51 protein-coding genes, 1 rRNA gene and 1 pseudogene are annotated in these 52,180 nt (G+C 47.2%); 32 read left to right on the forward strand and 21 right to left on the reverse strand.

Annotation, left to right across the window (positions count from 1 at the left end):
- A 5S ribosomal RNA gene (gene rrf, locus B8880_RS05380) occupies positions 1–93 on the forward strand; the annotation flags it as partial.
- A gap of 253 nt (positions 94–346) precedes the next feature.
- On the opposite strand, the gene B8880_RS05385 is transcribed toward rrf, so the two are convergent.
- The 13 genes from B8880_RS05385 to ccmA all read right to left on the reverse strand — a co-directional run bounded on the left by B8880_RS05385 (position 347) and on the right by ccmA (position 9,345).
- The gene (locus B8880_RS05385) at positions 347–1,009 is read right to left on the reverse strand and encodes an NAD(P)H-dependent oxidoreductase (RefSeq protein WP_084256600.1); all 663 of its coding nucleotides are present in this window, start codon (positions 1,007–1,009) and stop codon (positions 347–349) included.
- A 105-nt stretch (positions 1,010–1,114) separates the two neighbouring features.
- Positions 1,115–1,576, reverse strand: a complete 462-nt coding sequence (locus B8880_RS05390) for a DMT family transporter (protein ID WP_084256601.1) — start codon at positions 1,574–1,576, stop codon at positions 1,115–1,117.
- Positions 1,573–1,911, reverse strand: a complete 339-nt coding sequence (gene glnB, locus B8880_RS05395) for a nitrogen regulatory protein P-II (RefSeq protein WP_084256602.1) — start codon at positions 1,909–1,911, stop codon at positions 1,573–1,575. Before glnB ends, B8880_RS05390 begins: the two co-directional genes overlap by 4 nt.
- Positions 1,908–2,516 carry a molybdopterin adenylyltransferase gene (mog, locus tag B8880_RS05400; protein ID WP_084256603.1) on the reverse strand — a complete coding sequence of 203 codons (609 nt, stop codon included), beginning with the start codon at positions 2,514–2,516 and terminating at the stop codon, positions 1,908–1,910. The genes glnB and mog overlap by 4 nt, the downstream gene beginning before the upstream one ends.
- Before the next feature lie 4 nt (positions 2,517–2,520).
- Positions 2,521–3,432 (reverse strand): c-type cytochrome biogenesis protein CcmI, encoded by a 912-nt coding sequence (gene ccmI, locus B8880_RS05405; protein ID WP_084256604.1) that lies wholly within the window; start codon positions 3,430–3,432, stop codon positions 2,521–2,523.
- The gene (locus B8880_RS05410; RefSeq protein ID WP_084256605.1) at positions 3,429–3,890 is read right to left on the reverse strand and encodes a cytochrome c-type biogenesis protein; all 462 of its coding nucleotides are present in this window, start codon (positions 3,888–3,890) and stop codon (positions 3,429–3,431) included. Before B8880_RS05410 ends, ccmI begins: the two co-directional genes overlap by 4 nt.
- The gene (locus B8880_RS05415) at positions 3,878–4,441 is read right to left on the reverse strand and encodes a DsbE family thiol:disulfide interchange protein (RefSeq protein WP_084256606.1); all 564 of its coding nucleotides are present in this window, start codon (positions 4,439–4,441) and stop codon (positions 3,878–3,880) included. The genes B8880_RS05410 and B8880_RS05415 overlap by 13 nt, the downstream gene beginning before the upstream one ends.
- Positions 4,441–6,420 (reverse strand): heme lyase CcmF/NrfE family subunit, encoded by a 1,980-nt coding sequence (locus B8880_RS05420; protein WP_084256607.1) that lies wholly within the window; start codon positions 6,418–6,420, stop codon positions 4,441–4,443. Before B8880_RS05420 ends, B8880_RS05415 begins: the two co-directional genes overlap by 1 nt.
- Complete coding sequence (gene ccmE, locus B8880_RS05425; protein ID WP_084256608.1) at positions 6,417–6,986, reverse strand: cytochrome c maturation protein CcmE; 570 nt, start codon at positions 6,984–6,986, stop codon at positions 6,417–6,419. Before ccmE ends, B8880_RS05420 begins: the two co-directional genes overlap by 4 nt.
- Complete coding sequence (gene ccmD / locus B8880_RS05430; protein ID WP_084256609.1) at positions 6,983–7,213, reverse strand: heme exporter protein CcmD; 231 nt, start codon at positions 7,211–7,213, stop codon at positions 6,983–6,985. Before ccmD ends, ccmE begins: the two co-directional genes overlap by 4 nt.
- A complete protein-coding gene (locus tag B8880_RS05435; protein ID WP_084256610.1) occupies positions 7,210–7,965 on the reverse strand; it encodes a heme ABC transporter permease in 756 nt (251 codons plus the stop codon). The genes ccmD and B8880_RS05435 overlap by 4 nt, the downstream gene beginning before the upstream one ends.
- Before the next feature lie 51 nt (positions 7,966–8,016).
- Positions 8,017–8,679 carry a heme exporter protein CcmB gene (ccmB, locus tag B8880_RS05440; RefSeq protein WP_084256611.1) on the reverse strand — a complete coding sequence of 221 codons (663 nt, stop codon included), beginning with the start codon at positions 8,677–8,679 and terminating at the stop codon, positions 8,017–8,019.
- A 24-nt stretch (positions 8,680–8,703) separates the two neighbouring features.
- Complete coding sequence (ccmA, locus tag B8880_RS05445; protein ID WP_084256649.1) at positions 8,704–9,345, reverse strand: cytochrome c biogenesis heme-transporting ATPase CcmA; 642 nt, start codon at positions 9,343–9,345, stop codon at positions 8,704–8,706.
- 359 nt (positions 9,346–9,704) lie between these two features.
- Between ccmA and B8880_RS05450 the strand changes: the two genes are divergently transcribed.
- From B8880_RS05450 to B8880_RS05510, 13 genes are all read left to right on the forward strand, one after another.
- Positions 9,705–10,337, forward strand: coding sequence for a nucleoside recognition domain-containing protein (locus B8880_RS05450; protein WP_084256612.1), 633 nt, complete (start codon positions 9,705–9,707; stop codon positions 10,335–10,337).
- Complete coding sequence (locus tag B8880_RS05455; RefSeq protein WP_084256613.1) at positions 10,337–10,804, forward strand: YjiG family protein; 468 nt, start codon at positions 10,337–10,339, stop codon at positions 10,802–10,804. The genes B8880_RS05450 and B8880_RS05455 overlap by 1 nt, the downstream gene beginning before the upstream one ends.
- 11 nt (positions 10,805–10,815) lie before the next feature.
- Positions 10,816–11,937, forward strand: coding sequence for a M20/M25/M40 family metallo-hydrolase (locus tag B8880_RS05460; RefSeq protein WP_084256614.1), 1,122 nt, complete (start codon positions 10,816–10,818; stop codon positions 11,935–11,937).
- Positions 11,938–12,228: 291 nt separating this feature from the next.
- On the forward strand, positions 12,229–14,106 hold the full coding sequence (locus B8880_RS05465) for a PTS mannitol transporter subunit IICBA (RefSeq protein WP_084256615.1): 1,878 nt from the start codon (positions 12,229–12,231) through the stop codon (positions 14,104–14,106).
- 71 nt (positions 14,107–14,177) lie between these two features.
- Positions 14,178–15,329 carry a mannitol-1-phosphate 5-dehydrogenase gene (locus tag B8880_RS05470; RefSeq protein WP_084256616.1) on the forward strand — a complete coding sequence of 384 codons (1,152 nt, stop codon included), beginning with the start codon at positions 14,178–14,180 and terminating at the stop codon, positions 15,327–15,329.
- A 24-nt stretch (positions 15,330–15,353) separates the two neighbouring features.
- Positions 15,354–15,902, forward strand: coding sequence for an MltR family transcriptional regulator (locus B8880_RS05475; RefSeq protein ID WP_084256617.1), 549 nt, complete (start codon positions 15,354–15,356; stop codon positions 15,900–15,902).
- Between the two features lie 82 nt (positions 15,903–15,984).
- Positions 15,985–17,148: an adenosine deaminase gene (add, locus tag B8880_RS05480; RefSeq protein ID WP_084256618.1), complete on the forward strand. Its 1,164-nt coding sequence runs from the start codon at positions 15,985–15,987 to the stop codon at positions 17,146–17,148.
- 167 nt (positions 17,149–17,315) lie between these two features.
- Complete coding sequence (rbsD, locus tag B8880_RS05485; protein ID WP_084256619.1) at positions 17,316–17,735, forward strand: D-ribose pyranase; 420 nt, start codon at positions 17,316–17,318, stop codon at positions 17,733–17,735.
- A 10-nt stretch (positions 17,736–17,745) separates the two neighbouring features.
- Positions 17,746–19,245 carry a ribose ABC transporter ATP-binding protein RbsA gene (gene rbsA / locus B8880_RS05490; protein WP_084256620.1) on the forward strand — a complete coding sequence of 500 codons (1,500 nt, stop codon included), beginning with the start codon at positions 17,746–17,748 and terminating at the stop codon, positions 19,243–19,245.
- A 14-nt stretch (positions 19,246–19,259) separates the two neighbouring features.
- A complete protein-coding gene (rbsC, locus tag B8880_RS05495) occupies positions 19,260–20,240 on the forward strand; it encodes a ribose ABC transporter permease (RefSeq protein WP_084256621.1) in 981 nt (326 codons plus the stop codon).
- 45 nt (positions 20,241–20,285) lie between these two features.
- Positions 20,286–21,164, forward strand: a complete 879-nt coding sequence (rbsB, locus tag B8880_RS05500; protein ID WP_084256622.1) for a ribose ABC transporter substrate-binding protein RbsB — start codon at positions 20,286–20,288, stop codon at positions 21,162–21,164.
- A gap of 72 nt (positions 21,165–21,236) precedes the next feature.
- Positions 21,237–22,169, forward strand: a complete 933-nt coding sequence (gene rbsK / locus B8880_RS05505; RefSeq protein ID WP_084256623.1) for a ribokinase — start codon at positions 21,237–21,239, stop codon at positions 22,167–22,169.
- 28 nt (positions 22,170–22,197) lie between these two features.
- A complete protein-coding gene (locus B8880_RS05510; RefSeq protein WP_084256624.1) occupies positions 22,198–23,199 on the forward strand; it encodes a substrate-binding domain-containing protein in 1,002 nt (333 codons plus the stop codon).
- A gap of 512 nt (positions 23,200–23,711) precedes the next feature.
- On the opposite strand, the gene kdgR is transcribed toward B8880_RS05510, so the two are convergent.
- The gene (kdgR, locus tag B8880_RS05515; RefSeq protein ID WP_084256625.1) at positions 23,712–24,521 is read right to left on the reverse strand and encodes a DNA-binding transcriptional regulator KdgR; all 810 of its coding nucleotides are present in this window, start codon (positions 24,519–24,521) and stop codon (positions 23,712–23,714) included.
- Between the two features lie 301 nt (positions 24,522–24,822).
- Between kdgR and kduD the strand changes: the two genes are divergently transcribed.
- The 7 genes from kduD to B8880_RS05550 all read left to right on the forward strand — a co-directional run bounded on the left by kduD (position 24,823) and on the right by B8880_RS05550 (position 33,024).
- The gene (gene kduD, locus B8880_RS05520; protein ID WP_260337772.1) at positions 24,823–25,578 is read left to right on the forward strand and encodes a 2-dehydro-3-deoxy-D-gluconate 5-dehydrogenase KduD; all 756 of its coding nucleotides are present in this window, start codon (positions 24,823–24,825) and stop codon (positions 25,576–25,578) included.
- An 8-nt stretch (positions 25,579–25,586) separates the two neighbouring features.
- On the forward strand, positions 25,587–25,922 hold the full coding sequence (locus B8880_RS05525) for a cupin domain-containing protein (RefSeq protein ID WP_084256627.1): 336 nt from the start codon (positions 25,587–25,589) through the stop codon (positions 25,920–25,922).
- A 29-nt stretch (positions 25,923–25,951) separates the two neighbouring features.
- A complete protein-coding gene (locus B8880_RS05530) occupies positions 25,952–26,593 on the forward strand; it encodes an RpiB/LacA/LacB family sugar-phosphate isomerase (protein ID WP_084256628.1) in 642 nt (213 codons plus the stop codon).
- A gap of 69 nt (positions 26,594–26,662) precedes the next feature.
- Positions 26,663–27,586, forward strand: a complete 924-nt coding sequence (kdgK, locus tag B8880_RS05535) for a 2-dehydro-3-deoxygluconokinase (RefSeq protein WP_084256629.1) — start codon at positions 26,663–26,665, stop codon at positions 27,584–27,586.
- Positions 27,587–27,648: 62 nt separating this feature from the next.
- A complete protein-coding gene (locus B8880_RS05540; RefSeq protein ID WP_084256630.1) occupies positions 27,649–29,883 on the forward strand; it encodes a right-handed parallel beta-helix repeat-containing protein in 2,235 nt (744 codons plus the stop codon).
- Between the two features lie 167 nt (positions 29,884–30,050).
- The gene (locus tag B8880_RS05545; protein ID WP_084256631.1) at positions 30,051–31,787 is read left to right on the forward strand and encodes a sodium:solute symporter family protein; all 1,737 of its coding nucleotides are present in this window, start codon (positions 30,051–30,053) and stop codon (positions 31,785–31,787) included.
- A 73-nt stretch (positions 31,788–31,860) separates the two neighbouring features.
- Entirely contained in the window at positions 31,861–33,024 is a 1,164-nt protein-coding gene (locus tag B8880_RS05550; protein ID WP_084256632.1) for an oligogalacturonate lyase family protein, read from the forward strand.
- 173 nt (positions 33,025–33,197) lie between these two features.
- Here B8880_RS05550 and B8880_RS05555 read toward each other — a convergent pair whose 3' ends face one another.
- The 3 genes from B8880_RS05555 to pssA form a co-directional block, all read right to left on the reverse strand.
- On the reverse strand, positions 33,198–34,409 hold the full coding sequence (locus tag B8880_RS05555) for an aromatic amino acid transport family protein (protein WP_084256633.1): 1,212 nt from the start codon (positions 34,407–34,409) through the stop codon (positions 33,198–33,200).
- Between the two features lie 76 nt (positions 34,410–34,485).
- Positions 34,486–35,910, reverse strand: coding sequence for a tryptophanase (tnaA, locus tag B8880_RS05560; RefSeq protein ID WP_084256634.1), 1,425 nt, complete (start codon positions 35,908–35,910; stop codon positions 34,486–34,488).
- A 378-nt stretch (positions 35,911–36,288) separates the two neighbouring features.
- The gene (gene pssA / locus B8880_RS05565; protein ID WP_084256635.1) at positions 36,289–37,656 is read right to left on the reverse strand and encodes a CDP-diacylglycerol--serine O-phosphatidyltransferase; all 1,368 of its coding nucleotides are present in this window, start codon (positions 37,654–37,656) and stop codon (positions 36,289–36,291) included.
- A 193-nt stretch (positions 37,657–37,849) separates the two neighbouring features.
- Here pssA and B8880_RS05570 point away from each other — a divergent pair, with 193 nt between their 5' ends.
- Entirely contained in the window at positions 37,850–39,037 is a 1,188-nt protein-coding gene (locus B8880_RS05570) for a TrmH family RNA methyltransferase (RefSeq protein ID WP_084256636.1), read from the forward strand.
- Between the two features lie 7 nt (positions 39,038–39,044).
- On the opposite strand, the gene B8880_RS05575 is transcribed toward B8880_RS05570, so the two are convergent.
- On the reverse strand, positions 39,045–39,305 hold the full coding sequence (locus tag B8880_RS05575; protein WP_084256637.1) for a YfhL family 4Fe-4S dicluster ferredoxin: 261 nt from the start codon (positions 39,303–39,305) through the stop codon (positions 39,045–39,047).
- 107 nt (positions 39,306–39,412) lie between these two features.
- Between B8880_RS05575 and B8880_RS05580 the strand changes: the two genes are divergently transcribed.
- The 3 genes from B8880_RS05580 (at position 39,413) to fbaA (ending at position 42,692) form a co-directional block, all read left to right on the forward strand.
- A complete protein-coding gene (locus B8880_RS05580; protein ID WP_084256650.1) occupies positions 39,413–40,102 on the forward strand; it encodes a ribonuclease T2 family protein in 690 nt (229 codons plus the stop codon).
- Positions 40,103–40,369: 267 nt separating this feature from the next.
- Positions 40,370–41,533, forward strand: a complete 1,164-nt coding sequence (gene pgk / locus B8880_RS05585) for a phosphoglycerate kinase (protein ID WP_084256638.1) — start codon at positions 40,370–40,372, stop codon at positions 41,531–41,533.
- 79 nt (positions 41,534–41,612) lie between these two features.
- Positions 41,613–42,692 carry a class II fructose-bisphosphate aldolase gene (gene fbaA / locus B8880_RS05590; RefSeq protein WP_084256639.1) on the forward strand — a complete coding sequence of 360 codons (1,080 nt, stop codon included), beginning with the start codon at positions 41,613–41,615 and terminating at the stop codon, positions 42,690–42,692.
- A gap of 73 nt (positions 42,693–42,765) precedes the next feature.
- Here fbaA and cpxA read toward each other — a convergent pair whose 3' ends face one another.
- The 3 genes from cpxA to mutH form a co-directional block, all read right to left on the reverse strand.
- A complete protein-coding gene (gene cpxA, locus B8880_RS05595; RefSeq protein WP_084256640.1) occupies positions 42,766–44,211 on the reverse strand; it encodes an envelope stress sensor histidine kinase CpxA in 1,446 nt (481 codons plus the stop codon).
- 102 nt (positions 44,212–44,313) lie between these two features.
- Positions 44,314–45,027, reverse strand: coding sequence for an envelope stress response regulator transcription factor CpxR (cpxR, locus tag B8880_RS05600; protein ID WP_084256641.1), 714 nt, complete (start codon positions 45,025–45,027; stop codon positions 44,314–44,316).
- Positions 45,028–45,180: 153 nt separating this feature from the next.
- Positions 45,181–45,867 (reverse strand): DNA mismatch repair endonuclease MutH, encoded by a 687-nt coding sequence (mutH, locus tag B8880_RS05605; RefSeq protein WP_084256642.1) that lies wholly within the window; start codon positions 45,865–45,867, stop codon positions 45,181–45,183.
- Between the two features lie 691 nt (positions 45,868–46,558).
- Between mutH and rppH the strand changes: the two are divergent.
- The 7 genes and pseudogenes from rppH to B8880_RS14250 form a co-directional block, all read left to right on the forward strand.
- Positions 46,559–47,018: pseudogene (rppH, locus tag B8880_RS05610) on the forward strand (RNA pyrophosphohydrolase); the annotation flags it as partial.
- 211 nt (positions 47,019–47,229) lie between these two features.
- Positions 47,230–48,021: a sulfite exporter TauE/SafE family protein gene (locus B8880_RS05615; RefSeq protein WP_084256644.1), complete on the forward strand. Its 792-nt coding sequence runs from the start codon at positions 47,230–47,232 to the stop codon at positions 48,019–48,021.
- Positions 48,022–48,043: 22 nt separating this feature from the next.
- Positions 48,044–48,853: a prolipoprotein diacylglyceryl transferase gene (gene lgt / locus B8880_RS05620; RefSeq protein WP_084256645.1), complete on the forward strand. Its 810-nt coding sequence runs from the start codon at positions 48,044–48,046 to the stop codon at positions 48,851–48,853.
- 22 nt (positions 48,854–48,875) lie between these two features.
- Positions 48,876–49,727, forward strand: coding sequence for a thymidylate synthase (locus B8880_RS05625; protein WP_084256646.1), 852 nt, complete (start codon positions 48,876–48,878; stop codon positions 49,725–49,727).
- Positions 49,728–49,857: 130 nt separating this feature from the next.
- A complete protein-coding gene (gene lysM, locus B8880_RS05630; RefSeq protein ID WP_084256647.1) occupies positions 49,858–50,301 on the forward strand; it encodes a peptidoglycan-binding protein LysM in 444 nt (147 codons plus the stop codon).
- Between the two features lie 251 nt (positions 50,302–50,552).
- Positions 50,553–51,854, forward strand: a complete 1,302-nt coding sequence (tig, locus tag B8880_RS05635) for a trigger factor (protein ID WP_084256648.1) — start codon at positions 50,553–50,555, stop codon at positions 51,852–51,854.
- A 103-nt stretch (positions 51,855–51,957) separates the two neighbouring features.
- Positions 51,958–52,180 (forward strand): helix-turn-helix domain-containing protein (locus B8880_RS14250; protein ID WP_143933405.1); only part of this gene is annotated, 223 nt, incomplete at its 3' end.

Raw genomic sequence — 52,180 nt, forward strand, 5'->3', positions numbered from 1 at the left:
CCCACCTGATTCCATGCCGAACTCAGAAGTGAAATGCCGTAACGCCGATGGTAGTGTGGGGTCTCCCCATGTGAGAGTAGGACACCGCCGGATATTATTGAATAGAACAAGAGCCCTTAGTAGTGATGCTAAGGGTTTTTTGCATTTGGGGAAAGACAAAGGCACGCAATAAAATAAGACATAAGAAAGGATAAAGAAAGTGCGGTTATGATCGCCCTAAAGTTGGACGACAAACCGCACTTTGAACTGTTTAAACTGGATATTTCTGATTAATTGAGTTTTAGATTAGAAGTAATAGTAATGAATTCCAAAACGGTGAGGGTTCTACCGTTTTGGATTGGTAAAGTTATTTGATAATTTTAACGACATCATCAAAATCACGGCGGGTTTTAGCGCGGGCTTCGCCAGCACGATAACCAAAGGCTACCATGACGCTCAGTTTGAATTCTTGTGGGTCATATAACCCTTTTTCAACCAAGGCATTATTTAGTTTCTCAAGTGGAAAGCCCTCGATTGGTGTCGAATCAATGCCAATCATTGCGGCGCTGGTGAGCATATTTGCCAGTGCGATATAGCATTGACGGCTTGCCCAAGCGTAGTATGCTTCTTCGCTATTCAGATTAAATTCGTTTTCGCAGAAATTACGGTAAAAACCCTCGTATAAAGCAAGCACGTCAGCCGGTAATTTCATTACTTCCGTGCGTTGTTGGCGAATGTACTCACTACCGGGTTGCAGCGCTTTTTGTTGGCGTGCCAAAATCACGATAAAATGGCTGCAATCCATAATTTTATCTTTAGCGCCCCAAGCAATATCGCGAATTAACGTTTTGATTTCCGAGTTCTCGATCACTAAAAAACGCCAAGGCTCCAGACCAAATGAGCTTGGTGATAACTGTGCGGTTTGTAGAATAAAATGGAGATCGTCTTGGCTGATTTTTTTATTCGGATCATAGTGTTTACAAGCATGGCGATAGTGATAAGCGTCTAAAATCTGTTGTTTTGATAACATGAGTGTTCTCCTGAAACGGGTTGATTGAGCAAAGTGCGGTTAAAATTGGTGATTATGCTCGAGATTATTCTCCATATTGATCGCGAGGGTACAAGTGAAATTTATTTATCGGTTAAACCATTTGTCGCCGTAGAAAAATAGCGCCATGCCGATAAAAACAACGGCTAAGCCGATAAATTTCCAAATAGTGGCCGGACGTATCGGCATATGGATTAAACCGTAGTGATCAATCAGCATCGCCATGATTAACTGACCGATAATGATAAAAAACAGCATATTGCTGACGCCGACTTTTGGTGCAAGCATAATTGTGGTAAACACGACCAAAGCGCCTAAAGTGCCGCCGGTCCATTTCCACCATTGTTGTTGCGGCAGGTTGAGCCAGATTTCGCTCAGATTGGCTTTAGCCAGCGTAATGGCGAGCAGTACCAGTGTACCGGTGAAAAATGAGATCAGCGCCGCGGCGACAGGTTGACTGCCGACGGCTTTTGCCAATTGGCTGTTGATTGCAGCTTGGGTGGCGAGCGCCAAGCCGGCGGCAAAGGCAATGAGGTAGAAAAGCATCAGATGGCTTCTTCGTTTTCTTCCGCAGTACGGATACGGATCACTCGTTCCACATCGTAGATAAAGATCTTACCGTCGCCGATTTTTCCGGTTTGCGCGGTTTCGATAATGGTATTAACACAGGCATCGACTTGTTCGTCGGCAATCACGATTTCCAGTTTGACTTTTGGCAGAAAATCAACCATGTATTCTGCGCCACGATAGATTTCGGTATGTCCTTTTTGTCGCCCGAACCCCTTGACTTCCGAAACCGTCATACCGGTGATGCCGACATCGGACAGAGCTTCGCGCACGTCATCAAGTTTGAACGGTTTGATAATCGCTTCGATTTTTTTCATAAGGATTCCTTATTTTCCCGACGTGCGGCTTTAGGGCGAAAACTTTCGATGACTTCTGGCACTGTATCAATATAAATGCCATCGATCAACTGCAAGCAGTACGGCACGGCACTAAAAATGCCTTTAACCACCACGTTTCCGTCTTGATCTTTCACTCCTTCCAGCGTTTCTTTAATCGCTTTCGGTTGTCCGGGCAGATTCAAAATTAAGGCTTGTTTGCGAATTACGCCCACTTGGCGTGATAAAATCGCAGTTGGTACAAAATGCAGGCTGACTTGGCGCATTTGTTCGCCGAAACCGGGCATTTCGCGATCAGCAACGGCAAGGGTCGCGTCCGGCGTGACATCGCGTTTTGCCGGTCCTGTGCCGCCGGTGGTTAAAACCAAATGGCAATGCTGCTGATCGACCAATTCAATCAGGGTTTGTTCAATAATGGACTGTTCATCGGGAATCAAGCGGGTTTCCACCTCAAAAGGGTCGCAGAGCGCCTGTTCAAGCCAGGCTTGCAGCTCCGGAATGCCTTGATCCTGATAAACGCCTTGCGAAGCACGATCCGAGATCGAGACCAAGCCGATTTTTAATAAAGATTGGGTAGGTTGTTGCATAGGATTATTCTTTCTTCTCCGTCGCTTCAGTTTCTTGCTGTAATTTTAACTCCTCAATCGCATGGGTCATACTGCGTTGAATCAAGGGTACACGCTCGTCGTCTGGCGGCAGTTGGCGTAGCATCATTTCCCACGACATTAATGCCATTTTGTAATCCTCTTTTTCGAAAGCACTGAATGCCAACAGGCTGAGGGCTTGTACATTATTGTGATCCTGCTTGATCACTTCACGCAGCAACAGTTCTCCGCGCAGTTTATCATTTTCATCTTGCGAGAACATCAATACACGGGCATAACTGAGTTTGTATTCGTTATTGTCCGCTTGCAGGGCGGTTGCTCGTTTATAGCTGTCGAGCGCGAGCTGACCGTTGCCTGCCGCCATGGCGATTTGCCCCAGCAGCCACCAATTTTGATCAGCGTCCGGATTTTTTTGCAAATCGGCACGCAAGGCAATGATGAATCGGTGCAACTCGTCGGTAGTAAGCGGCTGCTCGCGTTCTTCTGCCAAGCGTTGTTGCAAGTGCGGTAATTCGGCGTGCGCCTGTTCCAGCATGCTTTCCGAATGCCAAGAGCCGACGCTGAAATAGGCTAATAGTGCAATTGCCGCTAACGCCAAGGTCACCGAACTGAACCAAATTTTCCCGTTTTTAAGGGAATCGGCGGCGACCGCACTTTGCTGTTGCGGAATGTCATTCAGCAGGCGTTGCTGTAATTCGCTTTGGCTTTGTTGCGGATCGTCGAGCAAGCCTTGTTCGTTATCTTGTTGTAATTCCTGCAAGCGATCGTAGTAAAAAGCTTTGTTCAGATCCTGTTGTTTAACCGCACTTTGCGTATTTTGATTACGACGCAATAACGGGAAAAATGCCACGCCAGCCACCACGAGGGTCAGCAGTAAAAAACTTAACCACAGCACTATTTTTTCTCCTTACTATCGACTTGCAAAATAGCGTCTAAACGTTGTTGATCGATTTTGTGATCGCTGTGTTTTTCACTCGGCAAGTGCGGTTTGCGCCGGAACAGGATAACCACACCGAGCAGCATTAACAGCGCCGGAATCAGCCATAATAACAGTGTGGAAACGGTCAAGGGCGGATCATAGGTGACAAAATTGCCGTAGCGCTGCACCATATAATCAACGATTTCCTGTTTGTCTTTGCCCTGTTGCAGCAGCTCATAGACTTTGGCGCGCATATCGTTGGAAATGGTCGCATTAGAATCGGCAATATTGTTATTTTGGCATTGTGGGCAGCGCAGCTGCTGGGTCAATTGTTGATAAGTCTGTTCCTGTTGCGGCGAAGTGAATTCGTAGCTTTCAATCACCGCAAACGCAGGCAGGCTGAGCAGCAGCAACGCAAAGATTTTTAAATATTGCATGCGCTATCTCCTTGTAATTGTTCAAATAAGGTCTTGAATCGGTCTTGCCATACGCTTTCATTCATATCGCCGGCATAGCGATAGCGGATAATCCCCTTGCAATCGATCAGGAAGGTTTCCGGCGCGCCGTACACGCCCAAATCCAAACCGAGCATGCCTTTTTCGTCCAAAATATTGTATTGGTAAGGATTGCCCAGATTTTTCAGCCACTGCACCGCTTTATCTTGCTTATCTTTATAGTTGATACCGATAATCGTAATATCTTGTTTGGCAAGTTGATTGAGATATTGGTGTTCTGCGTAGCAGGTCGGACACCACGTCGCCCACACGTTTAACAACAGCGGTTTGCCTTGCTGAAACAGTTCATTGCCTTGTGTTGCTTGCTCCGTCAGTAATGACGGCAGTTCAAAGTGCGGTACGGGCTTGCCGACCAATGCCGATTCCAATGCTTTCGGATCTTCACCGGCGGAATTGCGCATTAATTGCCAAGCAAAAACCAAAACCAACGCCAAAAAGGCAAAGAGCGGTAGAAAAAGTTTTTTATTATTCATTATGCACTCCCTTGTTTCGCATTTTCGGGCGTAATTTTGTGCAAACGGCTGTTTAAACGGTAGCGGCGATCGCACATCGACAACAAACCGCCGAGCGCCATAAACACGCCGCCGATCCAGATCCAGCGGATAAACGGTTTGTAATAGAGGCGCACCGCCCACGAATCGTCTTGCAAGCGTTCACCCAATGCAACGTAAATATCGCGGCTGAAACCCCAGTCGATCGCCGCTTCGGTCATGCTCATGCGGCTGACGGTGTAGAAGCGTTTTTCGGCGTGCAAAATGGTTTCCAATTGATCTTTTTTATACACTTCGATCTGCGCTTTAACGCCTTCGTAGTTGGCGCCGTTATCCGGTGTTACCCCTTGGAAAACAAAACGGTAATCGCCGATTTGCGCGCTGTCGCCGCTCTTCATACGCACGTCGCGTTCGACGCTGTAATTTTGGCTGAAAGCGATTCCAAACACTGTCATTGCCACGCCGACATGGGCGGCGATCATGCCCCAATGAGAACGGGATAATTTGGTGATCCCTTTGAAAAACGAATGGCGGTGGGTAGCACGTTGTTGCATTTCATACAAACTAAGCGCGAAAATTAGTACCGCCATCATGGTACCGAGTACAGCAGTGGCGGTAATGCGATCAAACAACAAGTGAGGTAGTGCAAAACCGGCTACGATCATTAACCCAACGCTGATAATTACCGGTTTACGAATGGCACTGAATTGATCACGCCGCCATTTCACCAGCGGACCGATACCTAAAATAAAGGAGAATGGAATCATCAGCATTAAGAACATCTGATCAAAAAACGGTGCGCCGACCGAAATCGAGCCTAAGCCGAGCTGTTTATGCACCAACGGCAATAGCGTGCCGATTAATACAATCGAAAGTGCGGTCATCAGCAATACATTGTTTAACAACAATAAATTTTCGCGTGAATAGCGTTCATAGTGGCTGGTCGAGCGGATTTGGTTGCCTTTCACCGCATAGAGCGCCAGTGAACCGCCGATCACGATCACTAAGTAAGCTAGAATATACAAGCCGCGTGTCGGGTCGGAGGCAAAGGCGTGTACCGATACTAAAATGCCGGAACGCACTAAGAACGTGCCGAGCAGGCAGAGCGAGAATGCCAGAATCGCCAATAAGACTGTCCATGCCTTAAAACTGCCGCGTTTTTCCGTCACTGCAAGGGAGTGGATTAATGCCGTGCCGGCAATCCACGGCATCAGCGAGGCGTTTTCGACTGGATCCCAGAACCACCAGCCGCCCCAGCCTAATTCGTAATATGCCCACCACGAACCCAGCACGATGCCCAGTGTTAAAAACAGCCATGCCGCCAACGTCCACGGACGCGACCAGCGCGCCCATGCGGTATCCAAATTGCCGCCCAACAGTGCCGCAATCGCAAAGGCAAAGGCGACGGAAAAGCCGACATATCCCATGTACAGCAACGGCGGGTGGAAAATCAAACCGACATCTTGCAGTAGCGGATTGAGTTCGCGCCCGTCAACCGGAAAATCCGGAAAAGTGCGGTCAAACGGATTTGATGTGAAAATAATAAACACCAAAAAGCCGATACTGATTAAGCCCATCACCGCCAGCACGCGCGCAATCGCCTCTTGCGGCAGGCTTTTGCTGAACACTGCCACTGCTGCGCCCCACAGCGACAGCAACCAAATCCATAACAACAGCGAGCCTTCGTGAGAGCCCCAAACCGCCGATAAACGGTAGTGCAGCGGCAGGTTGGTATTGGAGTTGTTGACGATATACTGCACGCTGAAATCATTGACCGCGAACAGATACGACAGCGCGATAAAAGAAAAGGTTAGGCACAGAAACAGACTGAAAGTCATCGGTTTTGCCAGTGCCATCAGCGTGCTGTTATTTTTCAGACAACCATAAGCAGGCAGGAGCGTAAGTAGCACTGCCAACGCTAACCCCAAAGCTAAAGCATAATTTCCCAGTTCGGCAATCATTTGTTGGTCTCACTTTTTTGCTGCTGAATGGTTTGTTGCAGATTATGTTGGAATTTTTCCAGACTTTGCTGATCACGCTCCGATACCCCTTTCAAGTCGCCATCGGAAACGCCCATCGGCTGATGCACTTTCTGCATTTGATCTTCCAACTCCGGCGGCACATAATTTTCATCGTGTTTTGCCAAGACTTCATGCGCTTTCAGTGTTCTTTCGTCGAGCAGCACGCCTTGCGCTACGATGCCTTGCCCTTCGCGGAACAGATCCGGCAGAATTCCCTCGTATTCCACCGTGACAGACGGCCCGATGTCGTTCAGATCAAACCGCACTTTCAGACTGTCGGGATCGCGCACCACCGTGCCTTCCACCACCATGCCGCCGATCCGCAAGCGTTGTCCCGGTTGCGGTCGGGTGTCGCTTTTATTGTCTTTGCCGTAAATCACTTCGGTCGGGGTGTAAAACAGATCGATATTTTGCCGCAGGGCATACAACATCAAGCCGACGGCAACCGAGATACCCAATAATACTAACAGCAACAGGCTTAAACGGGATTTGCGTCTCGGGTTCATATTGATTCTCCGTTGTTATTATTCGCTTGTTGTTGTGCCAAACGCTGTTGACGTGCTTGGCGCTGTTGCTCTTTGGCAACCCAAGTTAAAATTTGTTTTTTCTCGGCAAAACTGCTGATGATTAAGATGAACAGTGCCGCGACGGTAATGCCATAGCACAACCAAACATAGAAACCGTGTCCGCCCATATTAAAAAAATCAGACCAAGTTTGGAAAAATGGAGTCATTTTTTCTCTCCTTTTAAAGACTGTTCCGCCAAAGCCAATACCCAAGGGCGTTTTTGTTCTTCTTGTAACAATAAATTGCGGTAACGGATAATGGTCAGCCAAACGGATAAAAACAGGAAACCGAAGATGGATAAAATCAACGGAATTAACATTTCAACCGCCATCGACGGTTTTTCAAATTTGGTGATGGTTGCGCCTTGATGTAGCGTGTTCCACCACTCGACCGAGAAGTGGATAATTGGCAAATTAATCACGCCGACCACGGCTAAGATTGCCGCCGCTTTGGCGCCGCTACGACGATCTTGAAATGCGGAGTAGAGTGCCAAAATGCCTAAATACAGGAATAATAGAATCAGTTCGGCGGTCAGGCGAGCGTCCCATACCCACCAAGTGCCCCAAGTCGGTTTGCCCCAAATCGCACCGGTCACTAAGGCTAAAAAAGTAAACGTTGCACCAACAGGCGCCATCGCGATCATACCGAGATAAGCGTGACGGATTTGCCATACCAAACCGATTGCGCCGGCAATGGCGAGCGAGGCGTAAATCCCCATCGACCAAATCGCCGCCGGCACATGCGGATAGATCATGCGAAAGGCATTGCCTTGTTGATAATCGGCTGGGGCAAAACCCAAGCCCCAAATCCAACTGACGGTGAGCAACAGCAGCGCAAGCACGCCAAAATAAGGCTGGAATTTACCCAGCAGATGATATTGGGTTTCGGCTTTCGCATAAGGGTGTAACCATTTCCACATAGGTTATTTCACTCCATTTCTTTTTAATATTATTTAAAAAAGGTCAACAAATTAATCCAAACTAATACGCAATGCCGCCGCAATTGCAAACGGCGACAACGAGACGGTGAGCGCCATAATCGCGCCCAAAATCGCCAGTTGTCCGCTGTAATTGAGGTTCAGCAACGCGGCATCCAACACCGAAGCAGAAAAAATCAGCACCGGAATAATCAACGGCACAACCAATAAACTCAACAGCACGCCGCCTTTGCGCAATGCCACGGTTAATGCCACCCCGATTGCGCCGATAGCACTCAAGGTTGGCGTGCCGAGCAGTAAGGTCAGCACCAACGCCCACCACACCACTGCGTCCATCGACAGCAATAATGCGGCGATCGGCGACAATAACAATAACGGAAGTGCGGTCAGCAGCCAGTGCGCCGCTACTTTCGCCAACATTGACAGCGGTAACGGATAGGCAAGCAACATCAACTGTTCCAACGAACCATCGCGGAAATCATCGGCAAACAGCCGCTCAAAGGCAAGTAATGCCGACAGCAACGCCGCCACCCAGACCACGCCCGGTCCGATACGCGCCAACAGTTGCGGCTCGGGGCCGATCACCAATGGAAACAAGGTGATCACCAACAGGAAAAACCAGAGCGGATTGAGCAGCTCGGCTTTTTTCTGCCAGGCAATTTTCAGTTCCCGTTTGATAATGCTGTAAAAAATCATAGCGCACGTTACCTTTATTCTTTTTTATGCGACGGCTTTAAACGGCTGCATCGGGAAAATTTGCAAACGTTCGCTGTTCACGTTTTGGTGGCTGGTGAGCAACACGATACCGCCTTGCTGACAATGCCGTTCAAAAAGTGCGGTCAGCTCGGCGCGCCCTTGTTTGTCAATTGCGGTGAACGGTTCGTCCAAAATCCACAATGCGGCGTTGCTCAACCATAAGCGCGCCAGTGCCACCCGTTTTTGTTGTCCGGCGGACAGTTGGTAAACCGCACTTTCTTCGTAACCGCCCAACCCGACGTGGTATAGCGCTTGCCAGATAAGCTCGTCATCTTGTTTGGTATTGCTGATCTGCTGGTAAAAACGCAAATTTTGATAAGGGGTTAATTCGCTTTTCACGCCACTGGCATGCCCCAAATACAACACTTGCGCCAAATAACTTTCACGTTGTTTAAAAATATCCTCTTGATTCCAGAGGATTTTGCCGTGCAGCGGTTGCGACAGCGTAGTCAGCATGCGCAGCAGACTGGTTTTGCCGATGCCGTTATGCCCTTCCAATTGAATCATCTGTCCGCTGGCAAAAGTCGCCGACAAGCCTTCAAACAACAGCTTTTCGCCGCGTTGGCACGCCAGATTGCTTAAGGTTAATTGGTTTTGCGCAAACATCAGATTCACTCGATATCCGTAAAAAATAGAAGCTGAATTTTAGCATAAGTGATTGATTAGTGATAACAATCAATTCAATCAAAAACTACCTCTTTTGGTGTATTTTATACGCTGGTTTTTATCCTAATGCATTGATTTTCAATGTAATGATGCTCAGGCAAGGATTTGCGGCTTATTTGATCTAACGCAAGTCGGGGTGAAATAGGCAAAAGCGTTTGCGCTTAGGCAGTTTATTCCGCCTTTTATCGCACACAAAAAAAGGTGACCTGCTCGGCAAAAACGGACTCTTGAGGTTGTTATCGTGCAGGGAGGGCGATACTCTGTTATGGGACTTTCTTGGTTAAAAAGGAGTGTTTGCGATGAGTGAAAATAGTTTAAAGAAATTAATTGTCGGTACGATTTCGTTAATTTTGGCGATTATCTTTTTCGGCGGTTTTGCCAAAGATTTTATCGGTGGAATTTTTGATTTCAGCAAATTAACCGGACAATTTCCGGAGTGGTTAAAAACCAGTGGCGGGATCAGTGCCAAGGGCGGTTTTCTCTTTGCCTTGACCTTGGTGCCGAGTGTGATGTTGGCACTCGGCTTTGTGGCGGTGTTCGAGCATTACGGTGCGCTGTCGGCGGCATCAAAATGGCTTAACCCGATTTTAAAACCGGTGATGGGCATTCCGGGAAACTGTTCGATTTCCTTGATTGCCAGCACGCAAAGCACAGATGCCGGCAGTTCGACCACCAAATTTTTACGCGAAGAAAAAGAAATCACCCACAAAGAATTGCTGATTTTTGCCGCCTTTCAATTTAGCGCAGGTGCATTATTGACCAACTTTTTATCGTCGTTTGCACCGCTGTTGCTGATCCCCGACAAAGCAGGGCAATTGGCGCCGGTGTCTATTGCGATGTGTTTGGGGATTATTTTTGTGTTTAAGATTTTCGGCGCAAATTTAATGCGGCTGTATGTGAAAAAATTCGTCAAAGACGATGAGGAGGCATGATGAGCCAAGTCAGCAACCAAAACAAACTGATCACCGATATTTTTATCGATGGAGCCAGAAAAGGCTGGAATATCGCCATTACCAATACGATACCCAATGTGTTAATGGCATTTGTGATTATTTACATTTTAAATGCCTCCGGCTTGCTCAAACTGATCGGCGAATATCTGGGTTTTATCATGCTGCCTTTAGGACTGCCCGGGGAAGCGATCGCGGTGGTGATGGCGGCATTTTTGAGCTGGGGCGGTGCGGCAGGGGTGTTGGTCGCGTTGGTGCAGGAAGGGGTGCTTAATGCGCAGGACATTGCGGTGTTGCTGCCAGGTATGGCGTTGGTCGGTTCGACCGTTCAGTATATGGGGCGGATTCTCGGCGTGTTGGGGGTGCCGGGAAAACACTATCTGGTGCTGTTCGGCATTTGTATCGTGAATGCCTATCTTGCGATGTTGTTGATGAGTTTCTTTGTTTAACGGAGGTAAATATGCAACACGAAGAGTTACCGTTGTTTTTAGACGAACTGAAACAGCTGACCGAGATTGAAAGTCCGTCGCACCATATCGAGGGAGTCAATCACGTTGCCGATTGGTTTATCGCCAAAGCGAAAGCGCAACGACTTGAGTATCAAAAAGTTACCATGCAAAATGATACGGTGGCGGAAGGATTGTTTATCAGCAACAACCTTGGGGCGGAGCGTTTCGATATTTTGTTTATCGCCCATATGGATACGGTGTTTCCGCTCGGCACGTTGGCACAAGCGCCTTTTTGCCGACAGGGCGATCGCATTAATGCGCTGGGCGTGATCGACGATAAAGCCGGCGCGTTAATGGCGTTTTATGTGATTAAGGCGCTGGATTTGAATAAATTGAACGTCGGCTTGTATCTGAATTCGCACGAAGAGATCGGATCGTTGTACGCCAAAGAGAGTATCCGCGAATACGCCCGCAAATCCGCTTACTGCTTTGTGATGGAACCGGCAAGGGAAGACGGTTCGATGGTGGCGACCCGCAAAGGGGTGATCACCTACGCGATTGATTTTCACGGGGTGGCGGCACATGCCGGCAATAATCCGGAGCGGGGGCGTTCGGCATTGGTAGAAGCCGCCAATTTTGTGCTGCAATTCTCGAAACTGAATGATGTTAGCGCCGGACACACCTTTAACTGTATTATCACCAACGGCGGAGTAGCACAAAATATTGTGCCGGACTTGGCGGCGCTCACGATTGAAATGCGCTACAGATTGCCTGCTTCGGTTGCGTTTTTTGAACAACGGCTGGCGCAGGTGCTGGATAATCCGCTGCAGGACGGGGTTCGCTATGAAAAGCGGTTGGTGAATCACGAAGCGCCGATGATTGACGAAGTCAACTTGCCGAAAATCAAGCAGCTGTTTGCCGAAGTGGGCGCAGCGCACAATATGCCCATTAAATGGGTTGATGCCGGCGGCGTTAGCGACGGCAATATCGCCTCTTCCGCCGGTTGTCCGACGATTGACGGCTTGGGGCCGACCGGCGGCAATATGCATATGAAAACCGAATATATGCAGATCAGTTCGGTGGTGCCGAAATGCAATTTGGTTATTGATGTCATCAAGCGGCTTTTTAGCTGAGCCTATTACGAAAAGTGCGGTGTGGCAGCCCGTTGCTGATAACGGCAATTGACCGCACTTTTATGTGATCTGTGTCACGCTTATTTCTCGAATTAAAAATAAATGTGATACGCATCACATTATTGAAAACTATCCATAAATATTTAATGTGATACTCATCACAAATTAAATCGATAAAATTTCGCTTTCCATATTAAGCATGCTAATTTTTAGCCATCGTCAAGATCGTACTTTTTATGTACGTTTGAACGTCCCGTTAAACAGACCTTTAACCTAACGCTGAGGTGAACAATGTTATCTGCGAATGCAAAAGTGAAAGTCCAAAATTTTGGCCGCTTTCTATCGAATATGGTAATGCCCAATATCGGGGCATTTATTGCGTGGGGTTTTATTACCGCACTTTTTATCCCGACCGGTTGGATTCCGAATGAAACCCTAGGGGCATTGGTCGGACCGATGATCACCTATTTGTTACCGCTGTTGATCGGTTACACCGGCGGGAAATTGATCGGCGGCGATCGCGGTGCGGTGGTCGGCGCGATCACTACCATGGGGGTGATTGTCGGTTCGGATATTCCGATGTTCCTCGGGGCGATGATCGTCGGGCCGCTGGGCGGTTATGCGATTAAGAAATTCGACAAATGGATTGACGGTAAGATCAAGAGCGGTTTCGAGATGCTGGTCAACAACTTCTCCGCCGGCATTATCGGTATGCTGTGTGCGTTGTTGACGCTGGTGGTGATCGGTCCGGCGGTGAAAGCGCTGTCGCAAGCGATGGCGGCAGGGGTTGATGTGTTGGTGTCCGCCCACTTGTTGCCGTTGACCTCTATTTTTGTCGAACCGGCGAAAATCCTGTTTCTGAACAATGCGATTAACCACGGCATCTTCACGCCGTTGGGCGTGCAGCAATCCGAATCGTTCGGCCAGTCGATTTTCTTCCTGATTGAAGCCAATCCGGGCCCGGGCTTGGGCATATTGCTTGCCTACATCTTCTTTGGCCGCGGCAGTGCCAAACAAACGGCGGGCGGTGCGGCGATTATCCACTTCTTCGGCGGTATTCATGAAATCTATTTTCCGTATATCCTGATGAAACCGCGCTTGATTTTAGCGGTGATTTTAGGCGGAATGGTCGGTGTATTCACTTTAGTGCTGTTTAATGCCGGTTTACGCGCACCGGCTTCTCCGGGATCAATTATTGCCGTGTTGGCGATGACGCCTCCGCCGGCGTTCGTCGGGGTGATTCTGTCGGTTATCGCTTCTTGCGCCACCTCGTTTGCGGTTGCGGCTTTCCTGTTGAAAACCGATAAACAACAAGGCGAAGGCGTTTCGCTGGAAGATGCCACTTCACAAATGAAAGCGATGAAAATGGGCAGTGGCAAAACCGAATTGAGCGGTGCCGACTACAACACACTGCAAACCATTTATGTTTCTTGCGACGCCGGCATGGGTTCCAGTGCGATGGGCGCCAGCATGCTGCGCAAAAAAGTGCAGGCGGCAGGTTTGGATATTCGGGTGGTCAACTGTGCGATTAATGATTTGCCGAGTGATGCGCGCTTGGTGATCACCCACAAAGATTTGACTTTGCGTGCCAAACAACAAGCGCCGGAAGCCACTCATTTGTCATTAACCAACTTCTTGGACAATCCGTTCTATGACAGCTTGGTCAGCGATATCGTGGATAAATCCGGTTCTGGCAGTCATGGCGTTGAAGAAGCGCCGGTCGATGCGGCGCAGCCGTCGGTATTCAAACTGCAAAAAGAGCAAATTTTCTTAGGTTTGAAAGCGGCAAACAAAGAAGAAGCGATTCGTTTTGCCGGTGAGCAACTGGTGAAAGCCGGTTTTGCCAAACCGGATTACGTGCCGGCGATGTTCGAGCGTGAAAAACTGGTTTCCACTTATCTGGGCGAAGGAGTTGCCGTGCCGCACGGTACGATTGAAGCCAAGGACGAAGTGATCAAAACCGGTATCGTGTTCTGTCAGTATCCGGACGGGGTGCAGTTCACCGACGAAGAAGACGGCGTGGCAAAACTGGTCATTGGTATCGCGGCGAAAAATAACGAACATATTGCAGTCGTGACTTCAATCACCAGTGCGTTAGACAGCGAAGAGTCTATCGAGCTGCTGACGACAACAAGCGATGTGGAACAAGTTTTAGCCTTATTAAAGTAACCACTTGAAGTGACTATAAAAAAGAGGGGGAAACCCCTCTAATTCTTTGGCTTATTTGGAGAAGAGATACTATGAAAGCATTACATTTTGGCGCCGGTAATATCGGGCGCGGTTTTATCGGAAAATTGTTGTCGGATTCCGGCATTCATGTCACCTTTGCCGATGTCAACGACACGGTGATCGATTTATTGAACCAACAACAAGCCTATGACGTGAAAATCGTCAGCGAACAGGCGAGTAAAATCGAAAAAGTCGTGCCGGTTGACGGCATCAACTCAAAAAACAGTGAACAGATTATCGAAAAATTCAACCAAGTGGATTTGGTGACAACGGCGGTCGGGCCGAACGTGTTGACGATTATCTCTAGCACGCTTGCCAAAGCGTTGGAAATCCGTTTTGCCGGCGGTAATCAACATTACCTGAATATCATCGCCTGTGAAAATATGGTGCGCGGCACGTCATTTTTAAAACAGAAAGTGCTGGAACATCTCGACCCACAATATCACACCGCACTTGAGCAATATGTCGGTTTTGTCGATTCGGCTGTGGATCGTATCGTGCCGCCGGTGGTGCCGAATGCCGACAATCCATTGCTGGTGACGGTAGAAGAATTCAGCGAATGGATTGTCGATCAAACCCAATTCAAAGGCGAAATTCCACAAATTGCCGGTATGGAATTGACCGATAACTTAATGGCGTTTGTCGAGCGTAAACTGTTCACCTTAAATACCGGCCATGCGGTGACGGCGTACCTAGGCAAGCTGAAAGGCTATCACTTGATCCGTGAAGCGATTGAAGATGACGCGATTAAACAGCAAGTGCGCTCGGTTATGCAGGAAAGCGGGGCGGTGCTGATTAAACGCTACGCCTTCGAGCAGGAAAAACATTTTGCTTACATCGAAAAAATCCTGAAACGCTTTGCCAATCCGTATCTGCCGGACGATGTGGACAGGGTCGGGCGCGAACCGATTCGTAAACTCAGCCCGAACGATCGTCTGGTCAAACCGCTGAACGGCACGCTTGAATACGGCTTGCCGAACGCCACCTTAGCCAAAGCGGTGGCGGCGGCGTTGTGTTACCGCAATGAAAGTGATCCGCAGGCAGTTGAATTGCAAGCGTATATTGCGGATAATGGCGTCCTTCAGGCGATCCGCCACTATACCGGCTTGGGTGAAAGTGCGGTGGTGGACGCGATCGTCGCCAACTACCAACAATTAAGCTAAATCAAGGATTGATTATTTAACACTATGTCTCCGTCTCAAGAGCAGTCTGTTTACGAGCAGTTGAACGATATTCTCGGTTTGCGCGGTTTGATCACCGCTGCGGTCAATATTTTTGATCACGACGTGGAACAGCTGATGCAACGGGTTTTCCGCAAAACGGATTTTGCGGTCAAATCCGTAGTCGACTCGCTGCTCGGCAGCACTGGCCCGCTGGCGGACTTAAGCGTGCGGCTTAAAGTCCTGCTCGGTTTGGGCGTGCTGGCAACGGAGACATATCATGACATTGAACACTATTTGGCATTAAAAGTGCGGTTGAATAACGAAAGCAAGGAGTATGCGCTTTCATCAACCCTCACCCTCGAATTTTTACGGCAGTTGCATTCGGTGGCGGATAAAACCATTTTGCAAAAAATCGAGAATGATTTGCAAACCGCGGCTACGGGCGTGCAAGACAACAAAGACTCCTTGCTATTGCAAGTCAAAACCCTGCGCAGTGAAAAGATTTTGCGCTCGTGTCTGTTGCTGTCGGTCAACACAATTTGCGAACAGTTGCATATCGAAAGCCCGTTGTGATGGATATGCGATCCGAACGATAGCTTGCTTTTTCACCCGTAACCACTACAATCAGCCTCAAATTTTTAGTTGAGGATTTTTTATGACCGCACTTTTTAACCACCCCTTCCCTAAAGCCGTGCTGCACGAACATATCGAAGGCTCGGTCGCACCGCACTTGGCGTTGCAACTGGCGGAAAAATACCAAGTGCAGTTGCCGCCGGATTTTTTATATCGCGCAGGCGAATACGACGCACAGGATTTTCCCAACGGGCGCTATCGCTATGATGAATCGGATTTTCGCGAATTTGTCAAAACCTACGATATCGTGGCGGATTTGGTGCGTGACCAAGAGGATTATTATCTCGTCACCAAAGATTACCTCAGCCGCAACGCCGCACAAGGCTTGCTCTACTGCGAACTGATCACGTCGGCTTACCACATGTGTACCAGCGTTGACGGCAACGGCGACACGCAGTGGTCGGCGCCACGCTATCACGCGCTGATGCAAGGTATTGAAAAAGCGATTGACGAAGTGCGGTCGGAGTATGGCACCGAAACCCGTTTGCACGCTTGCGGTGTGCGCCATCTGCCGTACCGCGATATGTTGGCAAGCGCTGAATTTATTGCGCAAAATCCGCGCGCCTCAGTGACCGGATTTAATATCGCCGGCAACGAAAAAGCCGGCAAATTTGCCGATTTTGCCGAATTGCATCAGTTGGTTGCCGATATTCCGCTGCCGAAATCCTATCATGCCGGCGAGATCTGTGCTGCGGACAGTGTGCGGCAAGCCGTCAAGTGCGGTGCGGTGCGCATCGGGCACGGCATTGCTTCGATTGACGATCCTGAGTTAATCCGGCAGTTGATCGAGCAACAGATCACGCTGGAAATTTCCCCCAGCAGCAACCGGATTTTAGTGCCTGAGCTCCAATCTTCGCTGCGCAATCACCCGTTGCGCAAACTGTACGACAGCGGCGTGCGGATCTGTATCAACACCGATGACGCCGGTTTATTCGGCACAGACATCGGCAAAGAGTACCGTATCGCCGCCGAGCAATTCGGTTTTTGTCGTGCGGAATTGTTGGAGATCACGCTGTGTGCGTTGGAATGCGCTTTTGTGGAAAGTGCGGTCAAAGCGCGCTTGATCAAGCAAGTTTATCAACAGTTCAGCGCTGAAGATTGGCGGCAACTGGCGGATCTAGCCGACATTTGCCCGAATCCGGCATTAAAAGTGCGGTTGCAGCAGCGTTTGGCTTATCGTCAATAATCTTCTCATCAGGGCGGTATTTTAACCGCCCTGCAATGTAAAATCCGATCCAGCTCACATTCTGCAATAAATCCGGTTTTGTTTTCAGATTTTCTTCTCTAGAATGTTTTTAAATTTCATCGAAACGTTTCGATGAAAAATACAGAAAAGAAAATTAAGGATACAAGATGAAGAAAACCGCACTTTTAAATGCGCAGCTATCGCATTTGGTAGCTCAGCTCGGGCATACCGACAGTTTAACGGTGTGCGATGCCGGTTTGCCGATTCCGCTGGAAACGGAGCGGGTCGATTTAGCCCTGACTGCCGGCGTACCGCACTTTTTGCAAACGGTAGCGGTGGTGACGCAAGAGATGTTTGTGGAAAGTGCGGTATTGGCGGAAGAGATAAAAACTAAAAACCCAGAGGTTCATCAGGCGTTATTGCAACAACTGCAACAACTGGAACAGCAGCAAGGCAACCGGATTGCGCTGGATTATGTCGGCCACGAAGAGTTTAAAGTGTTGAGCCGTCAATCAAGCGGCATTGTGCGCACGGGAGAATGCACGCCTTACGCCAATGTGATTCTCTATTCCGGCGTGCCGTTTTAAGGGGAACAGAATGCAAGCGGAAACCTTATTACGCATACAGGGCATTGACAAATCGTTCCCCGGCGTGAAAGCGCTGAACAATGCCTGCCTGAATGTCTATGCCGGACGGGTGATGGCGTTGATGGGCGAAAACGGCGCCGGCAAATCGACACTGATGAAAGTCTTGACCGGTATCTACAGCAAAGATCAAGGAACGATTGAATATCTTGGCAATGCAGTGACATTCAATGGTCCGAAAGAGTCGCAAGAAGCGGGAATCAGCATTATCCATCAAGAATTGAATCTGATTAACAATCTGACGATTGCGGAAAATATTTTCTTGGGACGCGAGTTCCTCAACCGTTTCGGCGGTATTGACTGGGCGACGATGTACCGCGAAGCGGATCAATTGCTGGCGAAACTGGGCGTGAAACACAGCAGCCGCACCTTGGCAGGCGAATTGTCGATCGGCGAGCTGCAAATGGTGGAAATTGCCAAAGCGCTCAGTTTTGAATCGCGCGTGATTATCATGGACGAGCCGACCGATGCCTTGACCGATACCGAAACCGAATCGTTATTCAATATTATCAAGGAATTAACTGCCGAAGGGCGCGGTATTGTCTATATTTCACATCGGATCAAAGAAATTTTCGAGATTTGCGATGATGTGACCGTGTTGCGCGACGGCGAATTTATCGCTGAAAGTGCGGTGGCGGATTTGAACGAAGATCGGTTAATCGAAATGATGGTCGGCCGCCGTTTGGACGAGTATTACCCGCATTTGGAAAAAGCCGGCGGTGCGATCCGTTTGACGGTGGAAAACCTGTCGGGCAGCGGCGTGCATAACGTCAGTTTCGAGCTGCGCGAAGGGGAAATTTTAGGCATTTCCGGTTTGATGGGCGCAGGCCGTAGCGAGCTGATGAAAGTGATTTACGGCGCATTGCCGAAAAGCGCGGGCGAAGTGCGCTTAAACGGCAAGCCGATTGATAATCGCAGCGAGCAAGACGGTTTGCAAAACGGCATTGTGTATATTTCCGAAGATCGTAAAGGCGACGGCTTGGTGCTCGGTATGTCGGTGAAAGAAAATATGACCCTGACCGCACTTCAGCATTTTTCTCAATACGGACACGTTAAAAAAAGTGCGGAACAGCTCGCGGTCGACGATTTTATTTTGCTGTTCAACATCAAAACGCCGAGCCGTGAACAACAAGTCGGGTTGCTGTCCGGCGGTAATCAGCAGAAAGTGGCAATTGCCAAAGGCCTGATGACCCGACCGCAAGTGCTGATTTTAGACGAACCGACCCGCGGCGTGGATGTCGGTGCGAAAAAAGAGATCTACCAATTGATCAATAAATTCAAAGACGAGGGCTTGAGTATTATTTTGGTGTCGTCGGAAATGCCGGAAGTATTGGGCATGAGCGATCGGATTTTAGTGATGCACGAGGGCGCCATCAGCGGTGAGTTTATGCGCAATCAAGCCACACAAGAGCAGTTGTTGGCGGCTGCAATCGGTAAAAACGGATATAACTGATTTAGGAAAGAAAGATGACAAGTGTAACAAAAAAGAGCGGTTTTAATCTAAAAGGATTTTTAATCGAGCAGCGTTCGATTATTGCCCTACTGGTATTGGTGTTTATCGTTTCGCTGCTGAATCCGAATTTTTTCAGCGTGGATAACATTCTGAATATTTTGCGCCAGACCTCGGTGAATGCGATTATCGCGGTCGGCATGACTTTTGTGATTCTGATTGCCGGCATCGATTTGTCGGTCGGCTCGGTGCTGGCGTTGACCGGTGCGTTTGCCGCCACCATGGTCGGCTTGGACATCTCGATTTTTATCGTGGTGCCGGTGGTGCTGATTGCCGGTATGTTGCTCGGCGGCGTAAGCGGTTTGATTGTCGCCAAAGGCAAAGTGCAGGCGTTTATCGCCACGTTAGTGACCATGACCCTGTTGCGCGGTGTCACCATGGTTTACACCGACGGTCGCCCGGTCAGTACTGGTTTTTCCGACAGCGCCGATCAATTCAGTTGGATTGGTACCGGTTATCTGTTCGGCATTCCGGTACCGATTTGGATTATGGCATTGGTGTTTGCGCTGGCGTGGTACATTCTGCAACACACCCGAATCGGACGCTACATCTACGCGTTAGGCGGCAATGAAGCGGCGACCAAATTGTCTGGGATTAACGTCACCAAAATCAAACTGTTCGTGTTCGCCGCCAGCGGTTTGTTGTCGGCGTTGGCTGGCTTGATTGTGACGTCACGCTTGTCCTCTGCGCAACCGACCGCCGGCGTCAGCTATGAATTGGATGCGATTGCCGCAGTGGTTGTCGGCGGCACCAGTTTAATGGGCGGTAAAGGGCGCGTGATGGGAACCTTAATCGGTGCGCTGATTATCGGTTTCTTAAATAACGCATTGAATATTTTGGATATTTCATCTTACTATCAGATGATAGCAAAAGCGGTGGTTATTCTGATTGCAGTCTTGGCAGATAACTACTTGGGTAACAAAAGTGTTAAGTCGTAAAACCTGATTTAATTAACTCCTAACCGGAATAAAAGAGGACACATTATGAAAAAATTAACCACAGTAGCATCGGCATTAATCATGAGTTTGGTGGTCAGCGGTTCAGTGCTGGCGAAAGAAACATTGGCGTTGGCGGTGTCGACCTTAGACAATCCCTTTTTCGTGACCTTAAAAGACGGCGCGCAAAAAGAGGCGGACCGACTGGGCTACAATCTGGTGGTGCTGGATTCGCAAAATGATCCGGCGAAAGAATTGGCGAATGTGGAAGATTTGTTAGTGCGTGGCGCAAAAGTGTTGCTGATTAACCCGACCGATTCCGAAGCGGTGGCGAATGCGGTGCTGCGTGCCAATAAACAAGGCGTGCCGGTCATTACCTTAGACCGTGGTGCTGCCAAAGGCGAAGTGGTCAGCCATATCGCATCGGATAACGTTGCCGGCGGCAGATTGGCAGGGGATTTCATTGCGGAAAAATTAGGCAAAGAAGCGAAAGTGATCCAACTGGAAGGGATTGCCGGTACTTCGGCAGCGCGTGAGCGCGGCGAAGGTTTCGCGCAAGCGGTCGAAGCAAACGGCTTTGCCTTATTGGCAAGCCAACCGGCAGATTTTGACCGCACCAAAGGCTTGAACGTGATGGAAAACCTGTTGGCAAGCCAAAGTGCGGTGCAAGCGGTATTTGCGCAAAACGACGAAATGGCATTGGGCGCATTGCGTGCGTTGCAAGCGGCGAAAAAAGACGTGTTAGTCGTCGGCTTTGACGGCACAGACGATGCGGTGCGCGCGGTAGAAGCGGGTAAATTGGGCGCGACCATTGCGCAACAGCCGGAAAAAATCGGCGAATTGGGCGTGGCAACGGCGGATCGTGTGTTGAAAGGCGAACCGGTCGAAGTGATGATTCCGGTGCCGTTGAAAGTGGTGACAAAATAATGTTAGCTAAAATCGGGCGGATATTTCCGCCCGATTTGATGTAAAAATAAACTGATGTAAAGCAGGTAGTTTATGACACAAACAAAAAAACTGGTGGTGCTGGGCAGCATTAACGCCGATCATGTCCTCGCCGTACCGCACTTTGTCAAACCGGGCGAAACCTTGGCAGGCAATGGTTATCATATCGCTTACGGCGGTAAAGGCGCCAATCAGGCAGTGGCGGCGGCACGTTTGGGCACGCCGACCGATTTTATCGCCTGTATCGGCGATGATGATATCGGGCAGGCGATGAAAAAAGCCTTTGCCCAAGACGGGATCAATACCGATACCATTACCACAATTCACGGCGAAATGAGTGGGATCGCGATGATTCAAGTGGCGCAAAGCGGCGAAAACAGTATTGTGATTGCCGCCGGTGCCAATGCGCATTTGAGTGAAACACTGGTTGCCCGCTTCGCCGAAACGATTGCTGCCGCAGAAGCGCTGCTGATGCAGTTGGAAACTCCGCTTCCGGGAATTTTGGCGGCGGCACGCATTGCCAAAGCTAACGGAACCCAAGTTATTCTAAATCCGGCGCCGGCACAGGCGTTGCCCGATGAACTGTTGGCGCAATTGGATATGATCACGCCGAACGAAACCGAAGCCGAGATTCTGACCGGCATTAAGGTGACGGATCAAGACTCCGCACGGCAAGCGGCGAATGTGTTTCATCAAAAAGGCATTGCTACGGTGTTGATTACTTTGGGCTCCAAAGGCGTGTTTGTCAGTGAAAAAGGCGGTTTTAACGGGATTATTGCCGGTTTTCGCGTACAGGCGGTAGACACCACTGCTGCAGGCGACACCTTTAACGGTGCATTGCTGACCGCACTTTTAGAGCAGAAACCGCTGGCACAGGCGATTGTATTTGCTCATGCGGCGGCAGCGATTTCGGTGACACGCAGCGGCGCGCAGCCGTCTATTCCGACCCGACAAGAAACGGACGATTTTCTGTCAAAACAACAATAAACGGCGAGTCGGTAAGGGATAAAAAATTATGGCAACGATGAAAGATATTGCCCGTTTGGCGCAGGTTTCGACCTCAACGGTGTCGCATGTGATCAATAATTCGCGTTTTGTCAGCGATGAAATTCGCGACAAAGTGATGGGTGTGGTGCGTGAGCTGAATTACACGCCTTCCGCGTTGGCGCGCAGTTTAAAAGTCAAGGAAACTAATACGATAGGAATGTTGGTCACCGCCAGTTCCAATCCGTTTTTTGCCGAAGTGCTGCGTAGTGTCGAACGTTATTGTAACCGACACCACTACAATTTGATTTTGTCCTACACCGACGGCGACAGCCAACGCTTACAGGCTAATCTGGAAACCCTGATTCGTAAACAGGTGGACGGTTTGCTTTTGATGTGCGCCGAATCCCATTGGCAACTGAACGATGACATCAGCCAACGGCTGCATTTGCCGATGGTCATGCTCGACTGGTGGCCGACTGCACTGAATGCGGATAAAGTGCATGAAAATTCGGAATATGGCGGCTATTTGGCGACAAAAACGCTGATTGATGCCGGACACCGCGAGATTGCGATCATCACCGGCAGTTTTAAAAAATCGTTGGCATCGAACCGGCTGAAAGGCTATCAAACCGCACTTTCAGAGGCAGGGATTGCGTTGCGTGATGAATGGATTATCGAAAGCCATTTTGATGTCGAGGGGGGGATTGAGAGCATGCAACAACTGCTGCAACTGAATCTGCGCCCAAGTGCGGTCTTTGCCAGCTCCGATACCATCGCAATTGGTGCGTATCAAGCCGCATGGCGTGCCGGTTTAGCCGTCGGCAAAGATATTTCGATTATCGGTTATGACAATATCGAACTGGCGCAATATCTGTCGCCACCGCTGACCACCATTCACCAGTCAAAAAATAATCTGGCAAAACAGGCGGTGGAAATGTTGCTGCAACGGATTAAAAATCCCGACTTGGGATACCGGACTTTAACCCTCGAACCGCACTTGGTGTGGCGGGAGTCGGTTGAGCAAAAATAATCTTAAAATACGCTGTAACCAAAGGGCGATTTCCTTGATGTTTTGTGCTATTGCCGCTAAAAGCATTGGCTTTTAAATGGGTACTGTCGGTGACTCCGTGTTAGAGCCGACTAATCTTTTTTCTGTTGTTTGAAACACGATGTCAAAAATCCGTTCAAAATTTTAAATAATTGCACTGAGCCAGTTTTACGTACAAAGTGTCTTTTGGTAGGTACGTAGCCATCCCAAGTTCGAATTGAATAGGGAATGCGGATAGAGCATAGCAAACGACTGAAAAGTTTATGATTTTGTCAGTAGCTTGAATACCGCATTTTGATCTGCACCTTAATCAATTGGTTTTGGAGTCCAACTTTTAGGGTGCAGATCAGTTTGAGCAGGCTGTTGTGTTCATCATCAATACCCGTTGTTTCAAAATCAAAACAGCAATATTCCAAAGTAGTATAGTGTCGTATCTATTATCGCCGTCTGACCGCACTTGAGTGCTTTTCTGATTCACTGATTATTGATGTTGATCAGTTGCGATTGTCACTTGCCTCAGCAATTGACGGATAGTCATGAAATCCCAATTGTTCGGAAATATTTTTTCCTGCTCGTTGTAACAGTCCGACCAAGTGCTGAAGTTTCGTCTCGTCAAAACGGATCGTCGGCAGAGAGATGGATAATCCGGCGATAATGCGTCCAAAACGGTTATAGATCGGTGCTGCAATACAACGCAGTCCCGGTTCCTGCTCTTCATTGTCTTCCGCATAATGTTGTGCTCGAACTTGCAGCAGAACCTGTTGTAACTGCTCGACGTTTTCCAATGTTTTAGCAGTGTGTTTGACAAACTCAACCGGCTGTAATACCTTTTGCACCTCTTCATCACTGTAATCTGATAATAACACTTTGCCGATCGCCGTGCTGTAAAGCGGATTGCGTCGTCCGATACGCGACTGCATGCGCAAGTTGTAACTGGAATCAATTTTGTGCAGATAGACAATTTCCGTGCCGTCCAATGCGCCCAGATGTAGGGCTTCGTTGGTTTGTTCCGAAATAACCCGCATCTCTTTGTCCGCCAAGCCGATGAGATCCTCATACTCCAACGATTTGGCGCCCAATTCAAACAGTTTTAAGGTCAACCCATATTTATCGCTCTCCCCTTGCTGTGAAACAAAGCCCAATGTTTTCATGGTTTGTAAAAAGCGGTAGGTGGTGCTTTTTGACATCATCAAGCGCTGTGCCAGATCGGTGATTCCGATCTCTTTTTGTTCCGCCAATGCCTCTAAAATGCCGAAAACTTTTAACACCGAAGAAACTGAATCGGGTTGTGTATTTTTTTCCATAAATTCCTCTTGCGTCATATAGGTTATGCAGAAACCTGCTGTAGGATTATAGAAAGAAAATTGAGAAAAAACCATTTTTTTTAAAATTGCTTTTCATAAAAAACAAATATCGCTCTTTTTCTCTATCGCAATCCTTACCAACTTGGATTCAAAACAATAAAAATAAAAATATAAAACGCTCTTTTAAAAAAATTGCATATTGAATTTATTTTTTGTATAGTAGCCACAACAGAGAGATTTCAATCCGACTCTCAGAGAGCCACATTCAAAATATAGCACAAAAGGAGATAACAGCATGGTTATGTATTCATTCAGTTTAGAAGGGAAAGTCGCCTTGGTCACTGGCTGCAATACCGGCTTAGGGCAAGGCATGGCATTGGGTTTGGCACAAGCCGGCTGTCATATTGTCGGGGTCAATTTGAGTGAACCAAACGAAACCCGACAAAAGATCGAAGCCGTTGGTCGTCAATTTGTCAATATAGAAGCCAACTTGATGCAACAGGGCAGTATACCGTCGATTGTCGAGAAAGCTGTCGCAGCGTTTGGTAGAATTGACATATTAGTCAACAATGCAGGGATTATCCGTCGTGAAGATGCAATTGATTTCAGCGAACAAAATTGGGATGAGGTGATCAATATTAATTTGAAAACCGTGTTTTTCCTATCACAAGCCGTTGCCAAGCAATTTATCTCCCAAGGGCACGGCGGTAAAATCATTAATATCGCCTCAATGCTCTCTTTCCAAGGCGGAATCCGTGTGCCGTCTTATACTGCCTCGAAAAGTGCAGTCATGGGGATCACTCGTGCCATGGCGAATGAATGGGCGAAACATCATATCAATGTCAATGCCATTGCTCCGGGCTATATGGCAACCGATAATACCGCCGCCTTAAGAAGTGATGGCGAGCGCAGCAAAGAAATTTTGGATCGCATTCCAGCAGGGCGCTGGGGAACCCCAAGCGATGTTGCCGGTCCTTGTGTATTTTTAGCCTCTTCCGCCGCAGATTATATCAATGGCTACACCATTGCCGTTGATGGTGGGTGGTTGGCAAGATAGGAGTTAATATGTCAAACGACATCAATTTTATCCATGCTCAAGAGCTGAGATTAGAAGATTTAGGCAACGGCGTAAAACGTAAAATTCTGGCTTACAGCGAAAATATGATGGCGGTGGAAGTGCATTTCGAACAGGGCGCCATTGGTGCTATGCACAACCATCCGCACGAGCAACTGACCTATGTTTTGTCCGGTGAATTTGAATTTACCATCGGTGATAAAACCCAGACGGTAAAAGCCGGTGATGTGCTGTACAAACAGCCGAATATTATACACGGCTGCCGTTGCCTGCAAGCCGGTGTACTGTTGGATAATTTTACGCCGATGAGAAAAGATTTTATTTAAATAAGGTTTCAACCACAGGAAATAATCGTATGAAAATTGCATTAATGATGGAAAACAGTCAAGCAGCTAAAAACCCAATTATTCTGAAAGAATTGAAAGCGGTTGCCGACGAAAAGGGCTATCCGGTGTTCAACGTCGGTATGAGTGATGAGAACGACCACCATCTGACCTACATTCACCTTGGCATTATGGCTAGCATTTTGTTGAACTCAAAAGCCGTCGATTTCGTGGTGACCGGCTGTGGCACAGGGCAAGGTGCGATGATGTCACTCAATCTGCATCCGGGCGTAGTTTGTGGTTACTGCCTTGATCCGACCGATGCTTTTTTGTTTGCTCAAATCAATAACGGCAACGCCTTGGCGTTGGCTTTTGCCAAAGGTTTTGGTTGGGGTGCTGAATTGAACGTGCGTTATATGTTTGAAAAAGCCTTTACCGGCGTAAAAGGAGAAGGCTATCCACTCGAGCGTAAAGAACCACAAGTCAGAAATGCCGGTATCTTGAATCAAGTCAAAGCGGCAGTTCTAAAAACGCATTATTTAGACGGCTTGCGCGCGATCGATCCAGCGTTGATCAAAACCGCGGTCAGTGGTGAGCGTTTTCAACAATGCTTGTTTGAATACGGACAAGACAAAGAAATCGAAGCCTTTGTGCGCGATATTTTGAGCCGATAGCCTCTCAAAAGCCAACTATCTGCCTGATTCGTTGGCTTTTTTGTTACCTTTGCAAATGGAAACAAACCAATGAAAAATAATCTTGCAGTGATCGGCGAATGTATGATTGAAATGCAAAAGTGCGGTCAACACTATCGGCAAGGGTTCGGCGGGGACACGTTGAATACCGCACTTTACTTCTCAAGATTAACCCAGCACAGCGGAAACCAAACCGCTTATGTCACCGGCTTGGGTGGCGACGGATTCAGCCAAAATATGCTGGCAGCATGGTCAGCGGAAGGAATTAATACCAGCTTAGTCTTTGAATTATCGGAGAAACTGCCCGGCTTATATGCTATTGAAACCCGTGATGACGGAGAGCGCAGCTTTCACTATTGGCGCAATGACTCTGCTGCCCGTTACTGGCTGCGCCATATCACTGAAGATCAATTAATTAAAAAATTAAGCGTTTACCAATGGATTTATTTAAGCGGTATCAGTTTGGCGATCCTGTCGGACGACTGTCTGCAAAAACTGCTTACCGTTCTGAGTGCCTGCAACAAGTGCGGTTGCCACATCGCCTTTGACAACAATTATCGTCCTGCATTGTGGGAAAACAGCGTCAAAGCGCAACAAGCCTACCGCGCGATTTTATCCTTAACCGAGATGGCTTTTCTGACCTTTGACGACGAAGTGCAATTGTATGGTGACCAGAGCGAAACACAAGCGATTAACCGCACTTTGGCACTTGGAGTGCAAGAAGTTGTGATCAAACGTGGCGCTGACAGCTGTATCGTTGTCACCCCGCAAACACACCATGAACTGGCACCGGAAAAAATTGACAACGTCATCGACACCACCGCCGCGGGCGACTCTTTCAGCGCAGCCTATCTCGCCGCTCGACTTAACAACGCCAGCATCCCTGAAGCTATTGCTGCCGGCCACCGACTCGCTGGCACAGTGATTCAACACCGAGGTGCGATTATTGCTAGGGAGCACATGCCGCAGCTATAGCCACTATATAATAGCCTCAACCATAGCTGTAACGATAAAGGGGAACATAGAAGGAAAAAGACATGAAGAAAATAATTCATCTTATTCTGCTCGCTATCGTTTTAATGTTTTCATTTAGTACATGGAGCAAAACATCGGAGCCAGCACCTCTCATTTGGCAGAGCATCACTTTTGGGCAATCCACCGATTTAAATTTCGGTTCGACAATTCTGCCGGAAAAAGTGGGAACCAATGAAACCTTGGTCAATACTACGCCGGTGTCTCCCGGTCCGCTAGCACCCAATTTTACGATTGAAAGCCGTGGCGGAAAACTCGCTAATTCTCACGAAGGGGTAACCTTTTACTACACTGAACTGCCGGTAAGCACCAATTTCACGCTTTCGGCCAATATCACCCTTGAACAACTCGGACCGGAAACCGGCGCTAATCCTAATCGGCAAGAAGGAGCTGGGATCATGGTACGCGATATTTTAGGCAAAGTACGGGAAGTACCACAACCAATCGGTTACGAAGAGTTTCCCGCAGCCTCTAATATGGTGATGAATTTAATCCGTTCACATAGCCGAGATGCTGATGGAAAAATCAATATTAATGCGACTTATCGAGAAGGCATACAAGATCCGTGGGGAACGGCTGGAAATCGTATATATCGCCAAGATTATGTTGAAGGTATTGATTTTTTAGGCGATTCTCCATTCCATCTAACCTTGGAAAAAACCGATCAACAGTTTATTTTCAGCTATCAGCAGGGTGAAACCAAACAGCAAATCACGTTAGAAAAATTAACACCAAGCATTCTTGCCCAGCAAAATCCGGAAAAACAGTATGTCGGCTTCTTTGCTTCTCGCAATGCCAAAATGTCGGTTCAAGATGCCGCACTGCAAATCAGCCCAGGATCAGATTTAACACCAACTCCTTTTTTTGTTCAGCCGCTCCCGGTTTTACTGACACAGGCCTCTTCGATGATTACAATCGGTGAAAACTATATTTTTCAAGCCCGAGCAAATTATGATGGACATTTCAGCTTGTGGCAGGATAACCAAACTGCGGTCAGCAATAGAGCAGTGAAAGCCGGTGATTTTTTTAGTCATGCGTTAAATATCACCACGTTGTCCTCCGAAATCAAAGTGCGGTTTGTCCCTGAGCTTCCCCTGGGAGAAAAAGAAGCACTGGAGAAGACGATTACAGTCAGCAAACCCCCGGTTTTTTTAGTTGATCCGATGAACCTATACGTCACCATTGACGGCACTTCACAAGGCAACGGTACGCTTGAAAAACCATTGGATCTGGCTTCTGCAGTTCAATGGCTTCCGCCGGGCGGAACTATTTTTTTACAAAGCGGAGACTACCCTGCCTTAATTTTGCCGAATCAAAGCAGTGGCACTGCGCAAGCTCACAAAACGCTGAAAGGACAAAGCGCAAAAGTGCGGTTTGTCGGTGAACTACTTCATCAAGCCAGTTTTTGGCATGTGGAAGATATTGAAGTTGCAGGTGCCAGCTTAATTGTGCAGGGCAGCCATAACGAATTTCGTAATATCACCACTCATAGTGCACCGGATACCGGATTTCAAATTACTTCGCCGGAAGGCGTCGGACGTGCTTTATGGGCAAGCCATAATATTGTGAAAGACAGCATTAGTTTTAACAACATGGACAAATCACAAATCAACGCCGATGGTTTTGCCGCTAAAATGCGGATTGGAGACGGTAATATATTTATTCGTTGTATTTCACACCATAATATTGATGACGGTTGGGATCTGTTCAATAAAGTCGAAGATGGTCCGAATGGTGTTGTAACCATTTTAGATTCCATTGCTTTTATGAACGGGCAAACCTTACAGGTTCAAAGTAAAAGCGCCTCTATCGGTAATGGTTTTAAGTTGGGTGGCGAAGGGATTCCTGTTGCCCATATCGTTAAAAACAGCTTGGCTTTTCGCAATAACATGGATGGATTTACCGATAATTTTAATCCCGGAACCTTAGTGCTGGAAAATAATCTGGCAATTGATAATCGACGGTTTAACTACTTGTTCCGCAAAAGTCCTTATGAAAAGGCGTCATTACAAGGCATATTTATCCATAACCAATCGTTCCGTTTTTACCAACCAAGCCAATATCCCGATGTTGTGAATGGTAGCCAGCTGATTAATAACAATTTTTTTCTGGCGTCTACAGCAGAAAATGCAAAAGTGCGGTATTTACCTGAACTCCAATCACTATCCAAAATTGATTATGCGCAGGCAGTTCCCGGCTTGAAAGAGGCTAAAGCTATTCAAGTATTACTGACAGATTGAATTTGACCAAGGGCTGATTAATCTATTTTTCAGCCTTTTTTCCACAAAAAAATCATTATGAACATTTATTTTTATAAAAATAAAACACAATTTTGATTGATGTCACATTATTTTTCATTTTTATGTTGTATGATTCTAAAAAATCAAAACAATGTTTCGAGGTGAGTATGGGTATTGATACTATCGTTATAGTCGGTTATTTCATTTTAATTGCTGCTATCAGTCTAATTTTCAAAAAAATGGCCAGCAGTAGCACCAGTGACTACTTCCGTGGTGGCGGCAAAATGCTGTGGTGGATGGTTGGTGGTACTGCGTTTATGACCCAATTTTCTGCTTGGACCTTTACCGGCGCTGCCGGGAAAGCATTCACAGACGGTATGTCGGTTATCGCCGTTTTCGTCGGGAACATGGTCGCCTATGTTTTTGCTTATTTTTGGTTTGCCCGTCGCTTCAGGCAAATGCGGGTAGATACGCCGACAGAAGCCGTCGGACGTCGCTTTGGGTCGGTAAATGAACAATTTTTCACTTGGGTGATTATTCCGCTCAGCGTGATTAACGCAGGGGTTTGGCTAAACGGATTAGGCGTGTTTGCTTCCGCAGTGTTTAACTCTGATATTATCACCACCATTTATGTTACCGGCGCTGTGGTGCTGTTGGTGTCACTGTTAAGTGGGGCTTGGGGCGTAGTCGCATCAGACTTTATCCAAATGTTGGTAGTGGCAGTAATTTCGATCGCTTGTGCGGTTGTAGCGTTAGTGATGATCGGCGGTCCGGGTGAAATCGTACGCGAGTTTCCGGGCAGTTTTGTGATGGGACCGGATATGAATTACCCTCTGTTGATTGTCTGTACTTTCCTGTTTTTTGTGGTTAAGCAGCTACAAAGTATCAACAATATGCAGGAATCTTACCGCTTCTTAAACGCCAAAGACTCTAAAAATGCCAGTAAAGCTGCAATTCTCGCCTTGATATTAATGCTGTTTGGCACATTTATTTGGTTTATTCCACCTTGGGTTTCCGCTATTATCTACCCAAATGCTGCCGCAGAATATCCGCAGTTAGGCAACAAAGCCGCTGACGCTGTTTACTTGGTGTTTGCCCGCAACGCGATGCCGTTGGGGACTGTCGGGTTGTTGATGGCGGGATTATTTGCGGCTACCATGTCCTCGATGGATTCTGCCTTAAACCGTAATTCCGGTATCTTTGTCCGCAGTTTCTATGCCCCGATTATCCGTAAAGGACAAGCCGACGACAAAGAGCTGTTGCGTGCCGGTCAACTGGTATGTATTGTCAACGGTGTTTTGGTTATTTTAATGGCGCAGTTCTTCAACTCATTAAAACATCTCAGTCTGTTTGACCTGATGATGCAGGTCGCCACTTTATTGCAATCACCTATTTTAGTACCGTTATTCTTGGGGATCATCATTCGTAAAACACCAAAATGGGCGCCTTGGGCAACTGTAGCAGTGGGAATGCTGGTCTCTTGGTCGGTGGTGAAAGTATTCACGCCACAATGGGTTGCCGGCTGGTTTGGGGTTGAAAACTTAACCGGGCGTGAAATTTCTGAACTGAAAATTATCATTACTATTGCGGCACACTTGTTCTTTACCGCGGGCTTCTTCTGCTTGACCACCTTATTTTATAAAGCAGAAAATGATCCATATAAAGTGACAACTGCTGCTTTTTTCAACGATGTTGAGACCGAATGTGTTGCCGAAGACGGACAAGATATGGTTGACCGGATGCAGCGCAAAAAATTAGGCACACTGGTTATCTATATGTCTGCCGGACTGAGCCTGATGATTTTGATTCCAAATCCATTATGGGGAAGACTGCTTTATCTTTGCTGTGCCCTCACCATCTTTACTATTGGCTATCTACTAAAACGTAGTGCAGAAGCAAAATAGTAAAAAAATCAATAGCATTGACTTGCGGTATGTCCGAACGCCACGCGCATACCGCACTTTAGGAGAAAATATTATGGCTAAAGGACAACAAATCCAATTTCAATTCGAATCATTTCTTGATTCAGATACCGGGGTAAAAATTACTCGTATCACCCCGAAAGAGGTTGCCTGCCATCGTAATTATTTTTATCAGAAATGTTTTACCCAAGACGGCAGTAAATTACTGTTTGCTGGCGATTTTGACAGCAACCGAAACTATTATTTACTCGATCTACACAGTCAAATCGCTACACAGCTCACCGAAGGCAAAGGCGACAATACCTTTGGTGGCTTTATTGCAAATGACGACAAATCATTTTTTTATGTTAAAAATGACACTGACTTATGTTGCGTGAATCTGCAAACCTTACAAGAAACGGTGATTTATACTGTCGATGATCACTGGAAAGGCTACGGAACTTGGGTAGCTAACTCTGACTGCACTAAGCTGGTCGGAATTGAAATTCTAAAATCCTGTTGGCAACCGTTGACCGATTGGGAGAAATTTAAAGCATTTTACCATACCCAGCCCACTTGTCGTTTAATCCGTGTTGATATTTTAAGTGGCGAAGTTACAGTTATTCATCAAGAAAACGCCTGGCTCGGACATCCGACTTACCGCCCTTTTGATGATAATACCATTGGTTTTTGTCATGAAGGACCGCACGATTTAGTTGATGCTCGGATGTGGTTGATTAATGAAGACGGCAGCAATCTGAGAAAAGTAAAACACCATCTACCGGGCGAATCTTGCACCCACGAATTTTGGCTGCCGAATGGCGCCAAGATGGCGTATGTCTCTTATTTTAAAGGGCAAACCGAACGGGTTATCTACACTGCCGATCCGGTGACGTTGGACAATGCCCGTTTGATGGTGATGCCGCCTTGTTCACATCTGATGAGCAATTTTGACGGTAGTTTAATGGTTGGTGACGGCTGCGATTCGCCGGTTGATGTCGACGATGGCGATAGTTATAACATTGAAAATGATCCGTTTTTATATGTGTTCAATATTGCGCAAAAACGCATCTTCAAATTAGCCAAACATAGCACCTCTTGGAAAGTTCTGGACGGTGATCGCCAAATCACTCACCCTCACCCCTCTTTTTCACCGGATGACAGCCAAGTGCTGTTCGGCAGTGATTTTGAAGGCGTACCGGCGATCTATTTGGCAAATATACCGGCTCATTATCGCTAATTTCGTCAAGCTTGGGTATGCCTCATTTCATTTTAAATGGGTACTTTCGGTGACCTCTTGTTTACCGATGACTAAGCCTTTCTCTATTAGAGCAAAGTGCTAGTTAAATATCTAAAACTTTGTCAGCAGTCTGAATTTGGATAATCCCACTTACAGTCGGATTATCCAGATCATCAGCTAAATACAGGCAATTTACCTAACATTGCCAAGATATGGAAGAGGGCGACCAGCACGCCAAAGACAATCACAAGATAGACAGTGATGTTGCCGCCGATGACGTTAAAAATCGATTGGTCAGGGTAGCGTTTGCGAGCCGCACGGGCAAGTAAAGCCGGGATAATACACGCCCAAATGGTCGCCACGGCGCCGGCATAACCGATAACGGCAACAAAGCCGAACGGGAATAGTATCGACATCACCAACGGCGGAAGAAAGGTGACGCTCCAAGTTTTGCTGCGGCCTTTTTTGCTGTCGTCGAATTTGAAAAAATCGGCTAAAAAATCAAATAACCCAAGCCCGACACCGATAAAAGAAGACAGAATCGCCGCCATTGAAAAAGCGTTGACTGCGTGGGAAACCTGTTTGGAGTCAATCACCGAACCGAGTGCCGCGAGCAGCACATCGATATTGCCGCCTTGGGCGATGACCGGAAGAAACTGCTCACGCGGCAAGTTGCCAAAAATGCTGATTAGCCAGACGGCATAAAAAAACAGCGCAATCGCAGTGCCGCCGAGAATGGCTTGCTGTGCTTTTTTCTCTTCGCCGTAATAGATTCTCATCGAAGCGACGGAATGGTGATAGCCGAAAGAAGTCAGCGCAACGGGCAGTAATGCCATGATATACAGGGTATATTCGCCGGTGGGATTGAGCGAATCGAATAAAACGGCAGGCTTAATCTGCATTGACATACCTGAAATGCTGAAAATAAAACTGAGCAGCATAAACGCAATCAAGATCACCGAAATACGGCTGACGGCTTTGGTGGAGTACCAGACGATAGCGGAAAAGATCAGGATAAACAATATCGCGGCTATCTTTGAATTAATGTGCAAAAGCTGGCTGATGATTAAGCCGGAAGAGGTGGTGTAGGCGTAAAGCAAGATACAGCCGACGAAATAGACGGCGAGGTTATTGATAAAATTGATTTTTTCACCTAACAAATGGCTGGTGACGCTATCGAAAGAAACGCGGATATCGTAGTGCTGGAAGGCTTCCAACAATAGCCAGCCGGATAGGGTCATCACCGCCATGGTGAGGGTAATGGCGAACAGTGACCAAATTGTCCAAGCGCCGGCGCCGGCACTGGGCAATCCCAACATGCCGGCACCGACGCATACGCTGGCAATGATACAGGCTCCCCCGATTAAAGACGGTTGTTTTTTCATATCAAGGCTCCGTGAGTAAAGTAATAAGTGCGGCACTGTGATTTTATCGGCATACCGCACTTTGAACAGATTATCGTCAAGAGTTATCCACCTCTTTCAGACGTGCGGTGAAATGCCGTAATACTTTGGGTTCGTAAACGAAATCCAATCCTTTGATGGCATGAATATTCTCTTTGACTTTGGCGAATGCCTCGATGATAAAATCCATATGGGTTTGGGTATAAGTCGCACGAGGAATGGTCAAACGCAATAATTCGGCGGGACAAGGGTGCTGTTTGCCGGTTTGCGGATCTCGTCCCAATAATAATGAACCGATTTCAACGGCACGGATACCGGCGACTTTATATAGTTCGCAGGCGAGGGCATGTGCCGGAAATTGTTCCGCCGGAATATGCGGTAACAATTTGCCCGCATCGACGAAAGCCGCGTGTCCGCCCGCCTGTTGGCAATGGATCCCGATTGCTTCCAGTCCGTCGACCAAATATTGCACTTGTTGAATCCGGTATGCCAACCACTCTTGCCGCATGCCGTCGAACAGCCCGACCGCCAGCCGCTCCATCGCACCGCCCTCCAAACCGCCGTAAGTCGGGAAGCCTTCTTGCACCACGCACAAGGTGCGGCATTCGGTGTAAACGTCTAACATCGAATCATCTTTGAAACAAAGTAGCCCGCCCATTGGCACCATCGCGTCTTTTTTGGCGGACATGGCGAGAATATCGGCATATTTATATGATTCGTAGGTAATTTCTTCAATCGTCCAATCGGCATAACCGGCTTCCCGTTGCTGAATAAAATAGGCGTTTTCGGCAAATCGGGCGGAATCCATCACCACCGGAATCGCATATTTTTGTGCAATGGCATACACCGCTTTTAAATTGGCAATCGAAACCGGTTGCCCGCCCGCCGAATTACAGGTGATGGTGCTGACAATATACGGAATATTTTCCGCGCCGATTGCCAAAATTGCCGATTCTAATTTATCTAAATCAAAATTACCTTTGAAATCATCATAAATTTCCGTATTAAACGCATTGTGATTATATACGTTTTTTGCAACGCAGTGATTTAATTGGGTATGGCCTTGGGTGGTATCAAAAAAATAATTGGAAAGTGCGGTCATTTTCTCTTTTTGCCCGCCTTTTTCCTGTAACCGTTTTTTAATTAACACCGGAATATAGATCTGTTCTGCCCCCCGACCTTGGTGAGTCGGAATGGTGTATTGATAACCGAAGATTGTTTTGACTGCGTCGGACAGCGCATGAAAACTGCGGCTGCCGCTGTAGGCTTCGTCGCCGCGGAACATGGCGGCTTGCATTTCTTGGGTGATCGCGCCGGTGCCGCTGTCGGTCAGCAAGTCGATAAAGACGTCTTTGCTATCCAGTAAAAAAGGGTTCATACCGGCGGCTAAAATGGCTTGTTCACGATATTCCCGTGTTGTTGTTTTGACCGGTTCAATCACGCGGATACGGAACGGTTCGGGTAAATGTTTAAATTGATTCATAACAAGATCCTTATTATTAAAAATAAAAAAGTACCTGTATTTGCCTGTGGGCAAATAACAGTAGGATAATCAGATTTTTATGACAAAAATAATAGAAACGTCGCTTTATTACGGACGAACGTCATGATCTTGTTAAGGCTATGGAAATGGATAGGCGAGTTTATGATCTTGGTTAAACCACGTTTTTAGGGTGATGGTTAGCTGCTTCATTTTAATTTCCCCGATGAGTGTGAAAATTAGCTGAAATCAAGATGCAGTATTCATAAAATTTTATTTTTGTCACGCAAAAAAAATAGCGCTTGCGAGGGGGATCACAAAATATTTTTAGTGCGGGCGGAAAGAGTATCCGCCCGAGTCAGGAATGTTTTTAATAAACGCTCAGAGAATCAGTTTGACAATTTTATCCGCCTGTACCCGTCGGAAACGGTTGAGCAATTTTTTTACTTCCGCCGGATAGTCTTGCAGTTTTTCCAATGCCCGATAATGGTGGATCAAGCTGGTATTGTGACGAATGGTGCTGAGCTCTTTTTGCAGTTGCAGCTGCAATTTTTGCTGCGGATCGAGAATCAGCAAACCATTTTCGGCATCAAGCCGCCACGCTCTCGGATTCAGGTTATTGCCGGTCAGCAGAATATAGTGGTCGTCAACCCACACACCCTTGAGATGATAGGAATTTTCACCGTCTTGCCACAGACGCACCGTAAGCTGCCCGTTGGTCAGCATTTTTCGGTGTTTTTTGCAAAAATTGCGCAAGTTCATTTCATACAGGTACGGCAGTGCCGCCGACATGGTAAACGGCTTGTCCGGCGGAGAATAGAAGTCGTTGGCGGTTTTGTCGCCGACGATGATTTCCACTTTTTTGCCCTCTTTCAACAGGTGTCCCAGCTGCAAACGCAGGCTGCGCGGAAAATTAAAATACGGCGTGCAGATGGTCAGTTTTTGCTGTACTACGCCGAATAAGGCTTCGATTACCGTGTTTAACGGATTGTGGTTTGCCAGCCCGAAGATGGGCGAAATCAACAATTGATCCGGTGCGAAGCTAACCGCGTTATCAATTTGATAACTGGCGTGTTGACTGAGTTTTTTACGCAATTGGCGGATAGCCGGACGGATTGTTTTATCGCGGCGTACCGCTTGATCGAGGCGCTGCACCGCACTTTCGTCCAGAAAATGACGGATTAAAAATGCGGCGAAGCTGTCGGCTAGCGGTGGGTTGGTAATTTTCTGGTAGCGGTCATAACGGTATTTATCTTGCTGGTGCAGATAAACGTTATTAATACTGGCACCGCTGTAGAGAATGGTATCGTCGAATACCGAGCCTTTGATGTGTAATACACCGAATAGTTCGCGGGTATTAATCGGCACGCCGTAAAAGGCAATATCGTTTTCAGGATCCAACGCGTATTTTTGCCGTTGTTCGGCATACCATTCGGCATTGGTTTGGCTGGTTTCTGCACCCAACAATCCGCGCTGTGCCCGGTGAAAATCAACAAATACCTTAATATCCAGAGTCGGGCGTTTTAGCTTGGCTTGGTAGAGTTCATGTAAGATTTCCTGACCGGCTTCATCGTTTTGCCAGTAAAGTGCGGTAATGTAGATACGCCGTTGTGCTGTTCGGATCAGTTGGATAAGTTGCTGTTTGTAAGCTGCGCTGGAATAGATAAATTCCAAGTGTTCCGCCGTTTGCGGCAGAAATGGCAGCGATTGTAGCTGATGCAGCGACTGATGATATTTAGTATTCAGCATAGGGGATAAAATATATCGAAATTTAAAAAGTACGAAAAGTGATTTAGTTTACCTGCCTTAATTGGGTTTGAACAGAACTTTGCAGAGAAGTTTGCTTAAATCGGGCGAAAAATTTGCTATAATCCGAGCCAAATCACGTTTGTATGTTCCGACATATAAATCCTATTTCGGCCATTAACCTATAGGCATCTTCATGAACGATAAATCCAGTCGTAAACCTGCGTTTCAACAACCTAAATCAGCCAGCCGTTTTTCGGGCAAAACCACGCGTGACGGCGGGCGTGACAAGCGCGGTGATGACAAGCGCGATGATCGGCGCGGCGACAGAAATGAAAAACGTTTTTCCGAAAACCGCACTTTTGATAAACGTAGTCCGGAAAACCGCACTTTTGACAAGCGCGGCACGGATAATCGTCGCAAATTTAATGATAAAGACGGTGAAAAAGCGAGAGCGCCGCGCCAGAATCGGGAGCGAGGCGGTGACAGTCGGGAAAAGCGTGATAACGCCACGCCGGCTTATGTGTGGGGCGAACGTGAAATGAGTGCCACCAAAGCCGGTAAAAACAGCAGCGGCAATGTCAAAGTGATGATTAAAGGTGACGTCGCCGGTGAGAAGAAAACCGGACCTTTATCGCCGCGTGCGCCGGAAAAAATCCGTAAAAATCGTAACGAAGAGATGAAAGTTTATGGTGAAGCCGCCTGTTTGGCGCTGTTTCAGCAACGTCCGGAGAGTATTGTGCGTTTATGGACGAATATTGAAACCAGTCATCGCCTCGGCAAACTGACCAGTTATCTGGCGAGCGCCAAAAAAGCCTATCATGTGGTGGATAATGCCGAGTTGGAACTGGTGAGTGGTAGCGAACATCACGGCGGCATTTGTATGTTGGTGAAAAAAGCGACGCCGATGAATCTGGAGGCTTATCTAAAAACAGCCAAATTGCAAGACTGTGTGTTGTTGCTTGACGGGATTAATAATGCCTATAATGTGGGCGGCATTATCCGCACCGCCGCCTATTACGGCGTTAAGGGGATTGTCTGTGAAAGTGCGGAGAAACTGTATTCCGCAGCGGCTGCCAGAGTGGCGGAGGGCGGCATGGAGCATATTTATGCTTTGGAAAGTGCCGGAACTGACGCTGCGTTACAAGCCTTGAAAAATGCGGGTTATCAGTTGATTGCGGTTACGGGCGATAAGCAGGCGCAACCGCTGGATAAACTGGCGTTGGCGGATAAAGTGGCGTTTGTGTTGCAGGAAACACCGACGGCGCAAGCCAGTCCGTTAATTGATCAACAAGTGGTGCTTTCGTTTGAAAATCCGCTCAACAGCGGCTTGAATGTGGCGGTCAACAGCGGCATTCTGCTGTCACGCTGGTATTTTCGCTAGCCGGCGTTTAAAGTTTGTCCGCATGATGCAGCAGCGCAAAGCGCTCCCATAGGGTATCGTCCGATTCGATATGCTGCGGATCGGTGATAATGCAGTTGTTGATCGGACACACTTTTTGGCAGGTCGGCGTTTCGTAATGGCCCACGCATTCGGTGCAAAGGGCGGGATCGATAATATAGATCTCATCGCCCATGCTGATTGCCTGATTCGGGCATTCAGGTTCGCACATATCGCAGTTGGTGCATTTTTCGGTAATCAGCAAGGCCATAATGTTATCTCGGATGTCGGATTAAAAAGCGCATGATTATAATCAAAGTCGTTGAAAAAACCAACAATCATTCATTCTAAATTGTTTATGAAAAAATCGCTATGCAAATAAATTCAAACAAACTTTCGCAACTTGCCCTGTTTATCGTGCTGTTTTTTGGCTTAATTTTAAGTGCGCTCTATTTTTCCTATCGCCAGAAAGCCTCGATTGATATTGTGTTGGAAACGGATTATGACGTTTCGATGGCGCGCGATTCAATCGGGCAAAACAAAAAAGCAAAAACCAATTATTATGCCTTGGTGCTGTCGTGGTCGCCGGGCTATTGCCAAAGCCAACGTGCCAGCAATGCAGGGGCGATTCCGAAGTCGGCGGCTTATCAGTGTGGAGATACGCAAAAATTCGGTTGGGTAGTGCACGGTTTATGGCCGCAAAGCGCTACTGCCCGGCGTGTCAGTGATCACCCGCGTTTTTGCCGTGGCGACTTGCCGCCGCTCGAGGTTGCGCTGTTAGAAAAATATTTGGCGGTTTCGCCCAGCCTGAAACTACTGCAAGGCGAGTGGGAAAAGCACGGCGCTTGCGCTTTTAACGATGCCAAATCCTATTTTGATAAACAACAGGAGCTGTTTGCCAGCTTAAAGTTGCCGGATTACGAATTGAAACGCTCGGATTTGTTTGCGTGGTTACGGCGGAATAATCCGCAGTTAAGCGGAAAATATCTGGGCGCAGGGCGAGATGAACTGCAAATTTGTTACGATTTGGACTGGCAGGTGATCAACTGTCCGAAAATTCAGTTTTAACAATTCTGGTTTAAAGTGCCGGAATTGCAAAATAAACGTAATCAGCGTGTTAAAATCAGTGGCTGTTTAACGGAAAAAAGTGCGGTGACGCTCGCAGTGAAAGGTTTTAGCGGTATAATCGGGCTTCGGATCTGTTTACCTTCAGCGACCGTTTCAAAGATTAAAATTTTACATTGTGGTGATGGATTAAATTGCTATAATCAATCCGCCGCAGTATAGAGAAATTGCTTTAAAATTATCAATTACAATTTAACAAGAGGACTTATTATGTCAGTAATCAAAATGACCGACTTGGATTTGGCGGGCAAACGTGTTCTTATCCGTTCCGATTTAAACGTGCCTGTTAAAGACGGTAAAGTGACTTCTGATGCGCGTATCAAGGCATCAATCCCGACTATTGAACTGGCTTTGAAACAAGGCGCGAAAGTGATGGTAACGTCCCACTTCGGTCGTCCTACGGAAGGCGAATATAATGCGGAATATTCTCTGCAACCGGTGGTTGATTATTTGAATAAGGCATTGAATGTGCCGGTTCGTTTGGTAAAAGATTATCTGGACGGCGTGGACGTTGCTGCCGATGAATTGGTGGTGTTGGAAAACGTGCGTTTCAATAAAGGCGAAAAGAAAAATGAAGACGAACTGACTAAAAAATACGCCGCACTTTGCGATGTATTTGTCATGGACGCCTTTGGTACGGCGCACCGCGCGCAAGGGTCTACCCACGGCGTGGCGAAATTCGCACCGGTGGCTTGTGCCGGCCCATTGCTAGCCAATGAATTAGACGCATTGGGTAAAGCATTAAAAAGTCCGGCTCGTCCGATGGTGGCGATTGTCGGCGGCTCGAAAGTGTCGACTAAATTAACCGTGTTGGATTCGTTATCTAAAATTGCCGACCAACTGATTGTTGGCGGCGGTATTTCAAATACTTTCGTTGCGGCGCAAGACTTGAATGTCGGCAAATCGCTGTATGAGGCCGATTTGATTCCGGAAGCACAGCGGCTGATGGAAACTTGCAATATCCCATTGCCGACCAATGTGCGTGTTGCAACGGAATTCTCTGAAAGTGCGGTCGCAACTGAAAAAGCCGTGACCGATGTCCAAGATAACGAACAAATTTTAGATTTGGGCGACGAATCTGCCGAAGTATTGGCGGAAATTATTCGCGGCGCAAAAACCATTTTGTGGAACGGCCCGGTCGGTGTGTTTGAATTCCCGAATTTCCGTAAAGGAACCGAAATCGTTGCCAAAGCGATCGCGGATAGCGATGCGTTCTCCATTGCAGGTGGCGGTGACACCTTGGCGGCAATCGATCTGTTCGGCATTTCCGATAAAATCTCTTATATCTCCACCGGCGGCGGCGCATTCCTTGAGTTTGTAGAAGGCAAAGTATTACCGGCGGTGGCCATTCTGGAAGAAAGAGCCAAAGCATAAGATCTGTAACAAGCAGATTAATCCGATTTGTTAACTTTGAGAGTCTGGCAAAGGCTCTCCATTAAAATAGGAAATTATCATGTCAAAATTATTAGATATCGTAAAACCAGGCGTATTAACCGGCGATGATGTGCAGAAAGTCTTTGCTTATGCCAAAGAGCACGGTTTTGCATTGCCTGCGGTAAACTGTGTCGGTTCCGACTCCGTTAATGCGGTATTGGAAACCGCAGCGCGCGTGAAAGCGCCGGTTATCGTGCAGTTTTCTAATGGCGGCGCACAATTCTATGCCGGTAAAGGGATTAAATTAGCCGAAGGCCAACGTGCCGATGTTTTAGGCGCTATTGCTGGAGCAAAACACGTTCACCAAATGGCGGAACATTACGGCGTTCCAGTGATTCTGCATACCGACCATGCGGCGAAAAAATTACTGCCGTGGATTGACGGATTGTTGGAAGCGGGTGAAAAACACTTTGCCGAAACCGGTAAACCGCTGTTTTCATCGCACATGATTGATCTTTCCGAAGAGTCAATGGAAGAAAATATGGCGATCTGCCGTGAATATTTGGCACGCATGTCTAAAATGGGCATGACGCTGGAAATCGAAATCGGGATCACCGGTGGTGAAGAGGACGGTGTGGATAACTCCGGTGTTGACGAGTCCAAACTGTACACCCAACCAGAAGATGTGCTGTATGTTTACGATCAACTGAATCCGGTCAGCCCACGTTTCACCATCGCAGCGGCGTTCGGCAACGTTCACGGCGTGTATAAACCGGGCAATGTGAAATTAAAACCGTCTATTTTAGGCGCATCACAAGAATTTGTGTCCAAAGAGCGCAATTTGCCGGCGAAAGCATTGGATTTCGTTTTCCACGGCGGCTCCGGTTCTTCAACCGAAGAGATTCGTGAAGCGATCAGTTACGGCGCAATCAAAATGAATATCGACACCGATACCCAATGGGCGGCGTGGGAAGGTATTTTGAACTTCTACAAAGCGAACGAAGCCTATCTGCAAGGCCAACTGGGCAATCCGGAAGGTGAAGACGCACCAAACAAAAAATACTACGATCCGCGTGTTTGGCTGCGCAAATCAGAAGAATCCATGTCCAAACGTTTGGAAAAATCGTTTGACGATCTGAATTGCCGCGATGTGCTGTAATCATAGCAATCGCACTTGATAAAATACCGCCGGACAGGCGGTATTTTTTTGGCTGTCAACTTTAAACCTTAGATTAAGCCTCAAGCCACAGCGGCAGATGAATGGTAATTCTTAGCCCGCCCAGTGGGCTTTTGCTGGCGGTTACGGTTCCTTTATGTTGTTCCACCGAATTGGCAACAATTGACAGTCCCAATCCTGAGCCGCCGGTGGTTCGGGCCCGTGCCTGATCAGTGCGATAGAACGGTAAGAAAATTTGTTGATATTCATGCTCGTCAACACCGTCACCATTGTCATCGACGATGATTTCCAGTTGCTTGTCGTTGATAATGCGGCAGTTTAGGTGAACTTGACCTTTGGCATATTTAAAGGCGTTGCGGATAATATTTTCCAATGCGCTGGCAAGGGTATCCTCATTCCCATTGATAAAATAGTTTTGCGGATTTTGAATATGTTGCGAGAAGCTGAATTCAAAATGACGTTCTTTGCTTTCAAACTTGGCATCTTCAACCACTTCTTCCCAAATGCGGGGTAACGGAAAAATGGCCCGATTAATATGGGCATTGGCACTTTGACGAGAGAGGGTCAGTAACTGATTCAGCATTTTTTCCATACGCTCGGTTTCGGTTTCAATGCGTTGCAGTTCAGCGTTTTCGCCTTGGCGGCGACGCAGCAAAGCCGCGGCAAGCTGTAAACGGGTCAACGGCGTGCGCAATTCATGGGAGACGTCTAATAGCAGCCGTTGCTGTGAGCTGATCATATGTTCCAAGGACATGACCATATGGTTAAAACTTTTTCCGACTTCTCGCAGCTCCATCGAGCCACGCTCTTCCAGAATCGGGTTAACGCTGAGGTTTCCGGTCGAAATCGCATTGGCGGCGCTACGCAGCTCTTTGATTGGCTGGGTTAAACTGAAAATCAGCCCAAGTAACAGCGGTGTACTGGTCGCCATCAGCAAGAACAGCATAATCAGCGGGTGATCAAAGAAAAAGTTGATAAATTCCCGTTGTGGATCAACCACATCAATAAAATAAAGCAGATAAGGTTCGCTTTCTTCCGAGAGTGGGTAAGGCGAGATAAACGGGCCGATAATATCCTGATTATAAAACCGCCGCTTTTGTGGGGATAACGGGTTATTTGAGCGGTTGGCAAACTGGTATAATTGGCTGCTTTCATTGTAATCCAGCTGACCGATGATATTGTTAAAATCGTTCGGATCAAGCAATACCGGCTTTCTGGAAGGCTGCATCATATTGGGTCTGTCGTCTTGCAGGTTGTGGCTGGTGTTGTTCTGATATTGCAAGTCGTACAGGATATTGTTTTTGGTCAGCTTGATGACTTCAAATTGATACAAGTTGACTTCGTCGTTGGAGAGTTCGGTGTAATTGCGCGCGTCCATGGTGGGGATAAAGAAGGCAAATCCCATCAGCACGAAAAAAGCCAGCCAAATCAACCAAAAGAGAAAGAAGATTTGTACATTGATCGAGTTGAGTAAACGGAAAAACTTACGCAGTATTTTCATGGCATCGTTTTATGCTGTCTTTTGATGGTTTTCATGGAGTCGCGTCCCGAAGAAATAAAAATAGAGTACCGGACAGTACTCTATTTCGTGTTGGTTGTTCCATTATTTTTCGGTAACCAATAAATAGCCTCTGCCACGCAGGGTTTTAAACCAAGGCAGGTTATCGGCGCGCTCCGGTAATTTTTTACGCAAATTGGAAATATGCATATCAATTGCCCGATCGAACGGGGTTAAGCGTTTACCCAGAATTTCCAAACTGAGCAGTTCACGCGACAGAATCTGCCCCGGATTTTTAACCAAAATTTGCAACAAGGCAAATTCGGTGCCGGTCAAGTCCAAATCCTGATCCTGATATAACGCCTGTTGTCTGCCCGGATGCAAGGTGATGCCACCGAAATCCAACTGTTTGTTATCATCTTTTTCAATATTAGGATTGGCGCTAAGTGCGGTAGATTGATTTTGGGTACGGCGTAAAATGGCTTTAATACGGGCAACCAATTCACGATCATTGAATGGTTTTGACAAATAATCGTCGGCGCCCAGTTCAAGACCTAACACGCGATCGATATCATCACCGCGCGCTGTCAACATTAATACTGGAGTCGAAAAACTTTTTCTGATTTGTTTTAAGGTTTCTATTCCGTTTAATATCGGCATCATCACATCTAATAAAATAATATCGTGACTAAAATTGAGTAATTTTAACGCTTCTTCACCGTTGCAAGCCAGCTCAACTTCAAATCCTTCAATCTTTAATACTTCCGCCAACAATTCGGTGAGTTCGACATCATCGTCGACAAGTAATATCTTTGCCATTAATGGTTTCCTTTAATTCATTATTATTTGTGTAATGGAGCAATGAGGGGCTATTTATCTTATATTACCCGTTTATGATCCTGTAAGTTTTTCTGCTAAGGTAGTCCGGCTATGAAAGGTAAATAGACCCTACAATTAGACAGGTAAGATACACTAAAGTTCGTATTGTAAATTTGAGGTATAACAAAAATTTTGTAAAATTTCAGCAGTAAAGTTTTTTCTTAAGTAAAAGCCGAGCGGCAAGGTTCTGATCGGCTGTCCCTGAGCGTCATAACCAAGCGTTTGCGCTTTGCTGTTGGCGCCTTTGGGACGGAGTTGCAGCACTTCGCCAATGGTGGCGTTAATCTTATCAATCTCACCCAAGACAATTAAATCCATCAATTCTTCCCAATCTTGTGCCAAACGGGCTTCTTGCGCCGCATCGGGCTGCCATAAAATCGGCGAACCGACGCGGCGTTCCGCCAAAGGAATCGCTCTTTCGCCCTCGACCGGAATCCACAGGACTTTTTGCAGTTTATAGCGCACATGACAATTCTGCCACACTACGCCACTGTTGTGAGTGAGCGGCGCCAAACTGACAAAGGTGGTTTCTAACGGATAACCTTGCCGGTTGACCGGAATGGTTTTCAGCTCAATGCCGAGTGCCGAAAAATCCTGCTGCGGTTTGCTGCCGGCTTCCGCTCCAAGTGCGGTTTCCAGCAACATTCCAACCCAACCTTTGTTGCGTTTTAAATCTTGCGGCATGCTCAAACCCAGTTCCGCCGCAATATCGGCAAAGCGCAATCCTGCCAGCCGGCGGGCACGTTGCAACAATTGCGATTCCGATTGTGGAGTTGCCATAGATGATCCGATTGAAAGGGAAAGTGCGGTATTGTATAGCAGAATGGCTTTTCATGCCACACGCTAAGCATGGAAGCTGATCGGTACCGCACTTTAGTGTTGTTTAAAAAACAGACAGTCCAAAAACGGCTTTCCGCTGGAGCGCCTTGGATAACTTTTTAATTTCTTAATTGATTGATTTATAATAATAAAATTGAAAGCTATAAATTGTTTTCCCAAGTTTTTAAAGATAATACCGAAACCAGTCACAAATTTATCCACAGAAAACCTGAATAACTTAGCGTGCTGTGTGAATGTTACTTTTTTGTTTTAATTGGATCCTATTTGTTCACAATCCGGATCAGAAATGAGCAATTCTTTTTGCGCACGGGAACGGAAAAAAGAAAAAAGCTGATCAATTCGCCGTTTGTCGAAGTTATCGGCAGATCGAAAGCGTGCCTTGAGCCAACAGGGATCGTTTCGGCTTTGTTATTTTTAGACAACAATTCTTCCTGAGATTACACACAGAGTTATCCACAGATGGTATTCAATTGATCGGATAATTGTTGCTTTGGCAGTGGGTTTTTGTTTTCTAGCGGCGGCAAGTTCCCAAGCGAAACCACTCTTTTATCGGTTGTGGTTGTATCGTTTCCGATATTATGAAACAATCAATCCCATTTACAGAAATTCAGAAGAGTTAAGGGGATCGACCGTGATCGATTTCGATGGTTACCGGCCGAACGTTGGAATTATTATCAGCAATCAGCAGGGGCAGGTATTATGGGCCAAGCGCTGTGGACAAAATTCGTGGCAGTTTCCCCAAGGGGGAATCAATAACGGTGAAACGCCGGAGCAGGCAATGTATCGCGAGTTGTACGAAGAGGTCGGTTTGAGCCGTCAAGATGTGAAAATTTTGGCGGTTTCGAAAGGCTGGTTGCGTTATAAGCTGCCGAAGCGTTTGGTTCGCAACGACAGCAATCCGGTCTGTATCGGGCAAAAACAGCGCTGGTTTTTATTGGCGTTGATCAGCGATGAAAACAATATCAATATGCAGGCAACCAAAAATCCCGAATTTGACGGCTGGCGCTGGGTCAGCTACTGGTATCCTGTGCGTCAAGTCATTTCGTTCAAGCGCGAAGTTTACCGCAAAGTCATGAAAGAGTTTGCGGCGGTGATCATGGTGCAGCCTGACAAGGCGAGTGCGGCCGGCAAATCCCATCAGCAGAAAAATTATCGTCCGCATGCCAAGGACTCGTCAAACCACGAAAATTCCCCAACGCCAAATCCAACGCCAAATAAGGCGAATACCGGCAAAACGGGGCAGCGTTATCAACGCAGATTCAATAATAAAAGAGCGGTTCAGCAGAAGGGAGAAAAACGCCGATGATGGTATTTGTGATAGGTTGTTTGCTGACCGGTGCACTTGCCGGTTTTCTTGCCGGCTTGTTCGGTATCGGCGGCGGCTTGGTGATTGTGCCGGTTTTGGTGTATTTGCTGCCGAAAATCGGTGTGCCGGACGCATTGTCAATGACGGTGGCGTTGGGCAGCTCTTTTGCCACCATTGTGATCACCGCCTTTTCTTCGGCACATCGTCATCACAAGTTGGGCAATGTTGATTGGCAGGCGGCGAAATATCTGATTCCGTCACTGATGATCTCGGTGTTTATCGCCGGTTTGTTTATCAGCCGGTTGCCAAAAAGCGTGACCAGTAAAGTTTTTGCGGTGATGGTGCTGTATTTGGCGGCAAAAATGGTGCTGTCGATCAAACGGCAAACCGGCAACCGCCCTTTGACGGCCAAAAACGGCATTATCGGCGGCACGTTAATCGGCATCGTATCCAGTTTTGCCGGCATTGCCGGCGGCGCATTTATCGTACCGTTTTTAAACGCACGGGGAATCGAAATAAAAAAAGCGATTGGCACATCTTCATTTTGCGGCGCATTGTTGGGCTTATCGGGTATGATCAGTTTTATCGTCAGCGGTTGGGGATTATCTGATCTACCGCCTTATTCGATCGGCTATATCTATTTGCCGGCGGTGTTGCTGATTACGCTCGTTTCCTTTTTCACCTCAAAACTGGGCGCGGATATGACCACTAAATTGCCGGTGCCGACCTTGAAAAAAGCGTTTGCGCTTTGGCTGTGCATTATCGCGCTGAAAATGCTCTTCACTTAATCGGCAGTCTGTAGGAAATGCTATGAATGCTTATATTACTTTTCCGGTTATCGATCCGGTGATTTTTGAACTTGGGCCGATTGGTCTGCGCTGGTACGGTTTGATGTACCTGATCGGTTTTATTTTCGCCCGTTGGTTGGCGGTGCGCCGTGCCAGACGACCAAACAGCGGCTGGACGGTCGAGCAAGTCGATTCGCTATTGTTTAACGGTTTTCTCGGTGTATTTTTAGGCGGTCGGATCGGCTATGTGCTGTTTTACCATTTCGATCTGTTTTTGCAAGATCCGCTCTATCTGTTCCGCGTGTGGGAAGGCGGTATGTCGTTTCACGGCGGTTTGATCGGTGTGATTGTGTCGATGATGATCACGGCAAAGCTGCAACAGCGCACTTTTTGGAAAACCGCTGATTTTGTCGCGCCATTGATTCCGTTCGGCTTGGGCGCAGGACGGATCGGTAATTTTATCAATGACGAACTGTGGGGTAGAGTGACCGATGTCTCTTGGGCGGTATTGTTTCCGTCCGGCGGCTACTTGCCGCGCCACCCGTCGCAATTGTACGAGGCTTTTTTAGAGGGCTTGGTGCTGTTCCTGATTTTAAACTGGTTTATCAAAAAGCCGCGTCCGGCAGGTTCGGTGGCAGGACTGTTCCTGTTTTTCTACGGTTTGTTCCGCTTTATCGTCGAATTTTTCCGCGAGCCGGACGAACATTTGGGCTTGTTTCTCGGACAACAGATTTCGATGGGGCAAATTTTATCCACGCCGATGATTTTAATCGGTTTGGCGATTGTGCTTTGGGCGTATGCACGCCAAAGTAAAAAGCAAAGTGCGGTTTGAATAGGTCTGAAAGGAGTTTACTATGCGTCAATATCTGGATTTGTGTCAGCGGATCGTCGATCACGGTGTTTGGATCGGCAACGAAAGAACCGGCAAACGCTGTTTAACCGTAATCGATGCCGATTTGACTTATGATGTCGCCAACAACCAATTTCCGTTGATTACGACCCGTAAAAGCTATTGGAAAGCGGCGATTGCCGAATTTTTAGGCTATATTCGCGGTTATGACAATGCGGCGGATTTCAGAAAGTTAGGCACCAAAACTTGGGACGCCAACGCCAATGACAATCAGGCGTGGCTGAACAATCCGCATCGCAAAGGCGCGGACGACATGGGACGGGTTTACGGCGTGCAGGGCAGAAGCTGGCGCAAAGCGGACGGCTCGCATTTGGATCAAGTGCGCAAAGTGGTGGATAATTTATCCAACGGCATTGACGATCGCGGCGAGATCATCACGTTTTATAATCCGGGTGAAATCGAATTGGGTTGCCTGCGCCCTTGCATGCACACCCATACCTTTTCACTGCTCGGCGATACGCTGTATTTGACCAGCTATCAGCGTTCGTGCGATGTGCCGCTGGGTCTGAACTTCAACCAGATTCAGGTGTATACCTTTTTGGCATTAATGGCGCAGATTACCGGCAAAAAAGCCGGACAGGCGTATCACAAAATCGTCAATGCGCATATTTATGAAGATCAACTGGAACTGATGAAAACCGTGCAATTGCAGCGGGAACCGTTGCCGCTACCGCACTTGGAAATTAACCCTGAGATAAAAACCCTGCAAGATTTGGAAAGCTGGGTCACGATGGACGATTTCAAGGTGGTCGGTTATCAATCGCATCCGGCGATTCAATATCCGTTTTCGGTTTAATTTTCTTTACTTTACGTTAAAACTGATAGGATAATAGCACTGGCATTTGTTTGGCTCCCGAAGTTGGCCGGTACAACCGATAACTTTGGCAAGCCGTTAAGATTCATCAACAACCTAGTAAGGATATAACATGGGATTATTTGATTTTGTTGGTAACATCGGTAAGAAAATTTTCGGCAAGGAAGAAGAAGCCTCAAGTGCGGTGACGCAACATATCAGCGAAGACAATCCGGGCGTGGAAAATGTCGCGGTCACGGTTGAAAACGGAGTAGCCAAAATCGAAGGAACCGCCAAAGACGCTTCCGCACTGGAAAAAGCAATCTTGATGGCCGGTAATATTTCGGGTATTACCAAAGTAGAAGCGGAAGGGGTAACGATTGCCAGCGGCGAGGCTTTGGCTTCAGAAGACGAGTTTTATGTGATCGAAAAAGGCGATACCTTGTGGAAGATCGCAGAAAAAGCCTACGGCAACGGCGCGAAATACACCAAGATCGTTGAAGCTAATAAAGAAGTGATCAAAGACGCGGATAAAATTTTCCCGGGACAAAAAATCCGGATTCCGAAAGGGCTGTAATTTTTGCGGATTTAAACCCGATTTGGCAACAAATCGGGTTTTTTAATGAGTTTTAAACCGCACTTCCCCTGTATATTTTCCGGTAAGCAGACAAAGTGCGGTTTAAAAAATCATCAATTATCCCGTTTTATGCGCTTATAACTCGACTGATGGCGTTTGACTGGTTATAATCCCGTGTCTATTTTTAAGTTCGGTGTTGGTTGTTCCGCAGGGAGTAACGCCGAGAATATCTGATTTTTTTGAGGTAAAAAATGCAATTTTCCGTAGAAACTACCCAAGGTCTTGAGCGCCGTATCACCATTACGGTTCCGGCTGCCACCATCGAACAAAATGTTCGTGAAGAATTAAAAAACGTCGCTAAAAACGCCCGTATCGACGGTTTCCGTAAAGGTAAAATTCCGCCAGCAATCGTTGAAAAACGTTTCGGCGCTTCGGTTCGTCAAGACGTGTTGAGCGATGCAATGCAACGCAACTTCTTTGAAGCCGTTATGCAGGATAAAATCAACTTTGCCGGTCGTCCGACATTTACCCCTGAACAATATGAATTAGGTCAGGATTTTAAATTCAGCGCGACTTTCGAAGTGTATCCGGAAGTACAATTGCAAGGTTTGGAAGCGATCCAAATTGAAAAACCGGTTGTGGAAATCAGCGAAGCCGACATTGATAAAATGATCGACGTGTTGCGCAAACAACAGGCCACTTGGAAAGAGAGTGCGGTCGCAGCCAAAGCCGATGATCGTGTTACTATCGATTTTGACGGCTCGGTTGACGGCGAAGCCTTTGAAGGCGGCAAAGCGGCGGATTTCGTATTGTTGATGGGACAAGGGCGTATGATTCCGGGCTTTGAAGACGGTATCGTCGGTCACAAAGCCGGTGAAAGCTTCAGCATTGATGTGACCTTCCCGGAAGATTACCATGCGGAAAACCTGAAAGGCAAAGCGGCGAAATTTGAGATCAACCTGAAAAAAGTGGAAGAGATGGAATTGCCGGAAGTGACCGAAGAATTCGTACAAAAATTCGGTCCTAAAAACAAAACCGTTGCCGATCTGCGTGCCGAAATCAGCAAAAATATGCAGCGTGAATTGAAAAACGCCTTGACCAGCCGTGTTAAAAACCAAGTGATTGACGGTTTGTTGGCAAACAACAGCATTGACGTACCGGCTGCGGCAGTGGATCAAGAAATCGACGTGTTGCAACAACAAGCGGTGCAACGTTTCGGTGGTCAAGCGCCGAAAGATTTCCAATTGCCGCGTGAAATTTTTGAAGAGCAAGCCCGTCGTCGCGTGCAAGTCGGTTTGTTGTTCGCCGAAGTGATTGCTTCGAACGAATTGAAAGTGGACGAAGCGCGCGTGAATGCGATGATCGAAGATATCGCTGCCGCTTACGAACAACCGGCGGAAGTGATCGAATATTACCGCAATAATAAAGAATTAATGAACAACTTGCGTAACGTGGTGTTGGAAGAGCAGGCTGTTGACGCGGTGTTGGCGAAAGCGCAAGTGACTGATAAAGCCGCCTCTTTCGACGAAATTATGAATGCACAGCAAGCATAATTAAGTCTAAGATTAAGTTACTGTTTTATATTGAAAAGTGCGGTCACTGATCTGCACCCCAAAAGTTGGACTCCAAAACCAACGAACTAAGGTGCAGATTTTTATGACTAAATATACCCAAGCATTTAAACAACACGTCGTTGAATATTACCTTCAACAGCCCCAATCTATCAGTAACACATCACGCGTTTTTCAAACACCGGAAAGCTGTATCCGCCGATGGGTTTTACAATACAGGCATTCCGGCTTAAATGGTCTGGCCGTGTTGCATATTACGCAAAAATATACATTGCAAGACAAGCTCAACGCCATTGAATACGCCAATC

This window comes from Pasteurella testudinis DSM 23072, from assembly GCF_900176075.1.
In the GTDB taxonomy this organism is placed as follows: Bacteria; Pseudomonadota; Gammaproteobacteria; order Enterobacterales; family Pasteurellaceae; genus Chelonobacter; species Chelonobacter testudinis.

Coding starts and splice junctions, on each gene's coding strand:
- B8880_RS05385 (WP_084256600.1), bottom strand. CDS start 1,009: ATGTTATCAAAACAACAGATTTTAGACGCTTATCACTATCGCCATGCT.
- glnB (WP_084256602.1), bottom strand. CDS start 1,911: ATGAAAAAAATCGAAGCGATTATCAAACCGTTCAAACTTGATGACGTG.
- mog (WP_084256603.1), bottom strand. CDS start 2,516: ATGCAACAACCTACCCAATCTTTATTAAAAATCGGCTTGGTCTCGATC.
- B8880_RS05410 (WP_084256605.1), bottom strand. CDS start 3,890: ATGCAATATTTAAAAATCTTTGCGTTGCTGCTGCTCAGCCTGCCTGCG.
- B8880_RS05415 (WP_084256606.1), bottom strand. CDS start 4,441: ATGAATAATAAAAAACTTTTTCTACCGCTCTTTGCCTTTTTGGCGTTG.
- B8880_RS05420 (WP_084256607.1), bottom strand. CDS start 6,420: ATGATTGCCGAACTGGGAAATTATGCTTTAGCTTTGGGGTTAGCGTTG.
- ccmE (WP_084256608.1), bottom strand. CDS start 6,986: ATGAACCCGAGACGCAAATCCCGTTTAAGCCTGTTGCTGTTAGTATTA.
- ccmD (WP_084256609.1), bottom strand. CDS start 7,213: ATGACTCCATTTTTCCAAACTTGGTCTGATTTTTTTAATATGGGCGGA.
- B8880_RS05435 (WP_084256610.1), bottom strand. CDS start 7,965: ATGTGGAAATGGTTACACCCTTATGCGAAAGCCGAAACCCAATATCAT.
- ccmB (WP_084256611.1), bottom strand. CDS start 8,679: ATGATTTTTTACAGCATTATCAAACGGGAACTGAAAATTGCCTGGCAG.
- ccmA (WP_084256649.1), bottom strand. CDS start 9,345: ATGTTTGCGCAAAACCAATTAACCTTAAGCAATCTGGCGTGCCAACGC.
- B8880_RS05450 (WP_084256612.1), top strand. CDS start 9,705: ATGAGTGAAAATAGTTTAAAGAAATTAATTGTCGGTACGATTTCGTTA.
- B8880_RS05455 (WP_084256613.1), top strand. CDS start 10,337: ATGAGCCAAGTCAGCAACCAAAACAAACTGATCACCGATATTTTTATC.
- B8880_RS05460 (WP_084256614.1), top strand. CDS start 10,816: ATGCAACACGAAGAGTTACCGTTGTTTTTAGACGAACTGAAACAGCTG.
- B8880_RS05465 (WP_084256615.1), top strand. CDS start 12,229: ATGTTATCTGCGAATGCAAAAGTGAAAGTCCAAAATTTTGGCCGCTTT.
- B8880_RS05470 (WP_084256616.1), top strand. CDS start 14,178: ATGAAAGCATTACATTTTGGCGCCGGTAATATCGGGCGCGGTTTTATC.
- B8880_RS05475 (WP_084256617.1), top strand. CDS start 15,354: ATGTCTCCGTCTCAAGAGCAGTCTGTTTACGAGCAGTTGAACGATATT.
- add (WP_084256618.1), top strand. CDS start 15,985: ATGACCGCACTTTTTAACCACCCCTTCCCTAAAGCCGTGCTGCACGAA.
- rbsD (WP_084256619.1), top strand. CDS start 17,316: ATGAAGAAAACCGCACTTTTAAATGCGCAGCTATCGCATTTGGTAGCT.
- rbsA (WP_084256620.1), top strand. CDS start 17,746: ATGCAAGCGGAAACCTTATTACGCATACAGGGCATTGACAAATCGTTC.
- rbsC (WP_084256621.1), top strand. CDS start 19,260: ATGACAAGTGTAACAAAAAAGAGCGGTTTTAATCTAAAAGGATTTTTA.
- rbsB (WP_084256622.1), top strand. CDS start 20,286: ATGAAAAAATTAACCACAGTAGCATCGGCATTAATCATGAGTTTGGTG.
- rbsK (WP_084256623.1), top strand. CDS start 21,237: ATGACACAAACAAAAAAACTGGTGGTGCTGGGCAGCATTAACGCCGAT.
- B8880_RS05510 (WP_084256624.1), top strand. CDS start 22,198: ATGGCAACGATGAAAGATATTGCCCGTTTGGCGCAGGTTTCGACCTCA.
- kdgR (WP_084256625.1), bottom strand. CDS start 24,521: ATGGAAAAAAATACACAACCCGATTCAGTTTCTTCGGTGTTAAAAGTT.
- kduD (WP_260337772.1), top strand. CDS start 24,823: ATGTATTCATTCAGTTTAGAAGGGAAAGTCGCCTTGGTCACTGGCTGC.
- B8880_RS05525 (WP_084256627.1), top strand. CDS start 25,587: ATGTCAAACGACATCAATTTTATCCATGCTCAAGAGCTGAGATTAGAA.
- B8880_RS05530 (WP_084256628.1), top strand. CDS start 25,952: ATGAAAATTGCATTAATGATGGAAAACAGTCAAGCAGCTAAAAACCCA.
- kdgK (WP_084256629.1), top strand. CDS start 26,663: ATGAAAAATAATCTTGCAGTGATCGGCGAATGTATGATTGAAATGCAA.
- B8880_RS05540 (WP_084256630.1), top strand. CDS start 27,649: ATGAAGAAAATAATTCATCTTATTCTGCTCGCTATCGTTTTAATGTTT.
- B8880_RS05545 (WP_084256631.1), top strand. CDS start 30,051: ATGGGTATTGATACTATCGTTATAGTCGGTTATTTCATTTTAATTGCT.
- B8880_RS05550 (WP_084256632.1), top strand. CDS start 31,861: ATGGCTAAAGGACAACAAATCCAATTTCAATTCGAATCATTTCTTGAT.
- B8880_RS05555 (WP_084256633.1), bottom strand. CDS start 34,409: ATGAAAAAACAACCGTCTTTAATCGGGGGAGCCTGTATCATTGCCAGC.
- tnaA (WP_084256634.1), bottom strand. CDS start 35,910: ATGAATCAATTTAAACATTTACCCGAACCGTTCCGTATCCGCGTGATT.
- pssA (WP_084256635.1), bottom strand. CDS start 37,656: ATGCTGAATACTAAATATCATCAGTCGCTGCATCAGCTACAATCGCTG.
- B8880_RS05570 (WP_084256636.1), top strand. CDS start 37,850: ATGAACGATAAATCCAGTCGTAAACCTGCGTTTCAACAACCTAAATCA.
- B8880_RS05575 (WP_084256637.1), bottom strand. CDS start 39,305: ATGGCCTTGCTGATTACCGAAAAATGCACCAACTGCGATATGTGCGAA.
- pgk (WP_084256638.1), top strand. CDS start 40,370: ATGTCAGTAATCAAAATGACCGACTTGGATTTGGCGGGCAAACGTGTT.
- fbaA (WP_084256639.1), top strand. CDS start 41,613: ATGTCAAAATTATTAGATATCGTAAAACCAGGCGTATTAACCGGCGAT.
- cpxA (WP_084256640.1), bottom strand. CDS start 44,211: ATGAAAATACTGCGTAAGTTTTTCCGTTTACTCAACTCGATCAATGTA.
- cpxR (WP_084256641.1), bottom strand. CDS start 45,027: ATGGCAAAGATATTACTTGTCGACGATGATGTCGAACTCACCGAATTG.
- mutH (WP_084256642.1), bottom strand. CDS start 45,867: ATGGCAACTCCACAATCGGAATCGCAATTGTTGCAACGTGCCCGCCGG.
- B8880_RS05615 (WP_084256644.1), top strand. CDS start 47,230: ATGATGGTATTTGTGATAGGTTGTTTGCTGACCGGTGCACTTGCCGGT.
- lgt (WP_084256645.1), top strand. CDS start 48,044: ATGAATGCTTATATTACTTTTCCGGTTATCGATCCGGTGATTTTTGAA.
- B8880_RS05625 (WP_084256646.1), top strand. CDS start 48,876: ATGCGTCAATATCTGGATTTGTGTCAGCGGATCGTCGATCACGGTGTT.
- lysM (WP_084256647.1), top strand. CDS start 49,858: ATGGGATTATTTGATTTTGTTGGTAACATCGGTAAGAAAATTTTCGGC.
- tig (WP_084256648.1), top strand. CDS start 50,553: ATGCAATTTTCCGTAGAAACTACCCAAGGTCTTGAGCGCCGTATCACC.